The sequence below is a fragment of the Janthinobacterium sp. SUN033 genome (assembly GCF_030397595.1).
Classification (GTDB): domain Bacteria; phylum Pseudomonadota; class Gammaproteobacteria; order Burkholderiales; family Burkholderiaceae_D; genus Janthinobacterium; species Janthinobacterium kumbetense.
Map to the genome: position 1 here is coordinate 1,821,083 of NZ_JAPQNV010000001.1, position 44,021 is coordinate 1,865,103.

Below are 44,021 nucleotides of genomic sequence, written 5' to 3' on the forward strand. Positions count from 1 at the left end.
AATGGCCGGCCCGTGCTGGGCGAAGGCGGCCCGATCACGATTCCCGAGCACACCAGCCTGTCGATCGGCAGCGATGGCACGATTTCCATCCAGGTGCCGGGCACCGCGCAAATGCAGACGGTCGACAAGCTCAAGCTGGTCAACGCCGAAGCGGGCGAGCTGACCAAGAACGAGGCGGGCCTGATCGTGGCGCGCAGCGGCGAAGACTTGCAGGCCGATCCGGCGGTACGCATCCGCGACCGCCACCTGGAAGGCAGCAACGTCTCGGCCGTCGAGGAAATGGTCGCCACCATGAGCCTGAACCGCAGTTTCGAGATGCAGATGAAAGTATTCAAGGCCAGCGATTCCATGACGGAATCGGGCAACCGCCTGCTGGGCGCTTGAGCCCCACGCCAATCTATTACTAGGAGCAACACATGAATCCAGCAATGTGGATCAGCAAGACCGGCGTGCAGGCACAAGATGCCAAACTGCAAGCCATCGCGAATAACCTGGCCAACGTCAACACCGTCGGTTTCAAGCGCGACCGCGTCGTCTTCGAAGACCTGTTTTACCAGGTCGAGCAGCAGCCGGGCACGCAGCGCGCCGACAACACCCTCTCGCCTTCGGGCGTACAGCTGGGTAACGGCACGCACATGGTCGGCACGCAAAAGGTGTTTACCACCGGCAGCCTGCAAACGACGAGCCGCGAATTCGACGTCGCCATCACCGGCAACGGCTTCCTGCAGGTGCTGCGCCCGAACGGCGAAGCGGCCTACACGCGCGCCGGCCAGCTGGGCATCAATGAAAACGGCGTGATGGTCAACGCCCAGGGCCTGCCCCTGGTGCCGCAGATCACCGTGCCGAACAACGCCACGGCCATCACCATCGGCGAAAACGGCATGGTCACGGCCACCGTGCCGGGTAATGTCAACGGCACCCAGCTGGGCCAGCTGAACCTCTCCAGCTTCGTCAACCCGACGGGCCTCTTGGCACTCGGTGAAAACCTGTTCCAGGAAACGGCATCGAGCGGCACGCCGACGGAAGGCCGTCCCGGCGAAGGCGCCCTGGGCAAGCTGAAGCAGTTCGCGCTGGAAGGCTCGAACGTGCAGGTGGTCGAAGAGATGGTCGACATGATCGCTGCCCAGCGCACCTATGAAATGAACACCAAGGTGCTGTCGGCCGCCGACAATATGCTGCAATACCTGGCGCAAGCGGCACGCTGATGACAGTCGCCATGAAAGCCACGGCAGCCATGCTGCTGGTATTGATGGCCGGTTGCGCCAGCCAGCCGGCCGCGCCGGTGGCACCGAGCTTTTCCGACACGCCGCTGCCCGTGGCGCCGCGCAGCGCTGCGCGCGGCGGCGTGGCCGGCGGCGTGTTCAATCCCGACGCAAGCCTGGACCTGATCTCGGACAGCCGCGCCTTCCGCGTCGGCGACGTCGTCACGGTGGCGCTGCAGGAAACCACGCAGGCCAGCAAGAAGGCGGGCACCTCGTTCAACAAGGGCTCGTCCGTCGGCGTGAAGGCGGCCAATATCCTCGGCAAGACCCTGCCCAAGACGGGCGTCGACCTGTCGGCCGACCGCAACTTCGCCGGCGACTCGACCAGCACGCAGCAAAATGCGCTGTCCGGCGCCATCACCGTGATCGTGCAGGAAGTCCTGCCGAACGGCTTGCTGCGCGTACAGGGCGAAAAAACCCTGACCCTGAACCAGGGCGAGGAATTCGTGCGCCTGCGCGGCTACCTGCGCGCGGCCGACATCGATTCCAGCAACCAGGTCTCGTCCTTGCGCATTGCCAATGCACAGATCGCCTATTCCGGTCAGGGCACCCTGGCCGAAGCCAATACACCAGGCTGGCTGACGCGCTTCTTCGTCGGCCCATGGATGCCGTTTTAAGGTGACCTCATGAAATTTCGTTCCGCCCTGCCCCTGGCAGCCATGCTGGCCGCGCTCTCCGGCTTTGCCCTGCCCGCCAGCGCCGCGCAAGTGCTGCGCAACCTGGTCAGTATCGAGGGCGTGCGCGACAACCCGCTGGTCGGCTATGGCCTCGTCGTGGGCCTGAACGGCAGCGGCGACACCACCCAGGTGAAGTTTTCCAGCCAGTCCGTGGTCAACATGCTCAAGCAGTTCGGCGTGAAGATGCCGGACGGCGCCGAAGCGAAAAGCAAGAACGTCGCCACCGTCATGGTCAGCGCCGTGTTTCCACCAGGATACCGCCGTGGCCAGGCCATCGACGTCACCGTGTCGTCCCTGGGCGATGCGAAAAGCTTGCGCGGCGGCACCCTGCTGCTGACGCAATTGCGCGCGGCCGACAATGAAACGTATGCGCTGGCGCAAGGCAACGTCGTCGTCGGCGGCCTGAACGCCACCGGCAAGAGCGGCTCGTCCGTCACCGTCAATACGCCCACCTCGGGACGTATTCCCAACGGCGCCAACATCGAGCGCGAGATCCTCAGCGATTTCTCGACCAAGCCGACCGTCACCCTGAACTTGCGCCACCCGCATTTCGAGACGGCCATCAATATCGTCGAAGCCGTCAACCGCCGCTTTGGCGCCGTCGCCACCACGCGCGACGCCACCAGCGTGGAAGTGCTGGCGCCGGAAAACCCGACCCAGCGCGTGGCCTTCATGGCCAAGCTGGAAGCCTTGAGCGTCGACGTGGGCGTCGATACGCCGAAAGTGGTCTTCAATTCGCGCACGGGCACCGTCGTCATCGCCGAAGGCTTGCGCGTGAAGGCGGCCGCCGTCACGCACGGCTCGCTCAAGGTCGTCATTTCCGAAAGCTCGGCCGTCAGCCAGCCGGCGCCATTCGGCCGCGGCCAGACCACCGTCACGCCGCAATCGAAGGTGTCCGTCGACCAGGGCAACGGCAATATGTTCAAATGGCCGGCCGGCGCCAAGCTGCAATCGATCATCGACGTGGTCAACAGCCTGGGTGCTTCGCCCGATGATATCATGGCAATTTTACAAGCCCTCGACCAGGCTGGCGCCATCGAAGGCGAACTGGTGGTCATATGATGAATATCAACGACAGCAGCAGCGCCCTGCCCTCGGCGCTCGACGACCGCTCCCCTGCGGCCGCCACGCCGGCCGACCCGCGCTATGCGGCCAAGGCCACCGAGGCGGCCGTCAAGTTCGAAGCATTCTTCATCTCGCACATGCTGCGCCAGATGCGTTCGGGCACGCGCGAGATGGCGGGCGAAGACAGCGTCTTCAAGGACCCCATCAACAGCGACATGCTGGAAATGGCCGACAACCTGGTGGCCGACAAGATGGCCGGCCAGCGCGCCTTCGGCATCGCCGACGCCATCCTGCGCCAGCTGCTGCCGGCGGCCGGCGCCCCCGTGGCCGCCAAAAGCACTGTCAATACCGACAATATTGCGGCACCGCTTAATAAATCCGTCTGAAGCGTCGCCTGTACAAGGTAACAACGATTCAATGCTTGCCCACCCGCACGCGCCACACTCTTCACGAAAGAAACTTGCCCAATGAGCATCATCAGCAATGCATTGTCAGGCAGCATCGCCGCCCAGGCCGCACTCAATGCGGCCAGCCAGAACATCGCCAACCTGCAAACGGCGGGCTACACGCGCCAGGGTGTGTTGCTGTCATCGCTGGGCGCCACCGCCGGCGTACGCTCGGCCGGCAATGGCGTGGAAGTGTCCGCCTTGCTGCGCTTTGCCGATGCATATAAAAGCCAGCAAATGTGGCGCGCCGCGTCCGACCAGGGCGCCCGTTCGCAGACCCAGCCTTACCTGACCCAGCTCGAGCGCGTGATGGGCGACGATGCTTCCAGCATCAGCAACGGCATCGACGGCTTTTTCGCCGCCCTCAACGCCTCGGCCGTCGACCCGACATCGACGCCGCTGCGCCAGCAGATCATCACCTCCGCCGACTCCATGGCGCAGCGCTTCAACAGCATCAGCACCGTGATGGGTAACCAGTTGCTGTCGTTGCAACAGCAACGCGCAGCGATCGTGCCGCAAGCCAATACCACCCTGGCCAATATCGCCGCGCTGAACCAGCGCATCAGCACCGCCACGGCCTCGGGCACGAACGTGTCCTCGCTGATGGATGCGCGCGACCAGCTGATCGACGGCCTGGCCTCGCAAATGGGCATCGACGTCCTCGACCAGCCGGACGGCTCGCGCAATATCGCGCTGAAGTCGGGCCAGCCGCTGGTCATCGGCAGCCTGGCCGGCACCTTGACCAGCAGCATGACGAACACGGGCGACCAGGTCCTGAGCCTCGATTTCGCCAAGTCGTCGTACAACCTCGATCTGGTGGCCATCGGCGGTCAGATGGGTGGCCTGGGCGAATTCGAGAAAAATACCCTGAAACCGCTGCAGCAATCGCTGCAAGACATGGCCACCCAGCTGACCAGCAAGGTCAACGCGCAACTGGCCCTGGGCAAGACCATGGCTGGCACATCCGGCGGGCCCCTGCTGGCCTACGCGAATGGCAAGCTGAGCATTACCCCCGGCTTCAACGCCAAGGACCTGGCCCTGTCGTTGACAGGCGCGGCCGGCGACAGCGGCAATTTGCAGGAATTGATCAATATCAAGAATCAACCAATCAGCGTCAGCTGGGTGGGTTCCGTCCTGATGAGCGATGCGGACACGCAGCTCGTCGGCAAGCTGGCCATCTACAGCCAGCAGAACCAGGCCCTGCTGAAGACTTCCAACACGGTGCGCGCGCAAGCCATCGACGACTGGAAGTCCACCAGCGGCGTGAACAAGGACGAGGAAGCGATGAACCTCGTCGAATTCCAGAATATGTACCAGGCAAACATGAAAGTCATTTCCGTGGCGAATACCTTGTTTGATGCCACTTTGCAAATGATGGGTTAAGGAGAAGATCATGCGTGTCGCCAGCAGCCAGTACCAATCACTGATTAATATTTCTCTTCAGCAAAATCAAGAGCGCATCAATTACCTGACCCAGCAGATGGCCTCGGGCCTGCGTATCCAGCTGCCATCGGACGATCCGATCGGCAACGTGCGCATTTCGCGCCTGACGCGCGAGCAAGCCATGGTCACGCAATACCAGGACAATATCGCCACGGTGAAAGTGCGCCTGCTGAAAAACGAAAACTATCTGACCAGCATGGTCACCGACATGGGCCAGGCGCGCGACCTGCTGGTATGGGCCGCCGACGGCGGCAATGCGCCGGATGACCTGAATGCGATGACGCAATCGCTGATCGCCATGCGCGACAGCGTGCTGTACACGGCCAATCTGAAGGACCAGGAAGGCCGCTACATGTTTTCCGGCACGGATACCGACAAGCCGGCCATCGCGTTCAATCCCGCTGCAGCCCCCGGTTCGCGCTACACGTACAACGGCAACACCGCCACGCAGACCGTGGTGGTGGGCAATGGCGTGACGCAGGCGGCCAACGTCGACGTGGACAAGCTGGAAGTGTGGCTGAACAAGATCGACCAGGCCATCGATACGCTGGGCAAGCCTGGCGTCAGCCCGAACGACCCGGCCGTGCGCAGCGTGGTGGGCGCGGCGCTCGATGGCACCGATGACGGCATGGATTTACTCTCTGGCAAGATCGCCATCTTTGGCGGCGCGCAAAACATCCTGACCACGCTCTCCGGCAACCTGGCCAACGTCTCGCTGTCGAACGACATGGCCTTGTCCGACTTGAAGAAGACCGACATGGGCGCGGCCGCCATCGAGCTGAACGGCTACCAGACGGCCCTGCAGGCAACATACAAGGCGTACGCCAAGGTTGGCACCCTTTCCCTGTTTGATCTTCTCTGACCATCATGCAAATCGTTCAGACTTCCTCCTCGTCCGGCGTCAATGCCAAAGGCGCCGGCACAGCCCGCGTCGTCGATGACGCGTCCGCCGCGGTCAAAAGCGGCGCCAGCGCGCGCAGCGAGGCGCCGGCGGCGAGGAGTTCGACGGCGAGCCTGCAGCGTGGCCTGAGCAACTGGGATCACCAGCTGCAGGGAGAAATTTCTAACGCGCAACAAACCCTTGACTACCTGGACCGCAGCAGCAGCCAGTTGCAAGCGCTGAAGAGCGAACTGGCGGCCAAGCTGGCCGCGCGCCAGGGCCGCGAAGGACAAGTCGAGGCCAGGGTACGCCAGTTCAGCAATACCTGGCGCCAGCGCGCCAGCGCCTCGGGCGGCACGCTCGACGCACAGCTCAGCTATACCAGCCCGCAGGCGGCGCAACAGAACTTCAGCATCCGCGGCCTGACCATGGCCAGCCTGCAGGAAGGCCCGCAGGAAGTGCTGGCCTTTTCCGTCGGCGGCGCGAACCAGGCCTTGCGCTCGGTCAACATCGAACCTGGCTTGAGCCAGAGCGAAATCGTTTCCCGCTTCGACCGCGCACTGATGCCGTCCGGCATCGGCGTCAAGCTGGGCGAGAACGGCGAACTGGTGTTCAGCACCTCGGAAGCGGCCTGGGCCAACGTGCGCGACAGCCTGTCCGTGCGCGGCAGCGGCATCCGCTACCCGACCGGCCAGATGAGCCGCGTGCGCACGGATGCGGAACCTGCCGCCATCGCCCCGGAAGAATGGAATACCGGCGACACGGAAGCCCTGCGCGCCACCTTGCAGCAAGTGGTGCAGGCGCTGGCCCAATTGCAGGCGGCGCGCAGCTCCGTCAGCCTGGCCCTGGCGCAAGCCACGGGACGGGTGGCCCGCGCGCAACCGGTGCAAGTGCATGTCAGCATGGATACCTTGGCGGAAAACTTCATGGAAAAGGCCCGCCAGCCCGGCTATGAATCGCTGCTGGCGATCAGCTCCGCGCTGGTCGGCATCAGCCGCGAACGCGTCGTCGCGCTGCTGGGCCTGGATTAAAAGCGCCGGCCCGCGGCCAGCATTGCACTCAGCTGCTCCACAGGCACCGCGCCTGAAAATACATAACCCTGCGCATAATCGCAACCGGCGGCCCGCAGCAACTCACGCTGCGCGGCCGTTTCCACGCCTTCCGCCACCACTTTCAGGCCCAGCCCCTGCGCCAGGCTGATGATGGCCGCGCAGACGGCCGGCGCCGCGCCTCCCGCCCCCAGTTCCCGTACCAGCGAAGGGTCGAGCTTGAGTACCTCGAGATCGCCCCGCTTCAGGCAAGCCAGCGAAGTGTTGCCGGCACCAAAGTCGTCGAGCGCCAGCGCCAGGCCCATGGCGCGGAACTGGCGCAGACGGTCGGCCACCGGGCGCGCCTCGTCGAGCAGCACCGCTTCTGTTGCCTCAATGACAATGGTGCCCGGCGCCAGGCCCGCACGCGCCAGCGCGTTGCCCCAGTCCTGGTAGAGCGCGGCATCGCAGCGAAATTCCACGGCCGACTTGTTGATACATATCTGAAACACGGCGCCATGCGCCGCTTTCCACTGCCGCGCCTGGCTTACGACCTGGCGGAAGACCCACTCGCCGATATCGATGATCAGGCCGTTGGCCTCGGCGAAGGCGATGAAATCGGCGGGCAGCAGCAAGCCGCGCAGCGGATGGCGCCAGCGCAGCAGCGCCTCTGCCCGCTCGATGCTGCCATCGCACAGGCGGATGATGGGCTGGTAATGCACTTCGAACTGGTCCTGCGCCAGCGCCAGGCGCATCTCGCGCACCGTCGCGCGGCGCAGGTCAGCCGCCTGCTGCAAGGCCGGCGTGAAATAGCTGTAGCCGTTGCGCCCTGCGCTCTTGGCCGCATACATGGCCTGGTCGGCATGCCGCAGCAAGCTGTCCGTCGCCTCCGCGTCGGCCGGATACAGCGCCACGCCCACGCTGGCCGACACGTGCGCCGTGTCGCCGTCGAGCACGAAAGGCAGGGCCAGCGCCGTCGTCAGCTCCTGCAGCACGCGCTCGATGCCGCCCAGCTGCCGCACACCGGCCAGGATGACGGCGAACTCGTCGCCGCCCAGGCGCGCGACCGTATCGCTGGCGCGCACGTGCTCGCTGATGCGCAGCGCCGCCTGGCGCAGCAGCATGTCGCCCTTCTCCTGGCCCAGGCGGTCATTCACCAGCTTGAAATGATCGAGGTCGATGAACAGCAAGGCCAGGCAACCGCCTTCGCGGCTGGCGTGGCGCACCTCGTGCTGCAAGCGGTCGAGCAACAGGTGGCGGTTCGGCAAGCCCGTCAAGGGGTCGAAATTGGCTTGCCGCCAGAGGCGCTCGGACGCCGTGCGCTGCAGCGTGATATCGCTGACCAGCGCCAGCGCCCCCAGGTAGGCGCCGCCGGAGTCGAAGATGGGATTGGTGGCCAGGGTGGCCCACAAGGTGCTGCCGTCACGCCGCAGGAACTTGAATTCGTGGCGCTCGACGATGCCATCCTGGCGCCGCGCAATGTTACGCTCCAGAATGGCGCGTCCCTCGTCATCCATGAAGGCGGCCAGCGGCTGGCCCAGCATATCCTCGATCTGGCAACCGAGCATCTGCGCCATCTTCGGATTGACAAAGCTGGTCAGCGCCTGCGCATCGATTTCCCAGATGCCCTCCTCGGCGCTGTGCACGATGCGCCGGAAACGCTCTTCGCTGCGTTCGAGCGCGGCCAGCTTGCCTTCGGCCTGCTCCAGCACCAGGCGCAGCGCCTGGCCGTTCGGATCGACGCTGCCCAGCAGGCTGACGGGCAAGCCAGCTTCGCGCGCGCCGGGACGCCGCCGCACCTGCAGCTGGATGCGCTCGGGCTCGCTGCTATTGAGCACACGCTGCACGAATTGCTCGAAATCGTGGCGGAACGCCTCGTGCACATACGAACGGAACAGCACGTGGCCAAGGCGCTCGCGCACCAGGCCGAACAATTCGGCCGCCACCAGGTTGACTTGCACGATCACGCCATCGAGACCGAGCACGAAATAGGCGACGGGCGCCAGCAGGTATAAATCGTTGAAATAGGCTTGCTCGCGCTCGGCCTTCACCCGTTCCGGACTGAAGACGCCATCGTCAAGCAAGGGAGTGGCCGGCCACGGCACGGGGTCCTGGCCATGCAGGGAGGAATCAGGAGCTGAAACCGCATGCGGTGTATTGTCCATGGCTATCCTTTGCACCACCGCCCAGGCGATCAGGCGGATGCTGTCCCGAGACTAGCATGCGCAAGGCTCAGTGTCGAGCGATGCATGGCGGCAGCCGGTGCGGCAGCCGCCAGGACGGCTAGGCGCGCGGCGACGCCGGGCGCGAGCGGCCGTGCGTGAGCGCGTGCATGCCTGTACGCAAGGCAAGCAGGCAGGCATCGCCGAATAGCGCCGCGCCGCCGTTGATGCGCCGGCGCAATATCCGGGCCGCCATCCGGTAGCGGCCGGAGCGGTACAGCTGCTTGATCAGCCCGCGCGCGGTTGGCGCATGCATTATGGCATCGTCGCACTTGCGCAGGTAATCGGTCAGTTCCGTGTCGTCCAGCACTTCGCCAAAGTTGAAAAAACCATGGAAACCGAACGTGGGACCGGCCGGCATGATGCCTTCGAAGGCAAAGCTGGAGGCCAGGCCCGCATCGGCGAAACGCACGCCGAACTCCTCGCGCAGCCGGTCGCCATGCAATTCGCAGATCGCATAATCCTCAGGATGGGGTTGCGTGATGGCCAGCCGCGGCAAGATGTCATACAGGCGCCGCGAACGCAGCGAGAAGCCGCCATTGCCGACGGCTACCGGGCGATGCGACCACGGTGCGCCGATATAATCGCAGTCGAGGAAAGCGCTCTGCCATTGACGCGCATCAACGATGAAACTGTCCCACTGCATGACGAGCGCGTGCGTGCCGCTGAAATGGGCTCCCAGCTCATGCACCATGAATGCCGAATACGCTTCCACGCTCTCGATGGGGGCGATCAGCACCTGGCGTATATGCGGGGGCAAGTCATGCAGGCGGGAAGTGAACAGCAGGCATTCCTTGAAATCGGCGCCGGCCAGGCAGCGCTCGATGGCAAAACTGGCCAGCTCGGGATAACGCGTTTCCACGCACACCAGGCTGATGTCGCGGAGGTCCAGCTTGTCTTTATGCATTACAGGCTTTTCATCGAATGTAGGCGGAAGGCATGCCAGGCGCGGGCATGGCATATTTTGCAACGCCCGCATGATACAGCGCAAACGGGAGCGGGACAAGTGGCATGGAGCATGGCCGCCCGGCCCCGGCGGCGTGCGAACGGCTCAGCGGCCCATGCCGCGCCGGCGCAAGCCGAAATCATGCCCCACCACCAGCAAGGTGCTGGCCACCAGACTCGATAGCCCCACGATCAGCTGGATCAACTTATCGTCAGGCAAGATCCACAGCGCCCCATCCGGCGTCTCGCAGCCCGTGGCCGCGCTGATCAGGGGAGAGACCCAGGCCGCGTCCGGCGTCACGTCGAGCACGACGGCGCCGTCGGCGCTCGTCTGCATATAGATATCGCCCCCTTCGGCCAGGGTAAAGCAGATGCCCACGCCCGTTTCCGTGGTGCGGATATTGTCCTGCATGCTGCGGTTATGTTCTTCGATCCACACTTCCACGTCGTACGGCGTTTCCAGGTGCTCCCACGGACGGGGGCGGAAACGGGGACGTTCGTCCGCGCCGGCGGGGGTATCGGCGGGGGTATCGGGGATGTTGCTGTCTGCTGCGCCTTGCATGCTCGTTGACCTTTTCTGCGGTGATGCGGCGGGACCGGTTGCCTGCCAGCCGCCATTATCCACCGTTCGCGGCACGCACGGTATTCCCACAGCGAATCCATCAGAAAAACTGACAGCTACCGACTTCAAACATCAGAACACCTGACTTAGAATACGCGCCATCTCTTCTTTACAGGCTTTACATGCAAGGCATCAAACGCAAAATCGTCTACGTCACCGCCTTTGAAATCATCGGCATGGCCATTTCCACGGCCTGGCTGACCCTGCTTTCGGGCGAGTCGCCCACCAGCACGGGGCCGCTGGCGATCATGATCACCACCATCGCCGTGATCTGGAATCTGCTCTACAACACGGCCTTCGAATACTGGGAAATCCGCCAGGTGTCGCGCACGCGCACCGTCTGGCGCCGCATCCTGCACGCGATCGGCTTCCAGATCACCCTGGTCATCTACCTGATCCCGCTGATCGCCTGGTGGCTCGATATCAGCTTGTGGCAAGCGTTCGTGCTGGACTTCGCGCTGATGCTGATCATCCCGTGCTACAGCTTCATTTTCAATTACTTCTTCGACGGCCTGTTCGGCGTGCCCCTGTCGGCGCAGCAGCCGAAGGAAGAAGCCACTGACGTTCAGGCTGCTTCGCTGAGCAACTGAAGAAAGGACCGCGCCGCCATGCCCAGCGGCCGGTCCTTCATCCACACCAGGTGGATGGGCACGACCAGGCCATTGCCCGTATTCTTGAACGCCACGCAGCGCACCCGCCCCGCCGCCAGAGAATGCTGGATGGCCGAGGCGGCAAAGTTGCCCCATCCCAAGCCCGCTTCCACCATGGCCAGCGCCATCGGCAAGCTGTCCGTGCGCCAATAGGACAGCCCCACCACGGGGCGCGCATCGGCCAGGTCGAGTTCGCGGCTGGCGACGATGATCTGGCGCAAATTCACCAATTCCTCGATATACAGGGGCTGGCCCGCCGCGCTGGGCGGATGCTGGGTGGAAATAATCGCCAGCAAGGCATCGCTGCCCACCAGCTGGAACTGTTCTTCGTGATTGATGCGCCCGCCAGCGAAAGCCATGCAGGCGCTGATGCGGCCCCGGTGCAGCATGTCGAGCACATCGTCCTGCGGCGCCGTCAGCACTTCGATGTCGAGCAGCGGATGGCGCTGCGACAGGGCGCGCACGGCGGCCAGGAAGGGCGTATGGTCAAGCTCGGCCGCGATGCCCAGCGAAATGCGGCTTTCCAGCCCCTGCGACAATTCCTGCACGTGCAGGTGCAACTGCTTCAACTGCTCGGCGATCAGGCGCGCGTGGGGAAGCAGGGCCAGCGCGGCCGGCGTGGGCACGGCTTCGCGCGCGCCCCGGTCGAACAGGGTGATGCCCAGTTCCGCCTCGATGTTGGCCATCGCCATGCTGACGGCCGACGGCGCCCGCCGCAAGGCGCGCGCGGCGGCCGAGAACGAGCCGCCGTCGACGACGGCCAGGAACAGTTCGATATTATGGCTGGAGAGTTTCATGGGAAGCTGGAAACGGGCGGCGCTTTTCCGCCGCTGGCGATAGAATGAAAGAAATGTCAACAGCAGGAGGAGCCATGACTCGTCCACTTCCCTACCGCCGCGGCGGCTATGTCTCGGAATTCACGCGCTTCATCGACGCTTACCTGCAAGCGCATCCCGAGGCGCAAGCCAGCCAGCGCCTGGGCTGGCGCATTTACTGGGAACGCCCCGTGAATTTCGACGCATGGCGGCGCGCCGGCAACGACAGCGTGCCGGAACCGCCGTATCACTATGACTAGCGTGACTAGCGCTCAGTGCTAACGCTTAACCCTTCCAGGTGCGCTGCAGGCCCGTATCCGCATGGATCCAGCCGCCACGGGGGCCGGAGCGGTAATAGAAGCCCACGCCGCCCTGCTTGAAGCTGCGCACGAGCGAACCGAGCACTTCCGCGTTCAAGTTCGCCACGCGGATGTCGGCGGCGCGGCCCGAGATGTGCAGCGACTGGCGCGCAGCCGGCACGCCCGCTTCGCGCAGGCGGCTGTTCGACTCGGCCGTACGGTAGCCCGACAAGATTTCCAGCGGCTGCTCGATGCCGTAGCGGGCCACGAACGCCTGCGTGCCCCACAGGGTTTCCAGCAGTTTCGGGTCGATGGGCGCCGTCTTCTTGCCGTTCACATCGCGCAGCAAGTGGCACAGTTCCTGGTAGGCGGAATCGATGACTTCGCCATCTTTCCAGTACAGCAGCCTGGCTTTTTCATTGCTGGCCGGGCGCACCACTTCCAGGGTGCGGGGCTTGAGCCAGAATTCCAGGTCCAGCGCCTGCGCGTCGAAGATGTCGGGAGGCGGTTCCATCTCGGTGATGGCCGCGCGCGGCTGCGAGGTGATCGAGCGGTCGATGCTGGCCAGTTGCGTCGGCTGGGGCGGCACGCCTGTGCGCGGCGCGCGCGGCTTGGCGCTGGCCGAAGCGGAGGCGGGAGCGGCCGTGCGCGAGGCGCAGCCGATGAGAGGAGTGGCAACCAGGCCCAACGCGGCCAGGCCCATACCATGGTGTAGAAAGTTTCTGCGCGATGCCATAGTCAGTCCAATATAACGATGGGAATACTATAGCGTATTGTGCTGCGAAGAAAAACCCTCATTTTCTATCGTCTCTGCCTGTTTCTCACGTATTTTCCGCTGAGCTGGCTTAAGCGGGAAACCGCTCACGCGGCGGCGCCGGCGGCCGCGTCCTGTTTTGCCTGCGCCAGCGCCGTCAATGGCTTGTCGAGCAGATAACCCTGGGCCACGATGGGCAAGCCCGTGATGGCGGCGACGCGCTGCAGCGCAGCCAGCGCGGCCGGCGTGTCGAGGCGCTTGAAGACGACGCGGATTTTCGCCGCATGGCACAGGGTGACGAAACTGGCGACGGCCTGCTCGTCGCTGAGGTTGCCCGCGTCGAGCTTGAACGCATGCGGGTGCAAGCGCTCCAGCATGCCCGTGGCTTCATGCACGCTGGCCACGTTGATGGCCAGGCGGAAACCGTTACGGCGATAATTGTCGGCCACATAGTTGAGCAGCCAACCCTGGTTCGGCGTGACCGTCGGCAATTGCAGCACGATGCGCTCGATGGGCAAGCCCAGCGCGTCGAGGATGCGCTGGAAGGCGTGGCCGTGATTGCTGCTGACGGCGCTCAACAGGCGGTCATGCACGTTCAGGTACAGGTCGGCCTGCTCCGCTTCCGCCTGCCGGAAAAAATTAATGGCGTGCAACATGCGGCACAGTCGGTCCAGTTCCACGGATTCATCGTCGCTGGCCGCATGGTCGAGCAAACGCCACAGCGACAAACCCTCGTCCGCCTTCGACACGCTGCGCGCCAGGCCCTCGAACGCCACCAGCTTGCCGCTTTCAAGTTCGCGCAGCGGCTGGAAGGCGCTGGTCATGGTGCAATTGAAAAAGCGCCCCAGCGCCCTGCCCTCCCCGTCGAGCCAGACGCTGGTGCCGGCCTGGGTTTGGTGCGACAAACGGGCCAGGTAGTTTTTCAGGACGGGAAATGGCATACGTGCTCCTTCATCGGGCTGCGCCGGCTGCCCTCATGGGGAAGGCGGCGCCAAAGTGTGCAGAGTAAGGCAGCGCCAACCAAAGGAGAACGAATGGTTTCGCCATTTGATATGCGCCCAGCATATATGGCCGCAACGGCGGACAGCGCATAACGATAGTCGGAAACATTCCTTCCCGCCCCTGCCGCCCGCCTTTACTGTGGGCGTGTACCGATACCATCAGGAAGGGCCGCCATGTGCCAGTTACTCGCAATGAACAGCAGCAAGCCGGCCGCGCTGGGATTTTCCTTTGCCGGCTTTGCCGAACGGGGCGGACGCACGGACGAGCACCGCGACGGCTGGGGCATCGCCTATCATTCCAGTAGCGGCTGCACCTTGCTGACGGATCACCTGGCGGCCATCGATTCGCCGCTGGCGGCCCGGGTGCAGCAGCATCCCGTGAAAGCGAAAAACATCGTCGCGCACATCCGCAAGGCCACGCAAGGCCGCATCGCGCCGGAAAACACGCACCCGTTCGCCCGCGACCTGTGGGGCAAGACCTGGTCCTTCGCCCACAATGGCGACTTGAAAACGTGGCGCGCACCCGCCAATGCGCACTACCACGCCAGCGGCGACACGGACAGCGAACAGGCGTTTTGCCACTTGCTGGCCCGCTTGCGCACGCAGTTTCCCCTGGGCGAACCCGCGCGCGCCGACTTGCGCGCCGCCATCGGCGAAGTGGCGCGCGAGATTGCCGCGCACGGCACCTTCAATTTCATCCTGTCGGACGGCGAACTGCTGTTTGCCCACTGTTCCACGCATTTGCACTATGTGATACGCGAATACCCGTTTTCCGTGGCGCAACTGATCGACTGCGAGCGCAGCATCGACTTTCGCCAGCATAATCACCTGGACGACCGCATCGCCGTCATCGCCACGCATCCATTGACGCAAAACGAGGATTGGCTGGCGTTCGCGCCCGGCGAACTGAAACTGTTTGCCGGCGGCACCTTGCTGCCGGCAAACGATAGCGCGCAACAAGGCGTGTATATCCAGATCAGTTACTGAAGGGAAATATTCAAAGGGAGGAAATGGCCCGCCGCCGGATGGGCGGGCTGAGGTGCAAGACCGGCGTCAGGCCGAATTGCAGTTGCAAAAGCGCTTGCGCTTGGGGTCGCCGCTGGCGATGCCTGCGGGGTCAATCTGTTTCCAGCAAAAAATCGTTTCCACGCCATACGGCGAGCGGACATTGCCCGCCTCGACATACCCCTGCTTGACGAAAAAGGCCTGGCTGCTGGCCGTGCTGTGCAGTTGCAAAGCCTTGATGCCCCACTCGCGCGCCTGCGCTTCCAGTTGCTCCACCAGCGCCTTGCCGGCGCCGCGGCCTTGCGCCTCGGGCAGCAGGTAGCACAGGGCCAGCTTGCCGGCGCGCGTCAGCAAGCCGACGCCGACGACGGCGCCCGCCTCGACTGCGACCAGCGAAAAATTGGTGGGCGACGCGAACCAGCACGCCACCATCTGCGGTGTTTTATTACCCAGCCAGGCTTCCAGGATGGCCGGATCGTCCCGATGATCGAGGCTGCAGCATTCGACGATGGAGCGTCGTAATACGTTGCACGCCTCGAAAGCGTCGGTCGATGTTGCAATACGAATTTCAAGACTCATGTACGCTCACAAAATATTCCAGTTGCCGATGCAGGCGGTTTTACCCCTGTATCGTGCGATTCGACTATACACCAAGCGGCGCTTTCGGGTTTTTTGCCGCACGCCACGGACCGGTTTTGCCTATGGCGCCATGCGTGCAGACTAAGTGCTGATGCGCATCTTGCCCACGAATGTTTCCAGAAATCGATATATGTTTTTTAGCGCAAACGGGAATCGAATCTAAGAGCCTATCCCCGCAGGGAGCGTCTTCTGCTGGCAGCGCATCAGGAGCGCGGACAAGGCGTGAGGAGGACGCGTGGCGAGCCACGCGACGACGAGCAACGCAGTCCCCGCTTCTGAGGGGCGCCAGCAGGGGATGTATTCATCTGCTGGGATAGGCTCTAAGCATATTACGAAAAATTCGTTTCTTTTCCGGCCGGAATTTTAGACTATGTCTATCTATTCTCACAACAAGAGTTCAACATGACCCATTCCAACGCCGTATCGACTGCCGCAGCTACGCTCACCCAACGCTCGCGCCGCTGGTTCCTGGCCAGCGCCCTGGCCGCTTCCGCTGCCGCCATGAGCCTGCCGATGGCCGCCAGCGCCGCCGAACCGGTGGTCTTGCTGAACGCGTCCTACGACGTGATGCGCGAACTGTTCAAGGACGTGAATCCCGCATTTATTGCAGATTGGAAAGCCAAAACGGGCGAAACCATCACCATCAAGCAATCGCACGGCGGCTCCAGCAAGCAGGCGCGCTCCGTCGCCGATGGCCTGGAAGCGTCCGTCGTGACCATGAACCAGGCCAATGACATCGACATCCTCGTCGACCGCGGCCTCGTGGTGGCCGACTGGGCCAAGAAATTCCCGAACAATGCGGCGCCGTTCTACTCGACCATGGTGTACCTGGTGCGCAAAGGCAACCCGAAACACATCAAGGATTGGGACGACCTGGCCAAGCCCGGCATCAAGGTCATCGTGCCGAACCCGAAAACCTCGGGCAATGGCCGCTACACCTATTTGGCGGCGTGGGGCTATGCCGTGAAAAAAGGCGGCAGCGAAGCGCAGGCGCGCGAGCTCGTTACCAAGCTGTTCAAGAACGTGCCCGTGCTCGACGGCGGCGGCCGCGGCGCCACCACCACCTTCACGCAGCGCGAAATCGGCGACGTGCTGGTGACGTTTGAAAATGAAGTGCAACTGGTGCGCGCCGAATTCGGCGACAACTTCGAAGTCGTGTATCCAAGCATCTCCATCCTGGCCGAGTCGCCGGTGGCCGTCGTCGACAAGGTCGTCGACCGCCGCGGCATCCGCAAGGAAGCCACGGCCTACCTGCAATACCTGTACTCGGAGCCAGGCCAGGAACTGGTCGCCAAGCACTATCTGCGCCCCCGTTCGGCGGCAGTGGCGAAAAAATACGCAGCCAGCTTCAAGCCGATCACCCTGTTCACCATCGATGACGTCTTTGGCGGCTGGAAACAAGCGCAAAAGAAACATTTTGACGATGGCGGCGAGTTCGACAAGATTTATCAGAAGTAAGCTTGCGCCACATCAATAAAAAAACCGGGACGAGTCCCGGTTTTTTTATTGCCGCCGCGTCACTGTTTTTTCAGCAGCAGCTTGAATTGCGGCAGCCAGCGCCCGTCCACCAGCATCTCGCTGGCCGCCTCATAGGCATCGCCCGACGGCGCCCAGCGCACGCGATACGTCAGCGCCTTGCCACTGGCGCCCACGTATTGCGTGGCAGGAAAATCGAGGCCGCCGTCCGCCGGCAGCATCGTGCCGCGGCTGTAGCCGCCGCTGTTTTCCACATACAGAAAGGCCACTTTGCCTTCGGCGGCATCGTGGTAATACGTGGTTTCGCCCACGTAATCGGGCTTGCCGGGACTGCGCACCGTGTGCACGTCGCGCAGCATCCGGCCGCCATACAGCCACTGGAAACAGTGCTCATCCGTCTGCTTACCACCAGGAAACTCTCCCTTCCAGCAATGCCCGGCCAGGAAAGCCATCGGCTGCAGGGCAGCGACCGGTTGCGCCAGCGCGGCAGAGGTGGGCAACAGCAGGGGCAATAACAGGAACGACAGCAAGCATGGACGCATGGCAAACCTCCGCGTGGATAGACGGACGAGTATAGGCGAATAATATGCTTGCGGCGGCATCCGCGCATCATTTCCGCATATCGATATGCGCATCGATTCGTGGTCAAAAGCGCGCGCGCGCCGTACTCTGGCCATGTCGCGCCGCACGGCGTATTACGGGTACAAAGGAAATATCATGGCTATCTCGGAAGTGAATGTACGCAACCAGTTTCGCGGCAAGATCAAGGAAATCATCTTTGGCCCCGTGGTGTCGGAAGTGGACGTGGAAACGCCGCACGGCATCGTCACGTCGGTGATCACCTCGCGCTCGATCAAGGACCTGGACTTGAAAGTGGGCAGCGAAGTCATCGCGCTGGTGAAATCGACGGAGGTGTCGATCGCCAAGATCCAGTAAGCATCGCCTGTCCATGCGCCGCGCCGTTGCCATCTGGCAACGGCGCGTGCATCAGGGCTTGATATACACATAGCCTTCCTGCGCCTGCAGGCGGCTCAGTTCGGCCACGCCCGACGGCACGATGACGGCTTCGGGCAGCACGCGCTGGCGGTCGATATTGCGTCCTTGCAAGGTGTTATTGCAGACACGAAAGCTCACGCCCCGCTTGACCAGCTCGCGCACCGCCACGTCATACGGAGTGCCCTGCTTGTCGATGGCGCCGTCGAGCAGGAAGTCGATGCCGGGACCGTGGGCGACCAGCACGATGGTCACCTGCGGGCTGGCATCGAGGTGGTTGCGGATATTCCTCAGCGCAGCCGTGGCATTGCTGGCGTCATTGACGTGATACACGACCTTTTCCTCCTTCTGCGCCCCGTGGGCGGCAGTACAGGAGAGCAAGGAAAGAAGGATGGCGGCGAACCAGCGGCGTAGAATTGTCATGAAAAGTCCATATGGTGGCAGATTAAAAACATTGCCATCATATCAATCCCTGAACAAATAGGTAAACGTGCGGCTGACGGGCAGCTTTTCCGTGCTGCCGCGCAGCAGCACCTGCATGCGCTCGGCGTCGATGCGCTCGGCCGCCTCGATGGCTTTCACGTTGACCATGGTGCCGCGGTGGATTTGCCAGAACTGTGCGGGATCCAGCCCGCCCAGCAAATCCTTCAGCGGCGTGCGCACCAGCGCTTCCGAGCCGGCCAGCACCACGCGCGTGTATTTGGTGTCGGCCTGGAAGAACAGCACGTCGTCGATGTCGATCAGGCGGATCTGCTTGCCCACGCTGGCCTTGATCCATTTCAGTTTTTCGCGCGGCGGCGCCGGCAGCGCGGCGCGCAGCGACTGCAGCAGATGGGCCATGTCGGCCGGCTGGGCGCCCAGCTTGTCGCGCAGCCGGGCCAGCGCCCGCTGCAAGCGCTCGGCCTGCACGGGTTTCAACAGATAATCGACGGCGCCCGCGTCGAAGGCGTCGACGGCATACTGGTCATACGCGGTGACAAATACCACGTGCGCCCGCGTGCCGATACGCTCGGCCACTTCCAGGCCAGACAGGCCCGGCATGCGGATGTCGAGGAAGACCACGTCCGGCTCATGCTCGAGGAAACCGTCCCAGGCATCGTTGCCGTTTTCCGCCACCAGCACGATGCGCGCCTCGGGCCAGGCCAGCGCCAGCATCGTTTGCAGGCGTTCGCGCATCAGGGGTTCGTCTTCGGCGATCAGGATGGTGGCATTCATGCGGCGGTTTCCTTCAAATCCATCGGCAACACGATTTCGGCGAGCACGCCCGCTTCCTCGCCATTTTGCACGTGCACGCAGGCAGCGGCCGCGGCCAGCTGCAGCCGGCGGCGCACATTTTCCAGGCCCAGGCCGCCTCCAGGCGCACTCGCGGCGCCCAGGCCCACGCCGCTATCCTGCACGCGCAAGCGCATGGCGCCGTCCCCGTCCAGCACGGCCGAGACGACGATCTCGCCGCCCCGCAGCGATGGCTCGATGCCATGCTTGATGGCGTTTTCCACCAGGGTCAGCAAGATCATGCTGGGCACTTGTATCTGCGCCAGGCCGGGCGGCAAGTCGAGGCGGAAGGACAGGCGCGCGCCCAGGCGTACCTGCATCACTTGCAGATAGGCTTGCACCACGTCGAATTCCGTTTGCAGGGGCACCTGGTCGGCGCGCATCTCGGCCAGGCTGGCGCGCAGGAAGGCGATCAGGTTGGCCGTCAGCGCGGCCGCCTGCGCCGCCCCGTGGGCGCCCTGCTCGGCCAGCTGCTGCACGGCGCCCAGGGTATTGAACAGGAAATGCGGTTCGATCTGCGCGCGCAGCAGGCGCAGCTGCGATTCGCTCAGTTCGCGCGCCAGGCGGTCGCGCTCGGCATCCTGCTGCAGCTGCAGGGCCAGCGCCTCGTACTGGCGGTTGCGCCAGAGCACGACGATAGTCATCGGCACCATATACACCAGCCCGGCCGTCAGCGCGGCCCAGCCGCCCACGCGCGCGCCCCGCTCGAGCGCCACGCCGATGGAAGCATGGCCTTCCAGCATGGCGCGCAGCACGCCGATCGCCACACCGGCCAGGGCCGGCACCAGCAGCAGCAACAGTACCTTGAGCTTGCGCTGCGCCAGCTTGCGGTAATTGAACCAGACCCCCAGCACGCCCCAGGCCATCGCCAGGCCCAGGACATTGCTGAACGCCACAGCCTTGGCCCAGCCGACCTTGTCAGGCAGCAGCAAATGCAGCACGACGCCGATGCAGCTGAACAGCAGCATCAGCCTGGCCGCCGCCAGGTAAAAGCCGGCGCCCCGGTACTTGAGCATGAAGGCGTGGAATTGCTGGCGCTCGATCGGCGTCAGGGTGATGAGCCGCAACGCCACCCAGCGCCGCCAGCCAGGCGGCAACTGGGCCGCCGTGTCCGGATGCGCAAGCACCCTGAGGGTTTCATCGTCGTAACAGCGATACCATCCGGCAAATTTTTCCCACATGCTGCGTTCTCCTTGTCGTGTCAATCAGGCATGAACGCAGTCTACGGCGCCCCTGTTGCAGGGCATAGCGTGGGGCGACGAAGCACGAAGCGGCAGGCATCAACGACGAAGCGCGCGGCGCCTGCCGGACCATGGCTGCCAATATTGCTGAAATAATACGAAGTTTCCAAGACGAAATCAATAATCGCGCAACAATTTTCACTACGGCAAGAATAGCCCCGTTTATTTGCCAAATTGGCCGCTACACAGCCTGTGGCGCCCTTATCCCGTAGACATCGCTTGATCTTTAATGGTATTGTTTAAGCTTGGCAAATATTGCCTCCGAGATACACGCCGCGTCCCCGCGCGGCCCGCTTCCGGATTTGCGCGCAGCGCCCACGATGGCGCCCCAAAACTGCTTTCCCACATACAATCCCATGCTCAAAAAAATGTTCGCCGCGGTGCTGATGACGCTTTCGACAGCGGCCATCGCCGTGCCCTTCGGTTCCCAGTCGATACTGGTGGTCGAAGACGGCACAGGCAAAGTCTTGCTTGAAAAAAATTCCAACGTGGTGGTCCCCATCGCCTCGCTGACCAAACTCATGACGGCCATGGTCGTGCTCGACTCCAAGGCGAATATGCAGGAAGAGATCAGCATCGACCGCGAGGATGTCGATACCCTCAAGCACAGCACCTCGCGCGTGCCCGTGGGCGCCACCCTGAGCCGTCACGACGTGCTGCAACTGGCGCTGATGTCGTCCGACAACCGCGCCGCCGCCTCGCTGGCGCGCACCTTCCCCGGTGGCCCGACGGCGTTTGCCGTGGCCGTCAACGCCAAGATCAAGGCCCTGGGCATGCGCCAGACCGTGATCGAGGAACCGACGGGCTTGTCGCCGAACAACCAGTCGACGGCGGCGGACCTCGTCAAGATGGCCGTGGCCGCCTCGCATTACCCGGAAATCAGCCGCATCACCACCGATTCGAAGGACGTGATCCAGATCAAGGGGCGCGACGTGGAATACCACAACACGAACCGCCTGGTGGGCGCCAAGGGCTGGGATATCGGCCTGTCGAAGACGGGCTACACGAATGAAGCGGGCCGCTGCCTGATCATGCGCATCAAGTCGGCCGGCAAGTTCGCCACCATGATTTTGCTCAACGCGCGCGCCAATTCCGTGCGCGCCATGGACGCCGTCAACATCCGCCGCATGCTGGCGGCCGAGAACGGCATCGAAGAACCGAAAGTGATGCGCGCCTCCGTCAGCCGGCACAAGAAGGCGCCGGCGAAGCCTGGTAAACGCCGCCGCGCAAAATAGTTATTTCGCTTGCCGGTTGGTCATCACCACACCGGCAATCGTCACCGCGCCGCCCACCAGCATCGAGACGAGCACGGGTTCGCCCAGCAGCCCCGCCGCCAGCACGATGCCGAACACGGGCACGAGGTTGTTGAACACGGCCGTGCGCGACGGTCCCAGCGCTTTCACGCCTTCGTAATACCAGACAAAGCCGATCACCGTGCCGAACACGCCCAGGTAGCCGATGGCGGCCCACACTTGCCAGCCGAAGCTGTGCCATGGCACGGTCGGGAATTCCACGGCCGCCCCCACCAGCAAAAAGGCCAGGCCCCACATCGATGCATATGTGGTGGCGGCAATCGGCGACAAGCCCTTGAGCGCCACGCGGCCGATCAGGGTGTAGGCGGCCCAGCTGGAAATGCCGCAGAACATGAATACTTCACCCATGCCGATGCCGCCGCCCGTCCCGTGCAGCACGCCGGCCAGATCGCCGCGCGTGATGACGATGGCCGTGCCGCAAAACGCCAGCATGATGCCCAGCCACTTGAAGGAACCGAGCCGTTCGCGGAACAGCATGGCCGAGGCCAGCGCCGTGACGATGGGATTCAGGGCCACGAACAGGGCCGTGCGTCCCGCCGGCATGCGCGACAGGGCCGCCAGGAAGCACAGGTTATATAAAAAGATGCCCGTCAAGCCCAGGGCCGCCGTCGTCGCCAGCTGCTTGCGGTCCAGGCGCGGCAAGCCCCCTTCCAGCTTCCACGCCAGCACGACGAGCAGCAGCACGGCCACGCCGAAGCGGCCGCTGGCGGCCGTCATGGGCGGCATCTGCTGCGCCAGCACGCGCCCCGCGATAAAGGTGCCGCCCCAGAACAGGGCGACGAAGATCAGTTTGATGTAGACGAGCGGCGACTGCGCGGCGAGCAGCGGAGCCTGGGGTACGGCGGAAGAAGACATGGGATATCCTAGGGTGCATCCTGAAGGCCGCTTGTGTGGCGGGTGGTGTGCGTATATATTAATACTAATATCAACTCATGAAATAATGAGCAAATACTCATAACTCAACAAAACCACACCATGACCTTCACGCAACTGGAAATTTTTACCCTGGTGGCCGAACTGCACGGCTTTTCCGCCGCCGCCGCGCAGCTGGGCATCAGCCAGTCGGCCGTCTCGCATGCGTTAAAGGCGCTGGAAAAGGAGATGGGCGTCGATCTGATCGTGCGCCACCAGGCCTCGGCCGAGCTGACGGACGTGGGCCGCCAGCTGCTCGTGCGCGCGCGCGAAATCCTCGGCCTGTCGGAAGCCATGCGCCAGGAAGCGGCCGACGTGCTGGGCCAGCGCCAGGGCAGCCTGCGCATCGGTTCCTTCGGCCCGACGTCTTCCTTGAATCTGCTGCCGGCCATCACGGCGCAATTCCGCCTGCGCTATCCGGGCATCGACCTGCGCATCGACGAGGGAGCAGACCATGAGGTGGTGCAGTGGATACGCGAGCGCCGGGTCGATGTCGGCTTCGTCGTGCTGCCCGACGAGCGTTTCGATACGGCGCCGCTGGTGGAAGACCAGATGATGGCGCTGGTGCCGCGCAGCCATGCGCTGGCCAGCGAAACGGCCATCACCCTGGCGCAGCTGTGCGAGGGGCCGTTCATCATGTCCGAGGCGGGCTGCGCCTGCCTGATCGAGCCGCTGTTCGCCAACGCGGGCTTGCAGCCGCACGTGCCCTACCGCATCAGCCAGGTGATCACCATCCTCGACATGGTCAGCCGCGGCGACGGCCTGTCCATCGTCGCCGAACTGGCCCTGCCGCAGCGCCTGCGCGAGCAGTATCCGGAGCTGGTCGCCCTGCCGCTCAATCCGCCCGTCAGCCGCAAGGTGGGCCTGGCCGTGCGCGACCGGCGCCAGAACACGCCGGCCACCAACGCCTTTTTCGAGGTGGCCAGGCAGATGGCGCCGACCCTGGCGCCCCGGCGGGTCTGAACACGACTTAAAAAGCCTCCCACTCCTCGAACTGTTCCGTCTTGCGGGCAGCCGCCTTGGCGACAGGACGGCTGGCGATGCGCTGCACGACAGGTGGGCGCGCCACCGGTTTGACAGGCGCCGGCGCCTGCCCCTCATCGAGCTTGAACACGCCCACCACCTGCGCCAGGGTGCTGGCCTGGTCTTGCAGGCTTTCCGCCGCGGCGGCCGCCTCCTCCACCAGGGCCGCATTCTGCTGCGTCACCTGGTCCATTTGCGCGATCGCCTGGTTCACCTGTTCGATGCCGGAGCTTTGCTCGGCGCTTGCGGCCGTGATCTCGCCCATGATGTCTGTCACGCGGCGCACGCTGTCGACGATTTCCTGCATCGTCGCTCCCGCCTCGTCGACCAGGCGCGCGCCCGAATCGACCTTGCCCACCGAATCGTCGATCAGCAGCTTGATTTCCTTCGCCGCGCCGGCGGAGCGTTGCGCCAGGCTGCGCACTTCCGTCGCCACCACGGCAAAGCCCCGTCCCTGCTCGCCCGCGCGCGCCGCTTCCACGGCCGCATTCAAGGCCAGGATATTCGTCTGGAAGGCGATACCGTCGATGACGCTGATGATGTCGACGATCTTCTTCGACGAATCGTTGATCGAGGCCATGGTATCGACCACCTGCGCCACCACTTGCCCGCCCTTGCTGGCCACGCCGGACGCCGATTGCGCCATCTGGTTGGCCTGGCGCGCATTGTCCGCATTCTGTTTCACGGTGCTGGTCAGCTCTTCCATCGAGGCGGCCGTCTCTTCCAGCGAACTGGCTTGCTGTTCCGTGCGCGACGACAGGTCCTGGTTGCCGGCGGCGATTTCCGAGGACGACACCTTCACCGATTCGCTGGCCGTGCGGATTTTCACGAGAACGGCGGCGATCTTGTCGATGAAGCGGTTGAAGGCGCCGGCGATCTGCGCCAGTTCATCCACGCCGGAAGCGTCGAGGCGGCGCGTCAGGTCGCCTTCGCCCGAGGCGATATCGTCGAGCGCATCGCGCACCAGTTCCAGGCGCTTGAGCATTTTGAACACCAGCAGCGACAGCAGCAGCGCCGCCAGCCCCGTCAACAGCGCGGCCGTGACGGTAGCCGTCGTCAGCATCGTCTGCAACGCTTGCATGGCTTCCTGCTGGTCCAGCACCACGGCCAGCAGCCAGTCGGTGCCCGCCACGCGCGTGACATACAGCTTGCCGTCACGCTCATCGAGGCGCACGGCATCGCTCGTGCGCGTGCTTTCCAGGCGATTGACCTGCGCGGCCGACAGCGCCGCATCGAGTTTCGCCACCGGCTGCAGGCTCAAATCCTTGTTCGCATGGGCGATGATGGTGCCGCTCTGGTCGACGAGGAAGGCAAAGCTGTGCGGCGTCGGCTTGATCGCCACCACATTGGCGATCACCGTATCGAGCAGCACGTCCGCGCCGGCCACGCCGCTCAGCGCCTCTTTCGGCCCGACGGGTGCCGTAAACGACACCACCAGCTTGTGGCTGGCCGCGTCCACGTACGGCGGCGTGAGCATCGGCACGCCCGCCTTGACGGTGTCCGTGTACCAGGCGCGCGCGGTGGGATCGAAATCGGCCGGGCGGCCCGGATGGGTAAACACGGAGCGCTTGTCCGCGTAGCCGATGAACACTTCCGCAAAATCGCCGGCCTTTTCCGCGATCTGGAAGGCGCGCAGCGGATCGGGCGTCTCGGCCGACATGACGATGGACGCCATGACCTTTTTCTTGCCATCGACCCATTGCGCCAGCACGGCCGACTGGCTTTGCAGCAGTTGCTGCATCTGCTGGTCCGACGACGCCAGCATGCTGCTGCGCGTGGTGACGTAATTGGCGACCGACAAGGCCAGCATGGACAGCACGACGATGGCCACGCAAATGAGTACCAGCCGCGTGCGAAGGGAAGACAACATGATGGACTCCTGGTTTTGATGTTAATGGAATGACACAGCGTTTTCGCCCTGCCACCCTGCCTTTGCATTTTCACACAAAAATTGGAACAATATTATCCAATATTCGGAATAATAAACATTTATTACATCAAAGCAACACCATCCAACATTGACGTCCTATTATGATTGCCTTATAGTTAATTTTTAAAGGGAGCGTCCATGCGTTTGCACCAAGTCATCCTGGCCTGCGCCAGCTTCGCCGCCGCCGGCGCCTTCGCCTCGCCGCAAGCGCCCGTACCGGGCGCCGATTATCTGGTGCTGGCCACGCCGCAACCGGTACAGGCGGCGCCTGGCAAGGTGGAAGTGATCGAATTTTTCATGTACCACTGCCCCGCCTGCAACGCGCTGGAGCCTAGCCTGGCCCGCTGGGTCAAGGAGAATGCCGGCAGCGTGTCTTTCCGCCGCATCCATTTGCCGCACACGCCGGCAAATGATCCGGAAGCGCATTTGTTCCTGACACTGGAAGCGCTGAAGAAGGAAGAGGCGCTGCACGCGCAAGTCATGCACACCTGGCACGTGGAACGCAAGCGCCTGACCAGCGACAGCGACAACCTCGATTGGGCGCTGAAAAATGGCCTGGACAAGGCCGCCTTCGAAGGCGCCTACCAGTCGTTTGGCGTGCAGACCAAGCTGAAAAACCTGCCCCGCCTGGCCGCCAGCTACCAGGTCGACAGCACGCCCACCCTGATCGTGGGCGGACGCTACCTGACCAATCCATCGATGGTCGCCGGCGCCAACCCGGGCTTGCCGCGCCAGGGCGTGGAGCAGGCGACCCTGCAAGTGGTACAGGCGCTGGTGGCGAAGGCGAAGCTGGGGAAGTAAATCAGCCGATCAATCCCCGCAACCCGCTGGCGCGCTGCGTGCGGCGCAAGATCGCGTCGAACAGCACGGCCTGCGTGGGCGATACCAGCGTAAAAAAGTCGCGCGCGCGCGTGATGCCCGTGTAGACCAGTTCGCGCGCCAGCATGGCGCCGCCTTCCTGCGGCAGCACCAGCACAGTATGGCGGAATTCCGAGCCCTGCGACTTGTGCACCGTCATGGCGAACGCCGTCTCCACGTGGCGCAAACGCGTGGCCAGCACGCTGCGCACGTTTTCGCCTTCCAGGAAATACACGCGCAGTGAGCCGGGCCGCGCAGGGTCGCGCAAGGTCAGCCCGATGTCGCCATTGAACACGCCCGTGCCGTAATCGTTGCGCGTGACCATCACGGGACGGCCCACATACCATTCGCTGCGGCGTATCAGCCCTTCCTTTTCCAGCCGCAGCTCGATGGCCGTGTTCAGGCCCGCCACGCCCCACTCGCCCTCGCGCACGGCGCACAGGATGCGGAACGCTTCAAAAGCGTGCAGCACGGCGCGCACCCAGTCGTCGTGCTGCGCATAGCCCTCCTCGCCCGCATTCACCAGTTCCAGGTAGGGCTGGTAGCCGCCCGGCGCGTCGCTCCTGCCGCGCAAGGCCAGGCGCAGCACCTCGTCCGGCTGCGCGGTCACGCTCCACGCCAGCTGGCCGCCGCTGTCGCCGGCGAAACAGGCCTTGGCCAGATCCGGCCTGCCGCCGTTCACGGCCAGCGCCAGCTCGCCAATCGGACCGCTGAAACGGTGGCTGTGACGCAGCATCACCGTCTGCTGCGCCAGCGCGCCCGCCGCTCCCGCAAAGGCAGGTGGAATGGCCACGCCGCTGGCCGCCTGCGCATACGCGATGGTGTCGGCCGTATAGCCGCCCGCCTGCGCGTCGTGGCACAAGTCGCCCAGCACGGCGCCCGCTTCCACGGACGCCAGTTGATCCTTGTCGCCCAGCAGGATCAGGATCGCCGTGGACGGCAAGGCGTCGAGCACGGACGCCATCATCTCCAGGTGCACCATCGACGCTTCATCGACGATCAGCACGTCGACCTCGAGCGGATTGCCCGCGTGGTGGGCAAAGGCGCGCGTATCGGGCCGCGCGCCCAGCAAGCTATGCAGGGTGCGCGCCGCGCCCATGCGCCGCGCCAGTTCCAGCAAGGGCAAGGCATCACCCGCCTTCGCCGCCAAGCCTTCCAGCGCCTTGTCGATCGACTGCTTCAGCCGCGCGGCCGCCTTGCCCGTGGGTGCGGCCAGCGCGATGCGCAGCTGCTCCGGCTGCGGCGAGACGGCAAACAGCAAGGTCAAAAGGCTGGCCACCGTGTACGTCTTGCCCGTCCCCGGGCCGCCCGTGATGATCGCCACCTTGCCGCGCAGGGCGACGGCGCACGCCACCTTTTGCCAGTCCGGGCCACCGTCCCGGGTTGGCTGGTCGAACAGGATGTCGAGCCATTGCCGCACCTGCGCCAGCGGCGGCGTGTTCAAATCCCGCGCGCGCAAGGCGATTTTCCCGCCCACCAGGGTTTCGTCGCGCCAGTAGCGGCGCAGGTACAGGCGGTCGCCATCGAGCACCAGCGGCTGGCGCACGTCCGGCGCATCCACCTGCCACACTTGCGGCGCGCGGGCCAGCAACGCGCGCCAGCCTGCGGCGCTGTCGGGCAGCGGGCCGGAAACGGCCAGCACGCCATGCCACAGCTCCTCGCTCCAGCCCAGCAGCTGCGACGGTTCGCCAGCCAGGTCAGCCAGCATCAAACAGCTGTGGCCCCGCCCTTCCAGCTCGGACAGCACCACGCACGCCACGGCCACGGCGGGCGCATCCGGCGCCTGCTCGTCCAGGCTGGCGATGAAGCGGGCAAAGGCGGCGCTCAGGCGGCGCAGATGGCCATCCTCGGCGACGCCGTCGACATGGGCAAACAAAGCGTTCATCTGTGCGTCATGCTGCATGGTGTTCCGTTTCTTCTAACAGTTGATCGAGGCCGTCCAGCAGTTCCAGCTGCGGCGCCAGCCAGTAGCAGCCATGCGTGTCCGCATTCGCGATACCGCGCAGGAACAGGAAAATGGCGCCGCCCAGGTGTTCGGCCGGGTCGTACGCGTCGCCGAGGCGGCTTTTCAGCAGCCGGTGCAGGGCCAGCATGTAGATGGCGCCCTGGATATCGTAGCGGTGCTGCGCCATGCCGGCCGCCAGCGCGGCCGTGTGGTAGGCCGCGTCGTTGGCGCCCAGCGCATTCGACTTGTAGTCGAGCACCCAGTAGCGGCCATCCTGTTCGATGACCAGGTCGGCAAAGCCTTTCAGCATGCCGTGCAGCTGGCGCCGCGGCAGCACGGGACGCGGCGCGCCGTCCAGCAGCAGGCGCGTGCACAGCTGGTCGAGCGCCCCCGTGGACAAATGCTCGCTGGGGAACCAGAACTCCATCTCGGACAGGGTGCTATCGAGCTGCGACAGCGACGCATCGAGCAGCGGCAGCGGCGTCAGGGCGATTTCCCTGAGCCAGGCGATGGCGTCTTCCTGGCGGTGCCCCCAGCCCGCCCGCTCGCAGCGCGCGGCCAGGCGCGTATCGAAGTGCGCCTCGTGGACGCTGTCAAAACCTTCACTGCCCATCCATTCGAGCTGCTCGTGCAGGAAATTGCCGGGCACGGAGCCGCGCGGGAAGCGGTGCCATGGCGCGTCGCCCGTCTGCAGTGGCGACACGGCGGGCACGCCCGTGCCATCTTCCAGCAGGGTCTCTTCCAGCGCCCGCTGCGGCACGTGCACGGCTGCCACGGCGCCGATCTGGCGCGTCAGCGATGTAAAGCTGCCCACCGACCAGTCGCGCTCGAATTCACCCGCGAACACGGGAGCGGGGCGCAATTCAGGACGCCGCTCGACCCGGTCCAGCACCGTGCAGGCGTCGGGCTGCGCCAGGGAAGTCACGTAGATGGCGTCGCAGTCGCCCGCCACCTGCTGCCAGCGCAACAGCAATTGCTCCGCCGGCAGCTTGTCGCCGCCCGTCAGCAGGTAGCCAAGCGCCGATTCGTGCAAGGTGTTCTCGCCCGCCTTGCGCGCCGCCTGGGCGGCCACGCCCAGCCACAGGAAGTGGCGCGCGCGCGTCAGCGCCACGTACAGCAGGCGCAAATCTTCCTCGATGCGCGCTTCCTCGACCGCCGCCATGGCTTCGTCGGACAGCGACAAGTCGAGGCGGCGTTCGCCTTTGTCATCCGCATAGTCGAAGAAACTGCGGTTGCGCTTATCCACCTTGCGCGCCGTGACGGCAAACGGCAGATACACGAGCGGGTATTCGAGGCCCTTGGATTTGTGCACGGTGATGACTTTCACCAGCTCCGCATCGCTTTCCAGGCGCAGCACGCGCTCGTCGCCGCCCTCGCCTTCGCCGGCGATCTGTTCGGCCAGCCAGCGTATCAGCGCCTGTTCGCCATCGAGCTGGCGGCTGGCCGATTGCAGCAGTTCGGCCAGGTGCAGCAGATTCGTCAAGCGCCGCTCGCCGCCCGTCTGCTGCAGCAGCATGGCGGGCAATTGCAGCTCGTGGATGAAGCGGCGCAGCATGGCCAGCACGCCCTGGCGCTGCCAGATCAGGTGCAGGGCCTTCAACTGCTCGACGCGGCGTTCCCATTCCAGTTCATCGCTGGAGAGGCGCGCCAGCTCGCCCAGCGACAGGCCGATGGTGCGCGTGGCAAACGCGGCGCGCGCCAGTCCCCCGTCGAGGGGATTGGCCAGCGCCGCCAGCCAGCGCAGCACGTCTTGCGCTTCCTCGCTGTCGACGACGGAATCCTTGTCGGACAGGTAGACGCTGGCGACCCGCCGGCGCGCCAGCGCGCGGCGGATCGCCGCCGCTTCCTTGCGGTCGCGCACGAGGATGGCGACGTCGGCCGGCTGCAGGCGCGTAAAACCGTCGGGGCCATCGAAGCCCGCCTGCGGGTCGCCCAGCATGGCGACGATGTGCTCGGCGCAGTGCTGCGCGAAATACTCGCGGTAGCTGTCGCCGCGCAGCCCTTCATCGCTGGCGCAAGCGGCCAGCAGGGCCGGCAGCGGGCCGCCGGCGTTCACCAGGTGCTCAGCGCGGCCCTTGGCGTCGACGGCTTCGAACGGCAGCGGATTTTCATCCCCTTTGCGGTAGCGGAAGGCACCAAGCGGTACTTCGTCGCGCTCGGCGTGCAGGAACAGCTGGTTGACGGCAGCGACCAGCGGCGCCGTCGAGCGGTAGTTGGTGCCCAGCTGGTAATGGCGCCCGGTCGTCGCGCGCCGCGCCGCCAGGTAGCTCTGGATGTCGGCGCCGCGAAAGCCGTAGATCGACTGTTTCGGGTCGCCGATCAAAAACAGGCCCAGGGCCGGGTCATTGTCGGCGATGCGGTACAGCAGGTTGAAAATCTGGTACTGGGCGGGCGCCGTATCCTGGAATTCATCGACCATGGCCAGCGGATACTGGTCGATGATGCGCTGGCGCAGGGCCGCGCCATTCTCGCCGGCCAGCGCGTCGTGCAGCCGCTGCAGCATGTCGGCAAAGCCGAACTGGCGCGACTGGCGCTTCAACTGATCCATGCGCCGCGCGATGGCCGCCGCCGCATGCAGGTGCAGCTTGTGCGCCAGCGGCGTCAATGCGGCCAGGGCGATTCCCAGCGCCTCCGTATGCGCGAAGCACTCGGGCACCTGCGCCGTGAAACTCTTGGCAAACGCATCTTCGATGCCGAACGGCGTCAAGCGTTCCCACGCCTTGGCCGTGATGGCCGGCAGCAGCAACAGCGGGTCTTGCGCCCACTTGCGCAAGCCGTCGAACCACTTCGCCAGGTTCTCCGGCTTCATCTTGACGCCGTTAAAACACTTGGGATTGGCGGCGCGGTGGTCGTTGATCCAGGCCGCCATCTGGTCGACGCGCTCGACCCAGCCCGCCTTCAGGGTGGCCAGCTGCGCGGCCAGCGCCCGCTGTTCGCGCGCGATCAGGGCAGATAGCGGTTCTTCGTCGGCCATGCCCATGATGTCCGCGCGGCGCGCCAGTTCGCGCGCGCCCTTCTTCAGCGCCCCCACGTCGGGCCAGCAGGCCAGCAGCACGTCGAGCGCCTGCGGCGGCAAGGGATAGACTTGCTGGCGCCAGTAATCGTGGGCCGCATCCTCGAACAGGGCTTGCTCGTCGCTGACCAGCTCTTCGTCGAACAGGCTGCCGCTGTCGAACGCGTGCTCGCGCAGCATGCGCTGGCACCAGGCGTCGATGGTGAAAATGGCCGCTTCATCCATCGTCTCGGCGGCCAGCATCAGCCGGTGCGCGGCCTTTTGCCGTTCGCTCTCGTCCGGATAGGACTCCAGCAAGGCGTCGAGAAACGGGTCACTGCCGCCGGATTCAATGCCAAATTCATGGCGAAAATAGGCAGCCGCCTCGATCAGGCGCTCGCGCACGCGGTTCGACAATTCGCGCGTGGCGGCGCGGGTAAATGTCATCACGAGGATGTCGGCCGGCAGCAGGGGGCGCGTGAAACGGCTGTCGTCCTCGCCATGCCCCAGCACGAGCCGCACGTACAGCGCGGCGATGGTCCAGGTCTTGCCCGTGCCGGCCGAGGCCTCGATCAGACGTGAGCCATGCAGGGGGAACGCGAGGGGGTTGAGCAGATGGCTCGTCATTGTTCTTCTCCCGCGCCGTCATCGGGCGCGCTGATCGGGTCGATGGTGATGTGTTCTTGCAGCCAGTCGGCCAGCGGGCCATACAGCTCCCGCGTGCAGTCCTGCCACGCTTCCTCGGCGGCCAGCGCGGAAAACTCGGGCCACAGGCGCGCCAGGCACAGTTCATCGCGCTCGCCCGAGATATCGAAGCCGCCATCGTAGACGGCGCGCGGGTCGCCCTGCTGCACCAGCGCCAGCCCCGTCTTGCACGCCGTGGGCAGCGGATGGTTCATGCCTTCGCGCCACAGCGCCAGCAAGGTGGCCAGCGCGGCGCGCGAAGCGGCCGGATCGAGCGGCGCCATGCTGACGATGGCGTCGCGCGCCACCAGGTAGCCGGTGACGGGGAATCCGAGGGCGGCGGCGGCCAGCTGGCGCAGCCACATCAGCATCAGCTTGTCGCCGCGCGCCAGGCCGCCCTTGTCCGTCACCTTCGAGGAAATCTGCATCAACCAGGCCGTTTCCCGCCCGTTGCTGCACAATTTGTCGAGCCAGTCGTCGATCTGCACTTCGCCAAACGGCAGGTTGATGGCGCGCTTGTCGGCCGCGTACGGGAACGAGGCGCGCAAGGACAACCACGCGCTGCGCACGGGCACCAGCGCCTCGACCAGTTGCGCCTGCACTTGCTGGCCGATCAAGCCGATGGGCAGCACGCCTTCGCGCGCCAGCTTCGCTGCGCGCGCTTCCAGGCTGGCGCGCACGTCATCCGCCGCTTCCAGGGCGCCGCCGTCGTCCAGCATGGTGTCTTCCAGCAGATAGCGCTCGAGCGCATTCAGGCCGAACGGCTCTTCATCCTCGCCCAGCATGGCCGCGTCGGCGAAATACACGCTCAAGCGGCGGCGGAAAAAGTACTTGACGGGCTGGCGCAAAAAGCTGGCCAGCTCGCCCAGCTTCAGCCGCGTGCCGGGATCGAGCTCGTAAGGACCCAGCGGCAGCACGGCGGCCTGCGCATCCGCATCGGCATGCGCGACACGCCATTCGCGCGCATACGTGAGCAAGCCATCGGCCTCGAAATAGCGGCGGCTGAACGGCTGCAGCGCATGCTCGGTGGTCAGCGATATCAGGTGCCGGTCCAGCGACCAGCCGGCGGCCAGGTAATCGCGCAGCTGCGACACCAGCACGGACGGCGGCTGCTCGGAATTGTCGCGCACATTGCGCCCCACCCAGCTCACGTACAATTTATCGCGCGCGGCCAGCAAGGCTTCGAGCATCAGGTAACGGTCATCGTCGCGGCGCGAACGGTCGCCCGGGCGCGCCATGCCGGGCAGCGCCAGCAAGTCGAAATCGGCCTTCTGCGCGCGGCGCGGGAAATCGCCATCGTTCATGCCCAGCAGGCACACGACGCGGAACGGCACGGCGCGCATCGGCATCAGGGTGCAGAAAGTCACGCCGCCGGAGACGAATTGATGGTTCAGGGTGGGCTCGTCCAGCGCGCCCAGCCACGCCACGCGCAGCACGGACAGCGGCACCGGCTCGACGAAGCCCGCGTGTTCGCAGGTTTCCAGCCAGCCCTGCAAGGCGCCTTCCAGCTGCGCCAGGGTCAAACGGTCGCCCTCGTCGTCGGCGTCGAAAAAAGCGGCCAGCAGCGCGCGCGCCTGCACGCCCCACTCGGCTGGCGTGCAGGCGCCGTCCAGCACCGTGCGCCAGTGCAGCAGCGCCTCGACCAGTTGCGCCAGCGAGCCCGCCAGCGCCGCATCGAGGCCGCCCACTTCCGCATACGGTTCGATGCCGCCAAAGCTGGCGCCACTGCCGCTGGCATAGCCGAGCAGCATGCGCCGCACGCCGAAGATCCACGCATTCTGTTCCCCGGCCGCACCCAGCCCCAGGCCGGCGCGGTGTTCCTGGTCCAGGCCCCAGCGCACGCCCGCCCCTTCGATCCAGGCGCCCAGCGTGGCCAGGTCGTCCGGCTGCAGGCCGAAACGTGCCGCCAGCGCCGGCACGTCGAGCAAGTCGCGCACCTCGCTCTGGCGGCAGCGCTGCTGCGGCAGCTGCAGCAGCCACTCGAGCGCGACGAGCAGCGGGTTGACGCTGCGGTCCTTCACGTCACCGATCTCGAACGGGATGAAACGCTCGTCATTGCGCCGGTACTGGCCGAAGACGGCGTGGATGGCAGCCGTAAAAGTGTCGATGTCGGGCACCATCACCACCACGTCGCGCGGACGCAGGCCCGTCTGGGCGCTGTGCGCGAACATGGCCAGCAACTGGTCATGCAGCACTTCCACTTCGCGCTGCACGCTGTGCGCCACGTGAAATTCGATCGAACGGTCGGCCGCATCGGGCGGCGTTTGCTCGTGTTCCGCCAGCGGGCGCAGTTCGCGGATGGCCACCTGCACCTGCTGCAGCAGGGTCTCGCCCGTTTCCTCGCCAAACAGGTCGATGCGCAGGCTGTCGTCGCGCCCCTCGGCTTGCGCGTGTTCGTCGAATTCGTCGAGCATGCGGATGAAATCACGCCCTTGCCTGCCCCAGCTGGCCAGCAGCGGATGGCTGTGCGCATGCAGCGCTTCGAGCGGGATTTGCGCCAGGTCGGTGCCGTTGCGCTGCCGCTGGCGCTTGTTTTCCGCGCGCAGCAAGTCGCGCCCGTCGATGATGTCGCCCCAGTAGAACTGGCATGGATTCGGCACGGCCAGCACCACCTGCGTGTGGCGCGCCAGCGCGGCCAGCGCCTGCAAGGTCTGGTACGGCAAGGCCGACACGCCGAACAGCACGACGCGGCGCGGCAGCTTGCCGGCAGGCGCATCGCCGGCGGCAATCGCCGCCAGGAAGGCGTCGTGGATGTCGGCGCGGCCCGTGTCGCGCTCGAAAGCCTCGACGTCGGCAGCCACGGCGCGCCACAACTGCGCCTGCCAGCGCTGGTCTTCCTTCAGTGCGATGGTTTCATTGCGCGCCGTGCGCAGCTGGTCGCGCCCCGCCGCCCAGTCGGCCAGCCAGTCGGCGCGGTAGACCTGGTACTGGTCGAACAAGTCGGCCAGGCGTTCGGCCAGCTGCAGCCGGCGCTCGCTGTCGCCATCGGCAAGGAAGTAGCGCAGCGGCGCGAAGACCGGGTCGGCCAGCAAGGACGGCAACAGGCGCATCAAACGCCACGTCAGCGGGGATTTATCGAACGGCGACACGCGCGGCACGCGCTCGCGCCCCAGCATGCCCCGGTAGCTTTCCCACAGCAGGCGCGCCGGCAGCGCGATGCGCGTGGCGGCGCACACCCCCATCTCCTCGGCCAGGGCGATCTTCAGCCATTCGGCCACGCCGTTCGACTGCACCAGGAAGATATCCGTTTCCAGGGGCGCCAGCGGATGCTGGCGCAGCCACTGGAAGACGGCGGCGCGCAGCTGTTCCAGCTGGTTGCCATGCAGGATGAGGAGGCCGGGCGTGACGGGAGTATGCATGCTGATCCGATGGGTTGCCGCGTCTCCGGCCGGGTGGCCGGAGACGTCAAACGCGTATTATCGCCGCTGCCTGCGTCAGGGGGCGTCGCTGGCGGCAAATTCCACGGAAATTTGTTCCGCCACCTGCGCCAGGGCCGGCCCCAGGGCCGTCAGCAGGGCGCGCGCCTGTTGCAGGTCGCCGCCAAGGCGCAAGCCTTCGATCGACGCACACAGGCTGGCAAAGGCATGGGCGCCGACGGCCAGCGCCGACGATTTGCTGCGGTGTCCCAGGTCGGCCAGGCGCCCCAGGTCTTCCAGCGCCATGGCTTGCTCCATTTCGGCGATGCCGTCGCGCGCCGTATCGAGAAACAGCTGGGTGTACTTGCGCATCTTCACGGGGTCATTGCTGAACGTGAGCGCCAGGGTGGCCAGGTCGAGAATGGCCGTATCACGCAAGTCCGGCGAGGCGGCCGATGGCGACGCTTTCGGCACCGCCACCAGCCTGTCGCCCACGCGCGCATGGCCGATGCCGCCAATCCCGCCACGCAGGCGAAACCATTTCGCCAGCAGGTGGAACAGCAGATTCGGGGCGATCGGCTTGGTCAAAAATTCGTCCATGCCGGCCGCCAGGCAGCGGGCGCGGTCTTCGCTGCCCGCATTGGCCGTCATGGCGATCACCAGCAGGCCGGCAAGCTGCGGGTCGGCGCGGATGCGGCGCGTCGCCTCGAAGCCGTCCATCTCCGGCATCTGCACGTCCATCAGCACGCAGTCGTAGCGCCGGTGGGCCAGCAATTCCAGCGCTTCGCGGCCATTGCAGGCGACGCAGACGGTGGCGCCTGCGTCTTCCAGCAATTCGCAGCCCACCTGCTGGCTGAAGACGTTATCTTCCACCAGCAGGATGGATGCGCCGCGGATGACCCCCAGCACTTCCGGTTCCACTTCGGCGATGCGCTCGTCGCTGGCCTGCGCGCTTTTCTCCAGGCGCGCCGTGAACCAGAACGTGCTGCCCAGGCCAGGCTGGCTGTACACGCCCACCTTGCCGCCCATGAGCTCCACCAGCTGCTTGCTGATCACCAGCCCCAGGCCGCTGCCGCCATACTTGCGCGTGGTCGACGGGTCGGCCTGGTGGAAGGAGCGGAACAGCTGCGCCACCTCTTCCTGATTCATGCCGATGCCGCGGTCCTGCACCTCGAAGCGCAGCATGCCGTGGCTGCCCCGCTCCTCGGACTGGCGCACGCGCACGAAGATGCTGCCATTGTCGGAAAACTTGATGGCGTTGCTGGTCAGGTTCAGCAAGACCTGCTCCAGCCGCAGCGGGTCGCCGCGCCAGCGCTGCGGCAGTTCCGGGGCAATATCGAACTGCAGCGCCAGGCCCTTGACGGCGGCCGCGTCGCCCAGCTGGCTGGCGATGTTCGCCAGCAGGGTATCGAGACGGAAGTCCAGCACTTCGAGTTCCAGCTTGCCCGCTTCGATCTTGGAAAAGTCGAGGATGTCGTTGATCAGGCCCAGCAAATGCTGGCCCGAATGGAAGATCTTCTGCAGATAGTCGCGCTGGCGCGCGTCGGCCACGGATTTCAGCGCCAGGTGCGCCATGCCGATGATGCTGTTCATCGGCGTGCGGATTTCATGGCTCATGTTCGACAGGAAGTCGCTCTTGGCCTGGCTGGCCGCGTCGGCCTGTTCCTTCAGGCGGTGCAGTTCCGTCACGTCGGTGGACAGGCCGATCAGGCCCGTGACGGGGCCGGGCAAGCCCAGCGGCACCTTCACGCTCCACAGGTGATGCACCTGGCCCTGCGCATCGACAAAGCGCTCCTCGCCGACGAACTTGGCGCCGCTGTCGAACACCTGGCGCTCCGTGCGCTGCACGGACGCCGCCGCATCGCCAAGCATCAATTCGCCATCCTGGCGGCCGATCAACTGCTCCACCGAGCGGCCCAGTATCTTCGCCGTGCGCGCATTCACGTAGCGGTAGCGCAGGTCGGCATCCTTCATGTAGACGTAGGCGTCGACGCTGTCGAGCACCGTATCGAGCAGGGTGCGTTGCGCCACCGCGTTGCGGCGCGAACGGTACAGGGTAAAGATGTAGCCATAAATGAGCAGGGTGCCGGCCACGCCGACGGCCAGCGCCAGCCACGGGAAATAGCGGTCGAAGGGGCTGTACAGCTCTGCCTTGCGCACGCGGAAATGGGCTTTCCACAGGCCGCCCTGGTACGCCACGGGCAGCACCTGGTCGAAATAGTCGGCATCGCTGCCCGGTTGCGGCGGCGTCGCCGCCAGGTCGCCGTCATCGTTGAACAGCAGGCGGTCCTGCGGCGTGATGCGCAGGGCGCCATCGGCGGGCGTCGCGTCGGCAGCGCTGTACAGGGTCAGGTGCAGCGGCTCCAGGGCGCTGCGTTCGAGCGCGCTGTGCACCAGCTGCGCCACGCCAAAGCCGATGCCGACGGAACCCTGATAGGCGGCGCGGCGCTCGGCCACGCTGCCTTGCGGCATGCCGTTGCGGTACACGGGCAGGCGCATGCCCAGGCCCACGTGCGCGGGCGGCCCCTTGATCATGATCACCTGGCCAGACGCGCTGACTTCGCCGCTGTCGCGCGCCTGCGCCAGGGACTGCGCCACCAGCGGGTTGGCGCCGATATCGACGCCCATGCGTTCGGCCAGCAGGGAATCGGGTTCCAGATAGGTGAGCACCGCGTATTCCGGCCGCTCCCCCGCGGGACGGATGGTGAAGGCGGGATAGCCGCGCGGCGCCAGGCTGGTGTCGCGGCGCACGGCCTCGATGAAGGCCGCGCGCTGCGCCGACGGGACGGCCACCGCGTAGTTGACCGATTCGATGGCCGGGAACTGGCGCGCGATATCGAGGCCGGCCACGTAATCGTGAAACTGCCGGCGCGTCAGCTGCTCGCTCGTGCGAAACAGGGCTTCGAGGCCGCGCAGCAGGTCGGAATAGCTTTTTACGCGCGTGATCAGGCTATGCTGGGCGCCATGCGTGAGGTTGTCGAAACGCTGTTCGGCATCGTCATCGACCGTGCGCGCCGCGCCCGCATACAGGGCGCCGCCCACCGCCAACGCCAGCAGCAAGCCCCCCGCCCATATCCTGATGCCTGATCCCGCCCCGCGCTTGCTCAAAGTGTGCATTGTCGATCGCTTATTCCGGTTTCCTTGAATGTGCGGCGCCCCGGCCGCCCAGCAAGTACGAGGATACTATCAAAGCCCCTGCGCGACGCACCTGTACATGAAAAAAAGCGCGTTCGATGGTTGCCCTGGAAAACACCTGGCGCCTAGGCACCCCGCAGCGCCCCGGCCAGGAAGTCGCAAAAGGCGCGCACTTTTTCCTGCACGTGGCGTCCGTCGGGCGTCAAGGCATACACGCCGCGCCTGGCCATGCCGTGCGACGGCAGCACGCGCACCAGGGCGCCGCTGGCCAGCAGCGGCGCGGCGACAAACGACGGCAGCGCGCCCACGCCGATGCCCGCCGCCAGCATGTCGGCCAGCAGCAGGCTGCTGTCGGCGGAAAAGCGCACGGGCAGGACGATGCTGCTGTTCCCTTCCGGGCCGTCCAGCTGCCAGACGCCGGGGCTGTCCGCCAGCCGGTAAGCCAGGCAATCGTGGCCGTGCAGGTCCTGCGCCAGCCGGGGCGTGCCGCGCCGCGCCAGATAGGCGGGCGATGCGCAAATCATTTGCTCGACGTCGCCCAGGCGGCGCGCCACCAGGGAGGAATCGGCCAGTGCGGCGCGGATGCGCAGCGACACGTCATAGCCCTCGCCCACCACGTCGCGCAGGCGGTCGTCCAGGGTCATCTCGATTCTCACTTCCGGATGGCGCGCCATGAACACCGGCAGCAGCGGCGACAGCACCTTCAAGCCAAACGACAGCGGCGCATTCACGCGCAAGCGCCCCGCCACCTTGCCGGTGCAGCCGCGCGTGGCCAGTTCCAGCGCGTCGATTTCATCGAGCAGGCGGCAGCATTCCAGATAGTAGGCGCGCCCGCCGTCCGACAAACTCATGCGCCGCGTCGTGCGCACCAGCAGCACCGTGCCCAGATGCGCCTCCAACTGGCGCACCTGCTTGCTGATGGCGGCTGCCGACTGGTTCAGGTCCAGCGCCGCCTTGCTGAAGCTGTCGCGCTCGACCACCTTGCGAAACACGCGCATGTGCGCCAGGACATCCATGATTCTTTCCTTGCAGTTGAATATCTTATTATTTTATCGCTGATTATCATTGGAATTGAAAATAATATGATGGCGGCTTCTTCATTCATGTCACGCAAGGAGTACCCCATGTTCAAACCATCCGCCACCCTGGCCACCCTGCTGCTGGCGCTGCTGGCCGGCGCAGTGCAAGCCGCCCCGGCCACCGCCCTGCCCGAAGTGGGCATCAGCCCCTGGGGCCCGAAAGACGAGATCGGCCGCCTGAACCTGATGACGGCCGCCTCGCGCGCCGCCATCCTGGCCCGCATCGACGGCGGCAAGAGCTACGACCTGGCCGTCGATTTCTACATCGGCATGCCCAGCTGGCAGGCGGCAGGCGACCCGCCCTACCAGATGTGGATGACGCACACGCCGAAGGGCAACGTGGTGGCCGACTCGATGAACGTGGGCGAACAGATGAACCGCCACGTCAGTTACACGGGCTCGGCCGTGTCCATGTATGCGCACATGGGCACGCATATCGACGCGCTCAACCACTTCGGCTTGAACGGCAAGATCTGGAACGGTTTTACGGAAGAGCAATACCTGGGCGACCGGGGCTGGACCGTGACGGGCGCGGAAAAACTGCCGCCCATCGTCGCGCGCGGCGTGCTGATCGACGTGGCCGTGGCCAAGGGATTACAGCAGCTGCCCGACAATTACCGCGTGACGCGGCAGGATTTGCGCGCGGCGCTGGCGCAACAGAAGGTGACGCTGGAAAAAGGCGACGTGGTGCTGATACGCACGGGCCGCATGCAGCACTATGAGCAGGCGCAAGCCTACATGGCGAACCCGCCCGGTCTGTCGCTGGACGCGGCGAAATTCCTCGTGGAAGATGGCGGCGCCATGGTGGTGGGCGCGGACAACCTCAGTTTCGAGGCGTTTCCCTCCGAAGTGGCCGGCAATTACCTGCCCGTGCACACGTATCTGCTGGCGCAGCAGGGCACGCCCATCCTGGAACTGGTCGACCTGGAAGGCTTGTCGCGCGACAAGGTCTACCAGTTCGCCTTCATCGGCGCCTCGCTGAAATTCCGCGGCGGCGACGCGGCGCCCATCCGCCCCGTGGCCCTGCCGATCCGCTAAGTCACACGGCCGCGGCCAGCAAGGCGCCATGGTCACCCCAGGCATCGGCGCAGCGCACCACCTCGCCCACGACGATGATGCTGGGGCTGCCCAGGCCGCTGGCCAGCAAATCGTCCGGCAAGCGCTGCAAGGTGCTCAACAGTTGGCGTTGCGCCGGCAAGCTGGCCGATTGCACCACGGCCACGGCCGTGCCGGGCGCCATGCCGCCAGCCAGCAAGCCGGCCTGGATGGCCGCCACCCTGGCCACGCCCATGTAGATGACGAGCGTCAGGCCGCTTTGCGCCAGCGCAAGCCAGTTCGGTTCGGACGCGCTATCCTTGCCATGGCCCGTGACAAAAATGGCGCCCTGGCTCCAGCCGCGGTGCGTCAGCGGCACGCCGATGCTGGACGGCGCGGCCAGGCCGCTGCTGATGCCAGGGATCACCTCGACGGCCACGCCGTGGCTGCGCAGGTAGGCGCGCTCTTCGCCGCCGCGCCCGAACAGATAGGGGTCGCCCCCTTTCAGCCGCACCACGTGCAGGCCGGCGCGGGCTTCGGCCAGCATCAGGCGCTCGATGAAGGCTTGCGGCGTGGAAGCACAGCCGCCCCGCTTGCCCACCTCGACCACGCGCACGCCGGGCGCCGCATGCGCGAGGATGGCCGGATTGACGAGGTCGTCGATCAGCACCACGTCGGCCCGCGCGATGGCCTTCACGGCCTTGATGGTCAGCAAGTCCGGATCGCCGGGACCGGCGCCGACCAGGGTCACGCTTCCAAGTTGCGCCATGATGAACTCTCCAATCAGAAAAAATGGCCGATGGCAAACGATGCCGCGTACGCTTCCGGCGCGCTGCCGTCCCACACGACGCCGTCGCACAGGGTCGAGCTGCGCAGCGGTGACGACGGCAAGGGCGTGGCAGTCATTTCCGCCGCCTGACGGTACAGGTCGATGCGGTTGACTTGCCTAGCCACCGCCAGGTAATCGGGTTCGTCGCGCAGCAAGCCCCAGCGCCGGTGCTGGGTCATGAACCACATGCCATCCGACAGGTAGGGGAAATTGACGGCGCCGGCGCCGTAAAACTTCAAACCGTGCGCCTCATCCCACGTCTTGCCCAGGCCATCCTGATAATGACCGAGGATGCGCGGCGCCAGCGTTTCCTGCGGCGTATTCAGATAAGCAGGCTCGGCCAGGGTGGCCGCCATGGCCAGCCGGTTGGCATCGCTGGCGTCTATCCAGCGCCCCGCCTCGAGCACGGCGGCGATCAGGGCGCGGCAGCTGTTCGGATGCTGGTGCGCAAACGCGGCGCTGGTGCCCAGCACCTTGCCCGGATGGTCGGGCCAGATGGCGCCGCTGGTGGTGGCCGTCACCCCCACGCCATCGACGATGGCCTTGTAACCCCATGGTTCGCCCGCGCAAAAGCCATCCATCTGCCCCGCGCGCAAGGCGGCCACCATCTGCGACGGCGGCACCGTCATCACGCGCGCGTCGCGCAGCGGATCGATGCCCTGCGCGGCCAGCCAGTATTGCAACAGCATCGCGTGGTTGCCGGTCGGGAAAGTATGCGCAAACGCAAAGGGCCGCGCCGCGCCGCGCATGTGCCGCGCCAATGTGGGGCCATCGTGGGCGCCCTCGCGCGCCAGCGCTGCCGACAGGGTGACGGCCTGGCCGCTGTGATTGAGATTCATCAATACGGCCATGTCGTGCCGCTGCCCGCCAATGCCCATCTGCACGCCATACACGAGACCGTACAACACGTGGGCAGCGTCGAGTTCGCCGCTATTCAATTTGTCGCGCACGCCGGCCCACGACGTCTCCCGGCTCAGTTCGATCTTGATGCCGTATTTTTCATCCAGGCCCAGCTTTGAAGCCATCACCAGCGAGGCGCAATCGGTGAGCGGCAGGTAGCCGATGCGTATCGTCTGTTTTTCCGGCTGCAGTGGGCGCGTCGGGTGGGCATTGGCGCCCGCTTGCTGTGTCATACCATTCCTTGCTGATAAATACTGTTTTGCCGTGCCGACATGGGCAAGGTCATGCCCATCCAGCTGCAAGGACCGTGCCTGTGCATGCCCTGTCCCAGGCAGCTGGAAGCGCACCGGAATGGTGCGCCGCACCAACATGTGTCAGGAAAAGGACGATTCATCCCAGCAAGTCCTCCACGTCGAGGATGCGCTGGGCAATGTCCGCCAGCTTGAGTTTCTTGTTCATGGCCATGCTGCGCAAGCGCTGGTAAGCCTGGTCTTCCGTCAAGCCGTGATGCGTCATCAACAGGCCCTTGGCCCGTTCGATCACCTTGCGCTCAAACAACTTGTGCCGCGTGTCGAGCAATTCGGCGCGCAATTTTTCTTCCTGGCGAAAGCGCGCCAGCGCCACATTCAGCACGGGCAAGATGCGCTCGGCATGCAAGCCGGCCACGATATAGGCGGACACGCCGGCCGCCATGGCCGCGTCGATGCTGGCCGTGGCGCCGTCTTCCGTGAACAGCACGATGGGACGGCGCTCGTCGCACGTGGCGATGACGATGTGCTCGAGCACGTCGCGCGCGTCCGATTCGGCGTCGATGATGATGAGGTCAGGCTGCAGTTGCGCGATGCGCTCGGGAAGGTAAAGGTCGGCTGGCAGGGAGGCGACGATGTCGAAGCCCGATTCCAGCAAGCCGATGCGCAGGGCATTGCCGCGCTGCACCTGGGCAGCCAGGGCCGCATTCTCGTGCACGCCGTGCTCGACAATGGTGTTGACGACAACGATGCGCAAAGGCTGGGTACGGCTGGACGTCATGGGAGCGATCTGCAATGGCTAAACAATTAACCATTGCAGTAAGCAAGAAGCGAACCAGCCGGTTTTACAGCGGATTTTACTTCAAGGTCGGCATGGCAAACTCGGCCCCCGCCGCCGTCGAGGCCGGCCAGCGCTGCGTGACGGCCTTCTGTTTCGTGTAGAAACGCACCGATTCCGGGCCGTGCGCATGGTGGTCGCCGAACAGGCTGCGCTTCCAGCCGCCGAAGCTGTGGAAGGCCATCGGCACGGGGATCGGGACATTCACG

At 65.1% G+C, this 44,021-nt stretch carries 38 protein-coding genes and 1 pseudogene (1 of these 39 cut by a window edge); 17 read left to right on the forward strand and 22 right to left on the reverse strand.

The genetic code is table 11. The features are described from left to right. From OX460_RS08380 to OX460_RS08415, 8 genes are all read left to right on the forward strand, one after another. Positions 1 to 384, forward strand: the 3' portion of a protein-coding gene (locus OX460_RS08380; RefSeq protein WP_099664392.1) for a flagellar basal body rod protein FlgF. It extends 345 nt beyond the left edge of the window; the window shows 384 of its 729 coding nt (coding positions 346–729); its start codon lies beyond the left edge, outside the window; the stop codon is at positions 382 to 384. Positions 385 to 416: 32 nt separating this feature from the next. Continuing rightward, positions 417 to 1,205, forward strand: coding sequence for a flagellar basal-body rod protein FlgG (gene flgG, locus OX460_RS08385; RefSeq protein WP_171985002.1), 789 nt, complete (start codon positions 417 to 419; stop codon positions 1,203 to 1,205). Between the two features lie 11 nt (positions 1,206 to 1,216). Further along, entirely contained in the window at positions 1,217 to 1,879 is a 663-nt protein-coding gene (gene flgH / locus OX460_RS08390; RefSeq protein WP_180278556.1) for a flagellar basal body L-ring protein FlgH, read from the forward strand. 9 nt (positions 1,880 to 1,888) lie between these two features. Continuing rightward, positions 1,889 to 3,001, forward strand: a complete 1,113-nt coding sequence (locus OX460_RS08395) for a flagellar basal body P-ring protein FlgI (RefSeq protein WP_070219890.1) — start codon at positions 1,889 to 1,891, stop codon at positions 2,999 to 3,001. After that, positions 3,001 to 3,390, forward strand: coding sequence for a rod-binding protein (locus tag OX460_RS08400; RefSeq protein WP_251349231.1), 390 nt, complete (start codon positions 3,001 to 3,003; stop codon positions 3,388 to 3,390). Before OX460_RS08395 ends, OX460_RS08400 begins: the two co-directional genes overlap by 1 nt. An 81-nt stretch (positions 3,391 to 3,471) precedes the next feature. Continuing rightward, entirely contained in the window at positions 3,472 to 4,833 is a 1,362-nt protein-coding gene (gene flgK, locus OX460_RS08405; RefSeq protein WP_099664394.1) for a flagellar hook-associated protein FlgK, read from the forward strand. Between the two features lie 10 nt (positions 4,834 to 4,843). Next, positions 4,844 to 5,755 carry a flagellar hook-associated protein FlgL gene (flgL, locus tag OX460_RS08410; RefSeq protein ID WP_099664395.1) on the forward strand — a complete coding sequence of 304 codons (912 nt, stop codon included), beginning with the start codon at positions 4,844 to 4,846 and terminating at the stop codon, positions 5,753 to 5,755. Positions 5,756 to 5,760: 5 nt separating this feature from the next. After that, positions 5,761 to 6,804, forward strand: coding sequence for a hypothetical protein (locus tag OX460_RS08415; RefSeq protein ID WP_251349175.1), 1,044 nt, complete (start codon positions 5,761 to 5,763; stop codon positions 6,802 to 6,804). Here OX460_RS08415 and OX460_RS08420 read toward each other — a convergent pair. The 3 genes from OX460_RS08420 to OX460_RS08430 form a co-directional block, all read right to left on the reverse strand. Further along, positions 6,801 to 8,966: an EAL domain-containing protein gene (locus OX460_RS08420; protein WP_289898375.1), complete on the reverse strand. Its 2,166-nt coding sequence runs from the start codon at positions 8,964 to 8,966 to the stop codon at positions 6,801 to 6,803. The genes OX460_RS08415 and OX460_RS08420 overlap by 4 nt on opposite strands. 118 nt (positions 8,967 to 9,084) lie before the next feature. Beyond that, positions 9,085 to 9,930: a DUF5672 family protein gene (locus OX460_RS08425; protein WP_289898376.1), complete on the reverse strand. Its 846-nt coding sequence runs from the start codon at positions 9,928 to 9,930 to the stop codon at positions 9,085 to 9,087. Positions 9,931 to 10,074: 144 nt separating this feature from the next. Further along, a complete protein-coding gene (locus tag OX460_RS08430) occupies positions 10,075 to 10,530 on the reverse strand; it encodes a hypothetical protein (protein ID WP_289898377.1) in 456 nt (151 codons plus the stop codon). A gap of 182 nt (positions 10,531 to 10,712) precedes the next feature. Between OX460_RS08430 and OX460_RS08435 the strand changes: the two genes are divergently transcribed. Next, the gene (locus tag OX460_RS08435) at positions 10,713 to 11,180 is read left to right on the forward strand and encodes a PACE efflux transporter (protein WP_099664399.1); all 468 of its coding nucleotides are present in this window, start codon (positions 10,713 to 10,715) and stop codon (positions 11,178 to 11,180) included. Here OX460_RS08435 and OX460_RS08440 read toward each other — a convergent pair. Next, entirely contained in the window at positions 11,156 to 12,037 is an 882-nt protein-coding gene (locus OX460_RS08440) for a LysR family transcriptional regulator (RefSeq protein ID WP_099664400.1), read from the reverse strand. The two genes, OX460_RS08435 and OX460_RS08440, sit on opposite strands and share 25 nt — an antisense overlap. Positions 12,038 to 12,111: 74 nt before the next feature. Here OX460_RS08440 and OX460_RS08445 point away from each other — a divergent pair, with 74 nt between their 5' ends. After that, positions 12,112 to 12,315 (forward strand): DUF3460 family protein, encoded by a 204-nt coding sequence (locus OX460_RS08445; RefSeq protein ID WP_289898378.1) that lies wholly within the window; start codon positions 12,112 to 12,114, stop codon positions 12,313 to 12,315. Between the two features lie 25 nt (positions 12,316 to 12,340). Here the strand turns inward: OX460_RS08445 and OX460_RS08450 are convergent, their stop codons facing one another. Together OX460_RS08450 and OX460_RS08455 are read right to left on the reverse strand one after the other, a co-directional pair. Then, entirely contained in the window at positions 12,341 to 13,057 is a 717-nt protein-coding gene (locus tag OX460_RS08450) for a DUF882 domain-containing protein (RefSeq protein WP_099664402.1), read from the reverse strand. 158 nt (positions 13,058 to 13,215) lie between these two features. Beyond that, positions 13,216 to 14,049 (reverse strand): EAL domain-containing protein, encoded by an 834-nt coding sequence (locus OX460_RS08455; RefSeq protein WP_289898379.1) that lies wholly within the window; start codon positions 14,047 to 14,049, stop codon positions 13,216 to 13,218. Positions 14,050 to 14,283: 234 nt separating this feature from the next. Between OX460_RS08455 and OX460_RS08460 the strand changes: the two genes are divergently transcribed. Continuing rightward, complete coding sequence (locus OX460_RS08460; RefSeq protein WP_289898380.1) at positions 14,284 to 15,096, forward strand: class II glutamine amidotransferase; 813 nt, start codon at positions 14,284 to 14,286, stop codon at positions 15,094 to 15,096. 66 nt (positions 15,097 to 15,162) lie between these two features. Here the strand turns inward: OX460_RS08460 and OX460_RS08465 are convergent, their stop codons facing one another. Continuing rightward, positions 15,163 to 15,693: a GNAT family N-acetyltransferase gene (locus tag OX460_RS08465; RefSeq protein ID WP_099402317.1), complete on the reverse strand. Its 531-nt coding sequence runs from the start codon at positions 15,691 to 15,693 to the stop codon at positions 15,163 to 15,165. A 462-nt stretch (positions 15,694 to 16,155) separates the two neighbouring features. Between OX460_RS08465 and OX460_RS08470 the strand changes: the two genes are divergently transcribed. Next, positions 16,156 to 17,211, forward strand: coding sequence for a sulfate ABC transporter substrate-binding protein (locus OX460_RS08470; protein WP_099664405.1), 1,056 nt, complete (start codon positions 16,156 to 16,158; stop codon positions 17,209 to 17,211). A 59-nt stretch (positions 17,212 to 17,270) separates the two neighbouring features. Here OX460_RS08470 and OX460_RS08475 read toward each other — a convergent pair whose 3' ends face one another. Beyond that, on the reverse strand, positions 17,271 to 17,771 hold the full coding sequence (locus tag OX460_RS08475) for a hypothetical protein (protein ID WP_289898381.1): 501 nt from the start codon (positions 17,769 to 17,771) through the stop codon (positions 17,271 to 17,273). Positions 17,772 to 17,946: 175 nt separating this feature from the next. On the opposite strand from OX460_RS08475, the gene OX460_RS08480 reads away from it, so the two are divergent. Then, positions 17,947 to 18,165, forward strand: a complete 219-nt coding sequence (locus OX460_RS08480) for a TOBE domain-containing protein (RefSeq protein ID WP_034757699.1) — start codon at positions 17,947 to 17,949, stop codon at positions 18,163 to 18,165. 51 nt (positions 18,166 to 18,216) lie between these two features. Here OX460_RS08480 and OX460_RS08485 read toward each other — a convergent pair whose 3' ends face one another. The 3 genes from OX460_RS08485 to OX460_RS08495 are packed head-to-tail and all read right to left on the reverse strand — an operon-like array spanning position 18,217 to position 20,675. Continuing rightward, complete coding sequence (locus OX460_RS08485; RefSeq protein ID WP_251349181.1) at positions 18,217 to 18,645, reverse strand: DsrE family protein; 429 nt, start codon at positions 18,643 to 18,645, stop codon at positions 18,217 to 18,219. Positions 18,646 to 18,687: 42 nt separating this feature from the next. Beyond that, positions 18,688 to 19,437 (reverse strand): LytTR family DNA-binding domain-containing protein, encoded by a 750-nt coding sequence (locus OX460_RS08490; RefSeq protein ID WP_251349182.1) that lies wholly within the window; start codon positions 19,435 to 19,437, stop codon positions 18,688 to 18,690. Then, the gene (locus tag OX460_RS08495) at positions 19,434 to 20,675 is read right to left on the reverse strand and encodes a histidine kinase (protein ID WP_251349183.1); all 1,242 of its coding nucleotides are present in this window, start codon (positions 20,673 to 20,675) and stop codon (positions 19,434 to 19,436) included. Before OX460_RS08495 ends, OX460_RS08490 begins: the two co-directional genes overlap by 4 nt. A 416-nt stretch (positions 20,676 to 21,091) precedes the next feature. Between OX460_RS08495 and OX460_RS08500 the strand changes: the two genes are divergently transcribed. Further along, positions 21,092 to 21,970: a serine hydrolase gene (locus OX460_RS08500; RefSeq protein ID WP_099668125.1), complete on the forward strand. Its 879-nt coding sequence runs from the start codon at positions 21,092 to 21,094 to the stop codon at positions 21,968 to 21,970. On the opposite strand, the gene OX460_RS08505 is transcribed toward OX460_RS08500, so the two are convergent. Next, complete coding sequence (locus OX460_RS08505; protein WP_289898382.1) at positions 21,971 to 22,903, reverse strand: DMT family transporter; 933 nt, start codon at positions 22,901 to 22,903, stop codon at positions 21,971 to 21,973. Positions 22,904 to 23,023: 120 nt separating this feature from the next. Here OX460_RS08505 and OX460_RS08510 point away from each other — a divergent pair, with 120 nt between their 5' ends. Continuing rightward, entirely contained in the window at positions 23,024 to 23,923 is a 900-nt protein-coding gene (locus OX460_RS08510; protein WP_289898383.1) for a LysR substrate-binding domain-containing protein, read from the forward strand. Positions 23,924 to 23,930: 7 nt separating this feature from the next. Here OX460_RS08510 and OX460_RS08515 read toward each other — a convergent pair whose 3' ends face one another. After that, positions 23,931 to 25,853, reverse strand: coding sequence for a methyl-accepting chemotaxis protein (locus tag OX460_RS08515; protein WP_289898384.1), 1,923 nt, complete (start codon positions 25,851 to 25,853; stop codon positions 23,931 to 23,933). 198 nt (positions 25,854 to 26,051) lie between these two features. Between OX460_RS08515 and OX460_RS08520 the strand changes: the two genes are divergently transcribed. Then, complete coding sequence (locus OX460_RS08520) at positions 26,052 to 26,714, forward strand: thiol:disulfide interchange protein DsbA/DsbL (RefSeq protein WP_289898385.1); 663 nt, start codon at positions 26,052 to 26,054, stop codon at positions 26,712 to 26,714. Between the two features lies 1 nt (position 26,715). On the opposite strand, the gene recD is transcribed toward OX460_RS08520, so the two are convergent. The 5 genes from recD to OX460_RS08545 all read right to left on the reverse strand — a co-directional run bounded on the left by recD (position 26,716) and on the right by OX460_RS08545 (position 39,899). After that, a complete protein-coding gene (recD, locus tag OX460_RS08525; RefSeq protein ID WP_289898386.1) occupies positions 26,716 to 28,674 on the reverse strand; it encodes an exodeoxyribonuclease V subunit alpha in 1,959 nt (652 codons plus the stop codon). Next, on the reverse strand, positions 28,664 to 32,335 hold the full coding sequence (recB, locus tag OX460_RS08530; RefSeq protein WP_289898387.1) for an exodeoxyribonuclease V subunit beta: 3,672 nt from the start codon (positions 32,333 to 32,335) through the stop codon (positions 28,664 to 28,666). The genes recD and recB overlap by 11 nt, the downstream gene beginning before the upstream one ends. Continuing rightward, a complete protein-coding gene (gene recC / locus OX460_RS08535) occupies positions 32,332 to 35,751 on the reverse strand; it encodes an exodeoxyribonuclease V subunit gamma (RefSeq protein WP_289898388.1) in 3,420 nt (1,139 codons plus the stop codon). The genes recB and recC overlap by 4 nt, the downstream gene beginning before the upstream one ends. Positions 35,752 to 35,826: 75 nt before the next feature. Next, positions 35,827 to 38,865 carry a CHASE domain-containing protein gene (locus OX460_RS08540; protein ID WP_251349191.1) on the reverse strand — a complete coding sequence of 1,013 codons (3,039 nt, stop codon included), beginning with the start codon at positions 38,863 to 38,865 and terminating at the stop codon, positions 35,827 to 35,829. Positions 38,866 to 39,008: 143 nt separating this feature from the next. Beyond that, entirely contained in the window at positions 39,009 to 39,899 is an 891-nt protein-coding gene (locus tag OX460_RS08545; RefSeq protein WP_251349192.1) for a LysR family transcriptional regulator, read from the reverse strand. A gap of 108 nt (positions 39,900 to 40,007) precedes the next feature. Here OX460_RS08545 and OX460_RS08550 point away from each other — a divergent pair, with 108 nt between their 5' ends. After that, complete coding sequence (locus OX460_RS08550) at positions 40,008 to 41,000, forward strand: cyclase family protein (protein WP_251349193.1); 993 nt, start codon at positions 40,008 to 40,010, stop codon at positions 40,998 to 41,000. Between the two features lies 1 nt (position 41,001). On the opposite strand, the gene cobA is transcribed toward OX460_RS08550, so the two are convergent. The 4 genes and pseudogenes from cobA to OX460_RS08570 all read right to left on the reverse strand — a co-directional run. Beyond that, the gene (gene cobA, locus OX460_RS08555) at positions 41,002 to 41,766 is read right to left on the reverse strand and encodes a uroporphyrinogen-III C-methyltransferase (protein WP_289898389.1); all 765 of its coding nucleotides are present in this window, start codon (positions 41,764 to 41,766) and stop codon (positions 41,002 to 41,004) included. Positions 41,767 to 41,780: 14 nt separating this feature from the next. Beyond that, the gene (locus OX460_RS08560) at positions 41,781 to 42,959 is read right to left on the reverse strand and encodes a CmpA/NrtA family ABC transporter substrate-binding protein (protein WP_289898390.1); all 1,179 of its coding nucleotides are present in this window, start codon (positions 42,957 to 42,959) and stop codon (positions 41,781 to 41,783) included. A 157-nt stretch (positions 42,960 to 43,116) separates the two neighbouring features. Continuing rightward, positions 43,117 to 43,755: an ANTAR domain-containing protein gene (locus tag OX460_RS08565; protein WP_289898391.1), complete on the reverse strand. Its 639-nt coding sequence runs from the start codon at positions 43,753 to 43,755 to the stop codon at positions 43,117 to 43,119. 76 nt (positions 43,756 to 43,831) lie between these two features. Then, positions 43,832 to 44,021, reverse strand: a pseudogene (locus OX460_RS08570) (methylmalonate-semialdehyde dehydrogenase (CoA acylating)); the annotation flags it as partial.

Coding starts and splice junctions, on each gene's coding strand:
- flgG (WP_171985002.1), top strand. CDS start 417: ATGAATCCAGCAATGTGGATCAGCAAGACCGGCGTGCAGGCACAAGAT.
- flgH (WP_180278556.1), top strand. CDS start 1,217: ATGAAAGCCACGGCAGCCATGCTGCTGGTATTGATGGCCGGTTGCGCC.
- OX460_RS08395 (WP_070219890.1), top strand. CDS start 1,889: ATGAAATTTCGTTCCGCCCTGCCCCTGGCAGCCATGCTGGCCGCGCTC.
- OX460_RS08400 (WP_251349231.1), top strand. CDS start 3,001: ATGAATATCAACGACAGCAGCAGCGCCCTGCCCTCGGCGCTCGACGAC.
- flgK (WP_099664394.1), top strand. CDS start 3,472: ATGAGCATCATCAGCAATGCATTGTCAGGCAGCATCGCCGCCCAGGCC.
- flgL (WP_099664395.1), top strand. CDS start 4,844: ATGCGTGTCGCCAGCAGCCAGTACCAATCACTGATTAATATTTCTCTT.
- OX460_RS08415 (WP_251349175.1), top strand. CDS start 5,761: ATGCAAATCGTTCAGACTTCCTCCTCGTCCGGCGTCAATGCCAAAGGC.
- OX460_RS08420 (WP_289898375.1), bottom strand. CDS start 8,966: ATGGACAATACACCGCATGCGGTTTCAGCTCCTGATTCCTCCCTGCAT.
- OX460_RS08425 (WP_289898376.1), bottom strand. CDS start 9,930: ATGCATAAAGACAAGCTGGACCTCCGCGACATCAGCCTGGTGTGCGTG.
- OX460_RS08430 (WP_289898377.1), bottom strand. CDS start 10,530: ATGCAAGGCGCAGCAGACAGCAACATCCCCGATACCCCCGCCGATACC.
- OX460_RS08435 (WP_099664399.1), top strand. CDS start 10,713: ATGCAAGGCATCAAACGCAAAATCGTCTACGTCACCGCCTTTGAAATC.
- OX460_RS08440 (WP_099664400.1), bottom strand. CDS start 12,037: ATGAAACTCTCCAGCCATAATATCGAACTGTTCCTGGCCGTCGTCGAC.
- OX460_RS08445 (WP_289898378.1), top strand. CDS start 12,112: ATGACTCGTCCACTTCCCTACCGCCGCGGCGGCTATGTCTCGGAATTC.
- OX460_RS08450 (WP_099664402.1), bottom strand. CDS start 13,057: ATGGGCCTGGCCGCGTTGGGCCTGGTTGCCACTCCTCTCATCGGCTGC.
- OX460_RS08455 (WP_289898379.1), bottom strand. CDS start 14,049: ATGCCATTTCCCGTCCTGAAAAACTACCTGGCCCGTTTGTCGCACCAA.
- OX460_RS08460 (WP_289898380.1), top strand. CDS start 14,284: ATGTGCCAGTTACTCGCAATGAACAGCAGCAAGCCGGCCGCGCTGGGA.
- OX460_RS08465 (WP_099402317.1), bottom strand. CDS start 15,693: ATGAGTCTTGAAATTCGTATTGCAACATCGACCGACGCTTTCGAGGCG.
- OX460_RS08470 (WP_099664405.1), top strand. CDS start 16,156: ATGACCCATTCCAACGCCGTATCGACTGCCGCAGCTACGCTCACCCAA.
- OX460_RS08475 (WP_289898381.1), bottom strand. CDS start 17,771: ATGCGTCCATGCTTGCTGTCGTTCCTGTTATTGCCCCTGCTGTTGCCC.
- OX460_RS08480 (WP_034757699.1), top strand. CDS start 17,947: ATGGCTATCTCGGAAGTGAATGTACGCAACCAGTTTCGCGGCAAGATC.
- OX460_RS08485 (WP_251349181.1), bottom strand. CDS start 18,645: ATGACAATTCTACGCCGCTGGTTCGCCGCCATCCTTCTTTCCTTGCTC.
- OX460_RS08490 (WP_251349182.1), bottom strand. CDS start 19,437: ATGAATGCCACCATCCTGATCGCCGAAGACGAACCCCTGATGCGCGAA.
- OX460_RS08495 (WP_251349183.1), bottom strand. CDS start 20,675: ATGTGGGAAAAATTTGCCGGATGGTATCGCTGTTACGACGATGAAACC.
- OX460_RS08500 (WP_099668125.1), top strand. CDS start 21,092: ATGCTCAAAAAAATGTTCGCCGCGGTGCTGATGACGCTTTCGACAGCG.
- OX460_RS08505 (WP_289898382.1), bottom strand. CDS start 22,903: ATGTCTTCTTCCGCCGTACCCCAGGCTCCGCTGCTCGCCGCGCAGTCG.
- OX460_RS08510 (WP_289898383.1), top strand. CDS start 23,024: ATGACCTTCACGCAACTGGAAATTTTTACCCTGGTGGCCGAACTGCAC.
- OX460_RS08515 (WP_289898384.1), bottom strand. CDS start 25,853: ATGTTGTCTTCCCTTCGCACGCGGCTGGTACTCATTTGCGTGGCCATC.
- OX460_RS08520 (WP_289898385.1), top strand. CDS start 26,052: ATGCGTTTGCACCAAGTCATCCTGGCCTGCGCCAGCTTCGCCGCCGCC.
- recD (WP_289898386.1), bottom strand. CDS start 28,674: ATGCAGCATGACGCACAGATGAACGCTTTGTTTGCCCATGTCGACGGC.
- recB (WP_289898387.1), bottom strand. CDS start 32,335: ATGACGAGCCATCTGCTCAACCCCCTCGCGTTCCCCCTGCATGGCTCA.
- recC (WP_289898388.1), bottom strand. CDS start 35,751: ATGCATACTCCCGTCACGCCCGGCCTCCTCATCCTGCATGGCAACCAG.
- OX460_RS08540 (WP_251349191.1), bottom strand. CDS start 38,865: ATGCACACTTTGAGCAAGCGCGGGGCGGGATCAGGCATCAGGATATGG.
- OX460_RS08545 (WP_251349192.1), bottom strand. CDS start 39,899: ATGGATGTCCTGGCGCACATGCGCGTGTTTCGCAAGGTGGTCGAGCGC.
- OX460_RS08550 (WP_251349193.1), top strand. CDS start 40,008: ATGTTCAAACCATCCGCCACCCTGGCCACCCTGCTGCTGGCGCTGCTG.
- cobA (WP_289898389.1), bottom strand. CDS start 41,766: ATGGCGCAACTTGGAAGCGTGACCCTGGTCGGCGCCGGTCCCGGCGAT.
- OX460_RS08560 (WP_289898390.1), bottom strand. CDS start 42,959: ATGACACAGCAAGCGGGCGCCAATGCCCACCCGACGCGCCCACTGCAG.
- OX460_RS08565 (WP_289898391.1), bottom strand. CDS start 43,755: ATGACGTCCAGCCGTACCCAGCCTTTGCGCATCGTTGTCGTCAACACC.